A 56,963-nucleotide genomic window follows, 5' to 3' on the forward strand; every position below is an offset into this window, starting at 1 on the left:
TTCGGGAAAAAAGCAAAGAACTTAACCCTCGCTGAATCTGCCCTGCTTGCCGGTATCCCAAAGGGGCCTTCTCTCTATTCCCCTTATGTGAATGAGGAGAAAGCCAGCGCAAGAAAGAATATGATTCTGAGACAAATGCACGAGGATGGCATGATTACGAAAAAAGCAGCCGATAATGCTGCGAAAGAAAAACTGTCCTATCGCCCTTTGCAAGAGAAGCAGCTGCAAGCAAAGCAAGCCCCGTATTTTTATGACGATGTGATTCGAGAGTTGAAACAAAGTTTGGGGTTAACTGAGGAACAGATTGAAACCTATGGGCTTCATATCCAAACGACTCTCAATCCAGAATTACAGAAAATCGCAGAAAAGACACTAAAAAACGAGATGAATTCCAAATCAGAAATCCAAATCGGCTTTGCCGCCATCCATCCCCAAACAGGGCATGTACTTGCCCTCATAGGCGGGAGAGATTATGAGAAAAGTCCATTCAATCGGGTGACACAAGCAAAAAGGCAGCCCGGTTCAACCATGAAACCCCTTCTCTATTACATTGCCTTGCAAAACGGGTTTACACCCGCAACCGTCATGCGGAGTGAGGAAACGGTGTTTGAACTGGATGATCAAGGCAGCGATGCCGCTTATTCACCAAGCAATTATCACGGCTATTACGCCAATGACGGCATTACAATGCTTCAAGCTTTAGCGCTGTCTGATAATATTTACGCAGTAAAGACCCATCTATTTTTAGGAATGGAACAGCTTGTACGTGCTGGCAAGACATTTGGAATCAAGGAGAAACTAGATCAAGTACCCTCTCTTGCCCTGGGCACGTCTCCTGTGAAACCCATTGAAATGACCAATGCATACGCCATGCTGGTCAATGGCGGAAAACGCGTCAAACCAACCTTTATTACGAAAGTAACCGACGCAAAAGGCAATGTGCTTTTTGAAGAGAAACAAAAACGAGAACAAATCCTAGATGAAAAAGCAGCATTTGTCACCACCGACATGATGTCAGGCATGTTCAATGATCAATTAAACGGCTATACAAGTGTCACTGGCCGCACCATTATAAAGGACCTTACACGAACATACGGAGGAAAGTCTGGGACTACAGGCGCCGACAGCTGGATGATCGGCTTCTCTCCCCAGCTCGTCACAGGTGTATGGACAGGCTATGATAAAGGCCGCACCATTGACTCAGTCGAAGAAACGGCCTATGCGAAAAAAATATGGGCTTCCTTTATGGAATCAGCTCTCTCAAAGCAGCCAGCCTCCTCCTTCATGCCGCCTGACGGTGTCAAAGGGGTATATATCAATCCAAAAACCGGCGACCTCGCAGGTCCAGGATGTGAATCAAAGGTATTCACCTATTTTATAGAAGGTACGGAGCCGACAGGTGTCTGCTATGGTGCTGAGGACAAGGCCTCTGAGCATGAACCAGTTCAAGATCAAAAGCCAAAGAAATGGTGGGAAAAGTGGCTGAAACGTTAAAAAAGACATGAAAAACCCCGAGACCTTCATCTCGGGATTCTCCATGTCCTAGCTTTAACACCAGTTTACTCAAAAACCGGAGAGAATTGGTAGCCATCCGTCAATCTTCACAAAAATTTCACAATTATTCAGGGACAGCCAACCCTTCTTTTAATTCATCTGTTGATGCGTCCCATAGCGCTTGATTATGACCTTTTAAGAAATCAGCCAGCACCTTTTTGGATACGTCATCCATATGACTAACGACAATTTTTCGCTTCATCGATTTATCCATTAAATTCACATGCTCTGGAAGTGACTTATACCCGCGGCGGATCGAACGGTCAACGGTCATTTCACAAGCCGTCACACCTGCATAATAAGGCCCTTCTTCTCTGCGGTCAATCGTCACCCATACGAGCCAATACGGCTTTCCGTTCGGCACCTCTTCTTTTGTTTTCAAAAATTTAATTCCTTTTTCGACGGCACTTCTTGCATGCATGGCACCAATATCAATGACAGCTTCCTTTTCTTCTACATCAATGATGACTGGCGAGATATTATCAAGGCTGAGGGCGCCTGCCCCAAAGCCTCCATGTCCGTCGGTCGCATCTGTTTTTTTAATGATGTTAAAACCAATTGGTTTCTTCTTTTTACCTTCCATTCTTTAAACCTCCTAAAGCAGCGGCTTCAAAATAAGATTAAACCAGTATATGATTTGATCCCGCATTCCGATCAATGGACCAAACACAAACTGTCCCAGTGGTGTGATCACGAATATGAGAAAAATAATGATCCCATATTGTTCAAATTGCGTCATTTTCGCCCGAACCCTAGGGCTGACGACGTCCTCAATAATACGATACCCATCCAGCGGCGGAAGTGGTAATAAGTTAAATAGGAACAAGATGACGTTTAAGTTAATAAAGATCTGGAAGAAATAATCGACTCCCGGCTCAAAGCGCATGATCCATTCCCCGCCAAACTTCTGAAGAAGCACATACACAAAAAAGCCCAAAAACGCCAGCACCAAGTTACTTAATGGCCCAGCAATGGAGACACAAATCCCTGCTAAGCGCGGTTTTTTAAAATGGTAACGATTGACCGGTACAGGTCTCGCCCAGCCAAACCCGGCCACAAAGATCAAAATCGTCCCGAATACATCGAGATGCTTCAGGGGATTGAGCGTCAGTCTCCCTTGATTCTTAGCCGTCGGGTCTCCGAATCGGTACGCAACATATGCATGCGCCAGCTCGTGCATCGTAAATGCAACAACAAGCGTAATGGCAACATATGGAATAAGTTCTAATGGATAAACAAGAAATTGGTTCAAAGGCAAGAATCCCTCTTTCTTTCTATACAATGATTTACTTCATTCAGTATACTATAAGAAGTCCCTTAAACTAAAGGGAAGCGTAGCATTAAAGGAAAAAGGAGGTTTTCGCCATGCCGATTGTCACCGTTCAAATGCTTGAAGGAAGAACAGATGAGCAGAAAAGAGCTCTTGTGGAGAAAGTCACTGATGCCGTTGTTGAAACAACAGGCGCAGGGGCAGAAAAAGTCTCTGTTATTATTGAAGAAATGAAAAAGGAACACTATGCCGTAGCAGGAAAGCGAATGAGCGATCTGTAAGCATATAAAAAGGACAAACACTCAATGTGTCTGTCCTTTTGTCTGCATTCTTATCTGTACCACGCTTTATTACGGTTCACTTGATTTTTATGGGCCGCATCGAAGAAATCGACTGTGTAAGAATAATCATAGTTCATTAAGCAGACAATGCCGCTTCCTTGAGGGTCGTGCGGTAAGCCAAAGTTATGGCCGTATTCATGCGTAGCCGCTTTTGCAGTGTTCGCTGTTCCTTGATCAAGGTTAACGGCGAATGCACTTCCGCTTGGTGCACTATTGTAGACATAAGCAATTCCGCCAGCATCAAAGTTTGGATTTGCTGTAAATCCAGTGACAAAGTCATATCCTCTGCCATCAAAGCTTCGCGCAAGGTTAGACAGAATTTGCTCTGCATTTGATCCCGAAGACGTCCAAGATCCTACTGCTTGTACGACAAAGTCCACATCATGATCACGGTTAAACGTGACATCTGCTTGCTCGATGATGCTGACAATCCGTGTTTGCCAGTCACTATATTTCGCACGATACTGCGCATCAGCGACCGCATAGACAGTGACCTTCTGACTGCCTGTACTTGCTTTTGTTGAAATTGAATCTCCTGTATTGGCCTTAAAGGTTCTCGAGCCTACCTGCTTACCAGACTCATCTAATACCTTTGTTGTCACATCTCGTTCAATTGGAGGTGCTGTCTTCAAATCTTTAAAATCTTTTGCTTTTGGCAGCCCCTCACTAATATGGGTTTCGAACGGCGCATGACCATGATCATGCCCATGACCTGCACTCGCTACTGGTGCTGAAGCTGAACTTACCCCCGGTAACAAACTACCTACCAATAAAAATGACAAAAAGACTGAACGCTTTTTCATTCCTATCCCTCCTTTATTTTTCACAAGGTTATATATTCACTGAAAATTCACCATTTTCCTTCTATTCAGTCAAAAACAGGGAATTAGATGCACAGGAAAAAAGTCGAATTACGTCATTTTCACTAATTTTTCGGATATTTTGACACACATTTCATCGAAAAATAGCGCTTTTGGTCTGGGTCTTACCAAACAAAAAAAGCCCTAAAAGTCGGGCTTTTGTTCAACTAGTTCAATTCCTTCAACTGATCAATATAAGCAAGGGCCGCCTCAAATTCTTCGTCCGTATAGCGCTGCTTGCTTTTAATGGTAAAGACCTTTTCCTTTACCTCCTCTTCTGGCAGGTCATCAAAATATAAAATCGTTGAGACAAGCTCTAGGAAACGGGATGATTGCTCGTTCATCTGCTGCGTCAGCGCTTTGAGGTCAGGCATGTCCACTTCACACTGATCGAGAAACTCTTTCCCATTGTCCGTCAGCGAATAGCGATATTGATAGTATCCGCCCTTTTTTTCCTTCATTTCGTCCAAGAATCCAAGGTTGCACAGCTCTTCAATTCTGAGCGTCAACTCCTCTGAATAGGGGCCATAAAAATGAAAATCGTATTTCTCGTAAAAAGGCAAATCTAGCTTTTTTGCTATGTAAATCATCTTTTGCAGCTTCTTCCGTCCAACGATTTCCCCTGATTCAGAGAATACCTTCATCAACTTTGCATGCTCTTTCAACAAATTCCCGACATCTCCTTTTTCAGTACTTCCTTATCCCAAACCAAGCAGCTTCATGATCGCCTTCTTTTCTTCAGCTTTTTCCGACATATCTACAATTAAGTCCATTGGGAAATAAAGTTTATGATCGGTTCTTCGTTTACCGGAAATGGCGTCAACAATATCTGACTGTCTCGACAGTTCTTTAATATGACCGCTTTGCGTCAAAAGGTGGATTGGCAGCCTCTCTTCTTCCTCCCCTGGTCTGTAGAAGTCATAGGGCAAGTCAGAGGAAGAATCGACCACTAAATAATAGTCAGGATCAATTCCTGCCTCCTTGAACAAGGCAGTCAGCTTGAAATATTTCGTCATTTCTTCATTTGGATTAAACTCTGTATATTGGAACAATCGGCGGTTCATAAAACGGCGGCACAAATCAGCCAGCACGTGATCTTCTTCATCTTCCCACGCCTGAAAATAAAATAAGACAATGGATTCATCCAGCTTAATATAGTCCTCTGTGGTGACATTCCCCTCAAAGATTGAATAAAAGTGAACAGGGGCATGTGTAAAAATATAACCCGTTTCATGCAGCTCTTTTGCCCGATGAAGGATTTTCGTTAAAATGACTTCCGCACTGCGTGTCACTGGGTGGAAATAGACTTGCCAGTACATTTGATAGCGGCTCATAATATAATCTTCAACCGCATGCATCCCGCTCTGCTTCATCACAATCTGATCTTCTCTCGGGCGCATCACACGTAAAATACGTTCCATATCAAAGTGGCCGTAGCTGACGCCTGTATAGTAAGCATCACGCTGCAAATAGTCCATTCGGTCGGCATCAATTTGACTTGAGATCAAACTGACCACCTGTTTGTTTTGATACGTTTTGGCAATGACTTCAGCCACATGCTTCGGGAAATCATCACTCACCCGGCGGAGCACTTCATTGACTTCCGTCTGTCCTAAAATAATATCTCTTGTAAACGATTCATGGTCTAAGTGGAAGACCTTTTCAAAGGAATGAGAAAATGGACCATGTCCGAGGTCATGAAGCAAGGCAGCACTAAGTACAAGCTCGCGCTCTCCTTCATCCCATTCAGGCCGCCCTTTAAACACATCATCCACAATTCGTCTCACAATCTCGTATACACCGAGTGAATGATTGAATCGGCTGTGTTCTGCACCATGAAACGTCAAATAAGTAGTTCCTAGCTGTTTAATTCGTCTCAGGCGCTGAAACTCTCTTGTTCCTATTAAATCCCATATTAATGCATCCCTTACGTGAACATAACGGTGTACAGGATCTTTAAATACCTTTTCCTCAGATAATTTCCCTTTTGGATACGCCATCGTTTCGTCCCTCTTTTTTTAAGACGTGTTTCTATTATATCGGGTAACTTTTCCCGAAAACATCCTTGAATTTGCTGGTGAATGTGTTCTCAGAAGTTGCTTGGACGTAAAAAGCCCGACCTGACAGGGACGGACCTCTTTTTAGGTCGACTGAACACATTCAGTGACATTTATTTGACTTTTTTTTGAACCTTTTCAAGTAATTCATCTTCTGTTGGTGCGGATAATGGGCGATTGTTCACAAACGCAAAAGCCTTTTTTCGTCCTGGACCACAATAGGATTGACAGCCGATCTCAATTTTTGCATCAGGGTCAACCGATTTGAGTCGAGGCAATAACGTCTTTAGGTTCGTCGCATCACAATCGTCACATACGCGAAACTCATTAGCCATGGTCTTACGCTTCCTTTCAATGATGATACTTCATTCTATATGAAACAGTTGGACAGCCAATCGTGAATAATATACCACCCAACATTGTACATCGAAGCGGCTGGACTTGCAAGACGCTTTGCCGCCCCAATCCCGTGCTTACATAAAAGCTAGTATTTTCCACTATCCTTTTAGCAAACTTGTATAAACCTTCTTGAACTTGGCTAATCTAATACCATCAAATCATATGGGGGTTTAAACACATGTCAAAACAAAGACAAGATGCTTGGTCAGAGGAAAATGATCTCCTCCTGGCAGAAACCGTCTTACGTCACGTCAGAGAGGGCAGCACGCAGCTAAATGCGTTTGAAGAAGTTGGAGACAAGCTGAACCGCACCTCAGCGGCATGCGGATTTAGATGGAATGCTGTCGTCAGACATCAATATGAAAAAGCGCTGGCACTTGCCAAAAAACAGCGAAAACAACGGATGCGCGCACTTGGCAATGGCCAGCCAGCGAAAAAACGATTACTTTATCAGCCGCAAGTAGAAGAAACGGTTACTCAAGAGGAATTCTCACAGGAACTAGAGCCAGCAAAGGAAGAAACATTTGCACCAGCAGCTGAAACTGCTGAACAGCTTCAGTTTGTGGATCAAAGCTACAATGAAGAGTTAGCTAGTTTATCACATTTATTGTCACAGGCTTCTCCTGCCCCACATACCGCAGAGAAAAAACCGGAAGCAAATCCATTTAGGCAGCATCAAGAATTAACCATCGACGATATCATTGATTTCTTACGCCGTTATGAAGGCGATGGTCAGCAATCCACTGCCTTACGTATGGAAAACAGCCGCTTAAAACGAGAAAACAATGAGCTTTCTCATAAAGTTTCGCAGCTAGAAGCTGAAGTGAAAAAGATTGAAAAGGATCAGCTCACGATTCAAGAAGATTATGAAACACTCGTCAAAATCATGAACCGTGCAAGAAAACTAGTTTTGTTTGAAGAGGACGATAGTGCCGCACCAACCTTTAAAATGGACCGGAACGGCAACCTCGAAAAAATGGCAGAATAACAAAAAAGTGCTCCCCGCCTCGGGAAGCACTTTTTTAAATGCCCAAAAATAGCATCACACTAAAAAGGACATTGATCAAAAACACAAACATAAAAATATACCTGACCTGCCTTACCTGAAAATCACCAAACATAAAAATATAAAGACCTGCAATGCCAAGTGTCAGGACAGGCTGAAGAAATGGCACTAAAAGCGAAATGCCGTAGCCGGCTCCCATGATGACAGGAAGCCATAGTAAATAGAGGTAACCGCCGTTTTTGGATTTCAAGAAACCACTTCCTCTCTTTCTTCTATCTGCTTGATTTCAGGCTGAACAAACTTGAGCCCGGCCATTGTGCGGCCGCGTTTTTGTGATGTCCAGACTGCAATAGCCGGCTGATCTGTGAGAGATTCTGTGTCAATGGTGATCAGCACTTTCTCATGTAATTCAATTGAAGCTTCAGACTCGATTTTGCACCCAGATAAACTAATATCTTGTATGTTCACCGGCACCTTCTCTTCTAACCGGCACTCATAGGACAGCGTGCCTGCTACGCCTTGCAACGGTCTTCTCATCCATTTGCGCCGCAAGGCCCTTGGTACTTTTTCCGTTTCTCTTATAAAGCGGAGAAATGTCCGAACAGCATAGGATTTTTTCTCACGATCCGTTATCGATACATGCTCTCGTGTGAATAAGAAACGGATCAGTGACAGATACTCTGATTTTTCTGTATCAGTAAAAGCAACACCAACCATCAGCTTGTCTCCATCTGGATGGCTCCAAACCACATCACACGCCACACTTTGATCCTCTGAAAAGAACAATTGCATTTGTCCTTGATTTAAAGAAGAAGCTTGATCCAATGGAATGGATAGACGCGCACCTGAATCACTCATGTCTAGTAGAAAACAAGCAATCGACTCATCTTGATGATCAGAACAGATCTGCCCCTCTTTTTCTATGACAAACCGCTCTGATTTTCGATAACGCGGACGATCAAACGCCACAATCAGTGCCATGAGTAGACCTGCACCGTTATAAAGCACCCAAAAAATATTAATCAACGTGAGATCAGCATTCATCGTCCCATTTACCTTCATATCGTATCCTATTTTCACAAGGACAAGCAATGAGAGCAGCAAGAAGATCAAATGAGGAATCATCGTTTTCAAATGAAAATGTCTCTTGTCCGTTTGAATTCCCTTCGGCGTGACAAGGAATTCAACCCTCTTCTTCAAAAACAGCTCACTTAAAGCTACACCAGCCAAGTGGAATGCCATAGAGCTTTCGTAAATATGACTCCAAAACATACTTCTTTTTTGATTCGACACCAGTTTAAACGCTAAATACGAACTAAAGAACGCCGGCAGCCAAAACATGAAAATGGACTGGAAATCGGCCCAGAAACTTTGAATACCAAATAATAAAAACAATATTGGTGTAAGAATGTAAATCATTTTAAACAAACCGTTAAACCAATACACAATGCCATCTAAATAAAGAACTCGCTGCATAAGCGTTAAGCCGCGAACCTTCAATGGATTAAACTTACGGGCGCACTGAATGTTCCCTCTCGACCACCGGTCTCTCTGCTTTAACAAATCAAGCCAGCTTTCAGGTGCCAGACCGACGGCTAATACTTCTCCGACAGACACAGATTTGAACTTCCCTTGGAGAAGCATTCCGGTCGCCATGTCTTCTGTAATCACTCCAGTAGCAAATCCGCCAATTTCCTCTAAGGCCGTTCTTCTAAATACAGTATTACTCCCGACATACATCACCGCATTGAACCGATCCTTACCAGCTTGGAGGGTTTGCATGAAGAAGTCCTGTTCATTTGGAATTCGATCCTTCGAGAACATATTATATTGGAAAGGGTCTTCGTTATAAAACGCCTGTGGAACTTGAACAAACGCAGTCGCTCCATCATGAAAGTAAGGCACTGTCTTTTCTAAAAAGGCAGGAAGGGGGACCATATCAGCATCAAGTGTGAGAATCAGTTCCCCATTCGTTTGAGACATCGCATGGTTTAAATTACCCGCCTTAGCAAACTTGTTATCTGTTCTTGTCAGATAATGAACGCCAAACTCAGATGCAAGCTGCTCCACAGACTCCCTCTTGCCATCATCACATAAATAAATGTGGACGCTGCCTTTTGGATAAGACAGATTCAAACAGCCTGCAACCGTGCGTTTCAGCACTTCAATCGGTTCATTATATGTAGCTATGAAAATATCAACTGTTGGCAGCCTGTCCAAATCACTGATCATGACTTGTTTTCGATTTGAAGGCTTCCAAACAAGTGTATAAAACACAAGCAGCTGTAAAAATCCAATACATTCACAGGCTACAAGCAAGATGCCCATTATTATATTAAATGTACCTTCATGCGGCAGTGTAAAAAAGAGACGCCAGCAAATATAGGCAGCATTTGTTAACACACAGAGCACAATGATGATTTTTTTAACAGTAGAGGCAAGCGGCTGAATACGATACATCACATACAACACAGACAAAACACAAAGCATAAACAGCGGGTAATACGTGGTGAATATTGACAACAAATTTACCTTCTTTCTTACGCCATAAATGACTATCACATATAAAATTCCATAACAAAGGAGGGGATTTTTTCATCACATTGCCCCTCCAAATCTATTCAAGTAACCAAATCAATATATTATTTCCACAATGTATCTAACTGATTTGAATAAAAATCAATCACTTTTCGATAACTTAAAATAGCAGGATCTTTTGTCGTTTCAGTTAAACAGTTCAGTAATATTTCCATTGCTTTGCTATGTTCCTTTAAATTATACAAAGTATGGCATAGAACGTTTGAATGGCTTTGTTGTCCGGATAAGTTTCCATCCCTTTTAGGAATATCTGTTTTGACTTTTCATATTCTCCTAAAGTTCTGTATGTACTTCCTAACCCTAGTAAAGCGTCTTCTAGTTCTTCTGAAGACAATCCTAACTTAATGGCCCTTTCATAAAAAAAGACAGCCTGCCTTTCCTCTCCTAACAAGTCATAACTTCAGGCACATTGATAATGAATAGAGGCATCGTCTGGATACTCCTCTGCAAGATGAGACAGCATTTCATTTGATTCTTGAAGATGTCCACTTTTTCGAAGTTCAATGGCTTTCTCAAGCTTTGTTTCCATCACTTCACCTCTACTCTTTTCAAGATGAAAAGGCTGATGTTTACGAAAACACCTTTTCATTGCGCTCAATCATCCGCGTCATGTTTTTCTCAAATTCCAGCTGTTCTTCTGCGTTCAATCCTGACGCTGTCAGCTGATCACTGAGCTTTTGAAGCTCCTCTAGTAATAGGCGCATAAGAAGTGTACAATCGATAGGTTCACCGATTAATTCTGATAAAGATGCCATTGTATCCGGCTGTATATCAGGAAAGACTGCCTTTACTTCTTGCCGTTTATCCTTTAAGGCGGTGTCATAAAAACGGCGGATCAAGTCGGCACGTTCCCGTCCGCTTCCATCTGCACACAAATAAATTTGCACAGCGACCCCACCGCGTAATCTACGCTGAGAAATGCCTGCAAATTTCTTTCCATTGATACTTAAATCGTAGCTGCCTGGACAATAAGAGCCGACTATTTCATAGGCTTCAATGTCCACATCATACATCGACAGCATCCGGCGGATCAATTCCACCATCGCATCATACCCGCGGTCAATATCAATGCCCTTCTTTTGTTCCGCAAAAATTAAAGACACATTCAGTACACCTTCATCCAGCACCACAGCAAGACCGCCTGAGTTGCGCACAATCACACGATATCCCTCTTCCTCAAGCAGCTTTACGCCATCTTGGAGAAATGGAAGTCTTGTATCCTGAATCCCAAGCACAATCGTATTGTGATGCACCCAAGAACGGGCTGTCGCTGGTGAGAGGTCCTTCCCCACCGACGCGCAAAGCGTATCATCCATCGCAAAAGATTGCTTCGGGTCCACATAGAGACCAAGACTCGACTGATCGATGATCCGCCATTTTGGCTGTGTCAGTAACTCAATAGGTTCATTTTTCATCTCCTGCATATCCTCTCGTTCATAAACTGTGTTTATTATAACATGTGATGAATGGGGGGGAGAATGCAAAAAAGCTCCATAACATTTGGCGTCACAGAGCGTTTCAGTTGGATGATTTGGTTTTCGGTTACGCTTCTATGTTACAGCCCTCACTCACCCATTTCAGAAAGTTGTCGGTCAGGAGCTCTGCATGCTGAGGGTCCATTACACCAGCATCCACGACCCATACCTTTTTCTCCTCTTCAGCCAGCCGCATGAGAAATACTTGCCCGCCGCCATCGTCGCCAATTGCCACATAGCCGCTTGCATATTGTCGAGCCTCCCATGTTGCATTGCGTTCCGCAATGTCCTCCGTACCGTATAGAAGCACCTCACCGCCAACGGAACATCCATTTGTCTGTTTCAGCAGTTCCTTATAAACATGGGGCAGCAGCATGTTTAGCTGGCATTCTGCCTCTTTGATCTGTATGTCACTTGCTGGTTTGTTCACGTGCAGATGTGGGATTTCAGGTAAATTGATCATTTTTAAGAGCCTCCTCTATTTTAAGTTGCTGATTTTTTCATCACCCTTTTATACAAACGAAGGAGCATTTTTAAAAGAAAATAGAAAATGACCACATCGAGTATAAAACCCCACAATAGAAATTCAAAAGTATGATGTCCGTGCAGAACTAGCCAATCAATAGGGAAACCGCGATAATCAGCATCTGAGTAAGAAACTCCTCTCAGCAAAGCTGTTCCTATAACAATCAGAATACTGATACTTAATAGCCAGTTGGATGTTTTTTTGTTTTGTTTATGTTCCATAGGCATTCCTTTCTCTGTTTTGCTGCCCGATACAAGACTTGATTCCAGTAATACAGACAACCGTCCTATCTATGACAGCATTTCTTTAAGCAAACTCTCTGCTTTATGTAATTCATCTAGAAAGGGGTTTAGATAGTCATTATAACTATCCAAATAAGCTCTCACCCCGCCAATAATCAAAATCTTTTGGAGATCTTCATTGTTCTGAATGATCCTTTGTGCATTTTTATATCTTTTGTATATTAATTGGAGAACACCTTGATTGATTTCTTGTGGATATTCTTTTTCTAGGATGTTGATGACGGTTTGGATTTGTTTCGTTAGTTGTTGTTTTTTGTTCATTTAATGCTCCTTAAGACTTCAATCTCCTACTAATAAATATCTAATCGTTGACAATTAAAACTTATAAAATCGCCTTCATTTATATCTCCTGGTATATTGTAATCCAATTCTAATAAAAATCCGCCCACTCTCACTTTTTCATCACGCTTATCAATTAATTTTCCTAAGAAACTATAACTAAAATTATCATCTAATTTTTCAATTCTAAACTCTGACAACTCTGCCTTCACTAAGTCTGACACATCTAAACAAAAAATAGGTTCCAATAGTTCACTTTCTTCAAGGTAATTTAATGGTTGAGCAAAACACATTAATTCCAGTTCGCCATCTGTTACAATCACTTCAGCTTCTGAAGCTTCTTGTGAAATCCAGTTTATTTTTTTTATTTTCAATACGATCATCCTTTTTTTACTTCTCTGTCTTTACCCCTAAACTTGGTACTTTTCAGAAAGTTCTTCAGCACAGAGTAAGTTAAAATGCTTGTAGTAAGTCAAATAGTGATGATTGTCTGTGGGCCGGATTGATTAGCAAAGAGAAAAGTAAAACCAGATATAGCAATCAAACTTAGAATGACCTTCACAGAAACATTTCAAAAAAGCACAAGCTTACATTCAAAGATTATTTAACATTGCATCAAATAAAGTAGAAAAAGAAAGAATATCTTTTTTATTAACAATAATAAACATTTAAAAACCCTCAAAGAGACTCAAATTAATTCTCTTTGAGGGTTCATCTATTCTATTTCAACCCTATTTTTACTTCACCATCATGAAAAACTTCAATCGCATATCCAGAAGATGGTGAAAAAATCCACGTATCAAAACTGACAGCTGTAACATCATCTATAGCTTCAAATACTTTATCTAAAGTAGATTGAATAATTGGTAACGTCCCTTCATCCCAAATTACATAAACAATATCACTGTACTCATTCAGTTTTTGATTCAAAAAGGATCGTATTTCATCGAATGTATCCACTTGCTTATAAGAAGATATCTTCTTCCATTCAATTTGCCCCCAATCAGTAAATGGAAAAGAATTTTCAAAATCATTTAATATTTGCTCTCTATTATCTTCATATAAAATATGTACATCCTCACCTAGTGCCTCAATACACTCATCTAATAAACTCATCTAAAATCTCCTTATCTATTCAAATGTTTTAATAAAGATTTAAAAGTGCTTTCATTACCCTCAAATGGAATAGCAATCTTTCGAGCATTCGCCCCTTTACCATTACGAAAATCTTCAATATTTATATGTGGTCCCTTTTTAGGGTCATAATCTAATCTCCATCTTACTTTTCCGTCAGCGGACTGTCTACCAACGACTTTACCATATCCAGCACTCGACTTAAGCGTACCTGTATATGGTTGTGAATTGGGTCCTAGGTCTCCAACTATGTCTACTGTCTTATTTCTAGCTTGCTCATATGTTTTAACTTTATCTAATAATTGTTCTCCTCTTCCAATACCCTTTACTTTCTTCTCAACTTTCTTAGCTACTTTCTCCCCTTTAATAATCTTAAAAACATATTTCCCCACTTTAACAATGTTGGTGCTTGGAACCATGTACACCCCTGATACCAAACGATCCATATCCGCGACTTTATCACCTGTTATCGGATCTCTTCCTGTAATAACCCGAATCGCGTCGTTTATACCTGTAAATTCAACCGCTGTATTTAAGATATTTTGGGGTTGATCGCCTGTTTTTACATCAGACATCGGTTTAACGCTCTCAATCGTCACTTTGTTTTTTTCTGATATTCGTAACCGATACAGCATTCCGTCTCGCATGACGTCAACCGTTTTGGCATGTTCGAAGTTGATCTCTTTGTACTCATTTATGTTGTATACTTTACCATTTAAGGTCAAGGTGGTTTGATTGATTTTACTAGACGGCGTTTCCCGAACAACCGTCTCTACATTCGCGTGTTGTTTCTCTTTCAATTTCTTCAGCATGATCATCATTGGATTGTCTTTTGGGTTGTCTATTTTATCCTTCAATCCACTGATGGTGCTGCTTACTTTTTCTTCTTTTTCATCTTTGAAAATAGATCCCTTTTGATAGCTCGTGATGTCGATTTTTGGGCCGGTGAACATGGGACTTAAGGTATCGATGTATTGCTTCATTGTTTGAAGGGAGCTTTTGGTTTCATGTAAAGCACTTGTTTGCTCCCGGTCAAATGCATGAAGCAGACCAATGGTTCTTGAGGTCTCGAGCCATGCCTTTTGATAGTTTTGCTGAAAAGCTGATTCATCTACATTTGGTAAATGAACAATATGACCAACTCTGCCAATGGCGTGGTTTACCTCTGATACGATTTCAGAAATTGTTCGTTCAGCTTTTTTTAAGCCTTGATCAAGATCATGTTCGATAAATGCTTGTGAGATAAATCCGTGCTCATTTGATTCTAATGCGTGAAGAGCCTGCTTTGTGTTTTTTAATGCAGCGCTATATTCCTCAATGACGACCTGAAAGAATTGCAGGAAGGGAATATGGCATTCTGTATAAAAGGCGCGGATGGCTTGTCCCGCCTCTCCCTTTAGTGCGCCATCGAGTGAGATGATGTGATTGATTTGTTTTTCTAGGGAGCTGATTTGCTGCGACTGCTGCTTTAACGCATTCAGCGTTTGATCTATTCCGTTTATTTGCGCAAAGGCGTCAAGGGTTTTCATTGCGTTCTCCTTTATTTTCTTTTACTGCTGAAAGCAAGCGCCTTGTCCGTTTCAATCATGGTGTTCACCGCTTGTTCTGTTTGTACAAGCTGTTTCTGAAGAATGCCTATATAGGATGTACTTAATTCGTTCAGCTGCTGATTGATCTCTTCTATTGTGTCTGCCGTCAGGAGCTGATTTCTCCCTTTGATGGTTGTTGGAAGGGCTGTATTCATTTGAGAGCCTGATTGTTTTGCATGCTGTAATACTCGTTTGACCTGACTGGCATCTATTTTAATTTCTCTCGTCATTTGACTACCCTCTTTTTTCTTCCAGTTGTTTCTGCTTTTCTTTCTCTATTTTTCTTTCAACCGAATGAATTTCATGTTCTAACGAATGGATCTCCGATGTGAAATCATTGATTTTTTCATCGATTCGATTTAATAGATTGGTTAGCTGTACACCTTTTATTTCCTGACTGGCGGAAGCCATTTCATCTCGAATGTCATCAAACGTGTCTGCCAAATGGCCAAACCATGTATGTGATGTCAGATCTGGATGAGTGATTTTCTTGCTGGCATCTGACAGAGCCGATTTTGCCTCTTTGATTTCTTTGCGGCACATGTTGAGTTCGATGATTTGTTCTTTTTTGATAGATATATCTGCCTTTAATGAATACAAGGCTGCTTTATAACCGATGATTGCTCCAGATATGGTCAAACACCTCTATCCCTTAAATAGTCCTCCGTTATGTTACCATTTACTAGCACAAGAGGCATATGATTGAAAGTAAATTTACCAAAAAATGAATCGTACGTATTGGGTTTTAATACCTATTTCTCGCGCGCAAAAAAGCTGGATTCATTTACTGAATCCAGCTTCTTATTGCTTATTTGAGCGATTCACCTGCTGATGCAGATGGATGATCGCTAAATGAGGTGTCTTTCTTTTCAGGAATATAATGGAGAGAGAAACCAACAAGACTGAAAAAGGCACTTAACACCAATGTTGGGTTTTTGAATAGGTTCGTACTTGCAATGATCATGTCTCCCTTTTGCAAAAGAATCCCTAGTATTTGACCGAATACCAACAGGGCTCCTGACGTTAAGAACAGGACAAGCAGCACTTTAAATAAAAATTCCATCAATGCTCTCATGTGTTTCTCCTTTCTATACTGGAAGTATTCCCATTCCGATGAGCCAGCCAATTCCTACGATCGGCAGCATATAGTAGAGAATCAGCGGTATAAACGTTTTCTCCGGTCTGGCTCCTGCAAGACCAGAAGCAATGAAAATCGATCCTGATGCCGGCGGGGAAGCGCCTTCTGTTGATGAAAAAGCAAGAATGGCAACAACAGCCACAACTGGATCCACTCCGACTGAGACTAAAGCTGAAAATGAGACAAGTCCAACAGCTGTTAATGTGGCTGTAGAAGATAATGGCCCAGCCACTAGCGTGACAAGAATTCCCACAATGAGCACCATGAGCCATTTCGGAATGGTAAGTACTGATGTGATTTGCGTCAAATCTTCTGCCAATCCTAATTCAGCAAGCACCTGACTAGCAGCAACAGCAAACAGCATCAAGGCACCGATCGTTGTAAACTTAGGAATGGCCGACTTGAAAAACTGAGACCAATCTAGTGCAGACGCCTTTTTTCTTCCAATTGTTAAACTAATCAACATCATGAGAATCGGAATCCACGTAATTAAAGAAATTTGATCCATTGCCTCTGGTCCGATGTTTGGATTACTTTTTAAGTAGTTTGCCAGCGGACCAATTGTGATAATGATAGGAATCAAGGCACCGAAAAAAATAAAGATCGACTTCCACCCTTGTTTCACTGCTTCCCTAAAAGGAAGAATATCATCTGGCGGCATGGCCTGAATTTTATTCTTTTTCACCAGGATATACACCAAAATAAATCGGTATACGACTTGATACAGTCCTCCTATTAAAAGCGCAATATATAAATCCCCCTCAGATACAAGGGCTGCAATTGGTGCAAACCCCAGCATGATAAACATTGAAGAGTTCGGAGGCAGTGCCGCCCCAAGTCCGCCATTCCCTGCTAAAATGGTCGCTGTATGGGTTCGGCTCCAGCCTGATTTAATCATCCAAGAGGCTGTGATAGAGCCAGTGGCCGCTGTGTTTGCAGAATTTGAACCTGAAAGAGCACCTAAGACTGCTGAACCTAACGTACTCATATAAGCCGCTCCACCAGGAAGTTTCCCTACAACCGAATTTAAGATTCGCAAGAGTGCATGAATTAATTCCAGCTTTTCGATTAAATAGGCCATGAATACAAATGCAACAGCTGCATAGAGCACCTCATATGTGGATGCAAATTTTAATCCATCCCAGAAAAGTCTTAATGCATCCAATCCGCCAAATAATGTGGTTGCAATAAAGCCTAATAGCATGGCTTCCCCCATATTCCGCTTCACGACGACATTCCATATAATGATGACAGCTATGAATACAATCAACGCAATAAAACCCATATCGTTTTTTCGCCTCCCCTTCGTTCAATAAAACGCTTACAATTTATTTCCCCTGCTGCATCACGTCAATGACTTCTTCCCAGCTGGCCGGCTTTTTCCCATTAAACCGTTCAACGAATTGAAACTCTGCTAATCTCTCTAGCTTCTGTTGTGCTGCCCGTGACATACTGGCATCAACCTCTGCTTCATTCAGCATGTCAATAGAGCCAAGCAGCTCGATCGCTCGTCTTTTCGCATGAAGTGCACTCCCTGTCACAAGACGGTTCATGGTCTCTTCAAAACTTTTGCTATCCATTGTATCGCTTAGTGAAGAAATCACTTGATGTTCCACATTGTACTTTTTTGAAATTTCCAAAAATTCAACCATGAGACCAACGATCCCCTTCATATAAACGCTTCTGATCAGCTTCAAGGCCGAAGCATCTCCTGGCTGGTCACTGATTTTTTTAATATTCATGCCATAAGCATTCATTACTTTCATGAATTGGTCAGTTCCACTTCCGCTTGCCGTGATCGGAACCTTGTGTTTGTTGACTGGAAGAGGCCCTAGCATGGCAGCATCTACGAATAGAGCTTTTTGCTTTTCAATTTCGTTTGCCACTTGTTTTTTGATGTCTGGTGTTGATGCCGATACATCTACATATACTTGATTCTCTTTCAAACTTCCCGATACGGATTGGGCCACTTCTAAGGTTTTATTCGCTGGCACAGCAGCAATCACAATATCAGATTTCTCAACGACTTCGCTAATACTGCTGGTTAATTGAACTCCTGTCTGCGATGCTTTTTCTTTCAACGCACCAGACAATTTCTCATTTTCTAAAAGTACATCATACGCATAAAATTGATCTAATCCTTCTGTTTTCAATCCCGTTGACAACTCATATGCAGCTTCTCCATATCCAATAAAGCCTATCTTCATCACAGATTCCCCTATCCCTGATATTTTTTCATTCTGCCTTCCAGCCATGCCGGTGCTAAGAGACTGATGTCTTGCTTTCCTTCGTTCATATACTGTTGAATCGTTTGTAATCTATGATTTTCATACGCTTGTTTCTCTTCCGCTAGCGTCAGCAGGTGTTCCGCCTTTTCCTTTGGAACGATGACGACTCCATCATCGTCAGCAATGACTAAATCACCTGGTGCTACTTTGACACCGCCGCACGAGATGGTTTGATTCAATTCCCCAGGACCATCTTTAAAAGGTCCATTTGGCATAAACCCCTTACTGTAGATCGGAAAAGCCAGCTCCTCTAAAGCGAGTTTGTCGCGAACAAGCCCGTCAATCACGATTCCTTCTATTCCTACAGCCTTTGCTGCCCCTGCCATCAATTCCCCTAAATATGCATGGCCCTTATGGTCTTTTCCATCAACAATCAGTACATCTCCTTCTTTCGCAGAGTAGATCGCTTGATGAAGAAATAAATTATCCCCTGGCCGTAAGCTAACGGTAAAAGCTGTCCCTACTATATTCATGCCTCTTGCAACAGGTTTAATTTGTTGATCCATCGCGCCGGTGCATCCCATCACGTCTGACAGCAAGGTCGAGTTAAGCTTTCTTGCCCGATCTATTAGATCATTTGAAACGAATTGAACAGTACTCATAGTTTCCATCATCCCCTTTTAGTTATATTCATTACATTTAATATAGTTAAAGTAATATTTATTACTTTTGTGATACGATCATACCATCTCGATTTTATTTAGTAAAGCGCTTTCAAAAAAATCAAATTAAAAAAATGAGTCACCACACGACTAATGTGTTGTGTGATAACTCATTTTCGTTAACATATGATTGATTTGATCTAAACGTGGTTTTGTTCTTTCAGGATCATTAATGGCTAAGGCACTTAAAATATAATCTACGATAAAGATAGCAGATACGACAGAGTTATGAGAGCTCACACTTGCTGAGGAACATGGCAATACATATTGTGCATACTTTGTTAGTGGAGAGCTGTAGCTGTCTGTAATTAAAAGCACTTCCACCCCATATGACTTCGCTGCCTCCAGCAAATCCTTCATACGCTTTGCATAGCGGGGATAGCTGACCGCTATAATGAAATCATCAGATTGAAAATGAACGAGATCATCCACCCAGTCACTTTTGTCTGCATCAATATATTGACAATTCCCCAACAGCCGATTGATTCCGAGTGACAGATACTCGCCGACAGGTCTTCCGCTTCGAACACTTGTACACAGAACCTGGCGGGAGCTGGCTATTTTTTCAACAATATGCTGAAAGGTTTCTTCCGTGATATTGTCTAAAGCGTACTGGATATTTTGAAATTGCAGCTCAACATGATTATGCAGGAGCTTACTTTTATTTGAATGCTTGAGGTTCGCTTCAAGTCTCGTTTGAGGGGCAGCTTTATGCTTCATATTTGATTGAAGCTCTTTTTGAAGCTCGGAGAAACCGGAATACCCTACAGCAGCAGAGAATCTCATGATGGTCGCTGTACTCGTCCCTACTTTTGATGCCAATTTATCTACAGTTAAAAACGCAACCTCCATTGGATTGTGCACGATATAATCTGCAATTCTCCTTTGTGCCTCGGTTAATCCCGCGACCTTATGCTGAAGCTTATGTATTAAATCGTCCATTATAGCACCTGCCCATTCTATCGGCTTTATCTACGATCAAAATTTTTTCTTTTCCCCTATATTGTACACATTTGTCATCAAAAAAACAGCCAGCACGAATCTATCGTACTGGCTGCCTTTTTCGAGATCATTATAGTGCTTGAGCTGCTGTGATAAGCGCAAGGTTGTAAACGTCTTCGGCATTACAGCCTCTTGATAGATCGTTTACTGGCTGGTTTAAACCTTGAAGGATAGGACCTACAGCTTCAAAGTTACCTAAGCGCTGTGCAATTTTGTAGCCAATGTTTCCAGCTTCAAGGCTAGGGAAAACAAATACGCTGGCGTCGCCTTTGATGACGGAATCTGGCGCTTTTTTCGCTGCTACTGAAGGAACGAAAGCTGCATCGAATTGGAATTCTCCATCAAGTACAAGCTCAGGTGCCTTTTCTTTTGCAATGCGAACTGCTTCAGATACTTTTTCTGTTTCGTCTGATTTTGCTGAGCCTTTTGTAGAAAAGCTAAGCATTGCCACACGTGGCTCGATATCAAACATTTTTGCTGTGTTTGCACTTTCGATCGCAATTTCAGCTAGATCTTGGCTGTCTGGTGCAATGTTGATTGCGCAATCAGCAAACACGTACTGCTCTTCGCCGCGAGCCATGATGAAGACGCCAGATGTTTTCTTTACGCCTTCTTTTGTTTTAATGATTTGAAGTGCTGGACGTACTGTGTCAGCAGTTGAGTGTGCCGCACCGCTCACAAGTCCGTCTGCAAGACCTTTATACACAAGCATTGTACCGAAGTAGTTTTCATCTAGTAATGCTTTTCTGGCTTGCTCTTCTGTTGCTTTGCCTTTACGTCTTTCTACGAAAGCTTGTACAAGCTCTTCAAAACCTTCATATGTATGAGGATCATACACGTCAACACCATCAAGTGTAAGACCTAGTTCTTTTGCTTTTGCTTCAACTTCTTGTTTTTTTCCTACCACAATTGGCTGCAATACTTTGCCATCTGCTAGTTTTTGAACGGCTGTTAGAATGCGTTCGTCCATTCCCTCAGGAAAAACGATCTTAACTCCTTTACCTGCAACCTTTTCCTGAACTGTTGAAAAAATATCTGCCACTTCAATACCCTCCTTGATTTTACAAAAAAAGCGTTCTCTTTTAAGCATACTCTTCTTCTACCTAAATTCAAACTACCAACTTACATTATAGCGCTTACAAATTAAATTCTTATTTTTCAAACTAATTTAATCAATTTTGATAAAAGCTGTTTTCCTCGTTCAAGTTTTGATCACATCTCCATTTGGACAAACTATGTTATAGTTGGAACAGATGGAAAACTGTTAATAGGAGTGAAAGAAATGAGCGAACAACATACAACAAATGAAGCAGCTCAAACACTAGATGGCTGGTATGCACTGCATGATTTTAGAACAATCGACTGGACAGCTTGGAAGCTGCTGACAAGTGATGAGCGCCAAGCCATCATTCATGAATTCACAGGTCTATTGGAAAAATGGAAAACAGCTGAGCATGATAAGGCTGGGAGCCAAACAATCTATAGTATTGTCGGCCAAAAAGCAGATATTATGCTCATGATTTTACGTCCGACAATGGAAGAACTAGGTGAAATTGAACTCGAATTCAACAAGACACGACTAGCAGAGTTTACGATTCCAGCTTATTCTTATGTTTCAGTTGTTGAGCTCAGCAACTACTTAGCAGGAGGCGGCGATGGCGGAGATCCTTACGAGAACCCGCATGTACGTGCTCGCTTATATCCAGAGCTTCCTTCTTCTCAATACGTGTGCTTCTATCCAATGGATAAAAGACGTTCTGGCAATGACAACTGGTACATGCTTTCCATGGATGAGCGTAAATCTCTTATGAGAAGCCACGGCTTAATTGGCCGAAGCTATGCTGGGAAAGTAAAACAGATCATTACAGGTTCTGTTGGTTTTGATGATTATGAGTGGGGCGTTACCCTTTTCTCTGATGATGTGCTTCAATTTAAAAAATTGGTTTATGAAATGCGCTTTGATGAAGTCAGTGCACGCTACGGCGAATTTGGTTCCTTCTTTGTTGGAAACCGATTAGCAAACGAGCAGCTGGCGTCTTATTTCCATGTATGATAAACCCTTAAGGCTTCGGATCTCTCCGAAGCTTTTTTATGTATTTGTTTAGAAAGGTGATCACATCTTCATTTTCAGGATAAGTAAGAAACAAAACTAAACTCATGGCCCACAACAATGCAGTTAGGATGAACATCATTTTATTTCTTTAGCCTGCTTTCAATAAATTGAAGTGTGTCGGCTGCTATTCTATTTCTAGATAGTACAATTCCAGCATGCCCACAACTGTATACGTGCCTTTTAGGTTGATCCCAGCTATTCCACAGAGTATCAGCATCGTTTATGTCGATATACATGTCATATTTTCCTGATATTAAGAGTACATTTTCTTTTTCTACGAGAAGTTTTGCTTTACTAGGGTTCATAATATCCCAAGCTTTGTCGAGTTCTTCATACGTTGTCCCATGTTCCTCCAGATCTCTTCGTATATACTTCCCAGGAAGAGTGTTCCAGATGGAATGCGCAATATTGTTCGCATAAAAAACTGATACAATAATATTCACGTCTTTCTCGACTGTTGCTAATAAGTTTGTTAGCCACCCTCCTAAACTAATACCAACTACGATTATGTCCCCACCTTCATTTTCCTTGATCCATTTAATCAGCCCTCTAAGTTCAACAATAGCTTGCTGGGAGGATTGCACGGTTCGACTTATATTGGCGCTAATCATGTGTTCACCAGAATATGTTGAATTTTGTGGTTCCCTATCGAAATGATAAGGCAGCGTGTAGTAATACATATTCCAATCATAATGTTTAACGATCTTATCGTGATAAATCTTCTTGATTCTGTCGTATGAATCCATTCTCCATCCATGTACAAAGATTACATTAGGCTTGTGCTTTGACTCTTTTCGTAAAAACACTTCCCCAGAAACCTTGTCATTCTTATCTACACCAGATTTGATGCTTGAATGAAAAGAAAATATTCCACTTTTTAAGTTTGCTGTATGGTTATCGATGTGAAATTGTAAATCAATTGGATGAGCACTAAAAAAACGATCCCTGTTACCTACGTCAATAGGCAAATGATTATAGTGACTTTCTTTGCTTCTTGTTCTGTGCATATCCATTAATGCTGCGTAATCTATTACCTTTAAAAGCTTCAAAAGAATTAACTCCTTTAATCTCAAATTATTACTATACGAATATTTCAGCATAAAAAGCTGAAAAGAATACAAAGGGCTAAAATAAAAATCATTTTAGCCCTTTGTCAACAATCTGAAACTTTTTATTTCACCACTGTCATTTCTGGCTCTTCTATTTGTTTCAAGCGTTCCTGAATTGGATGGGAAAAAGAGTGCTCTGACAAGACAATATGGGAGACGGTTTTTGTAAATCCAGATACTTCTTGAATAAAGGCTTCAATTTCTTCAAGAGAAGAAACTGACAGCTTAATGAAAAAACAAGACTGACCTGCCACTCGATAAGCAAAAAAGGCGCGTGGATGCTCATTCATAAAAGCCACAAAACGCTGATACTCCCCATTTAACACCGTAACTTCCAGCAGGCAGTCAATCAGAAGCCCTAATTTTTTATAATTGACTTGAACAGAATACCCTTCGATAATCCCTGCATCCTCTAATTTACGCACTCTTTCTGCTACCGCAGGTGCTGATAAATTCACTCGTTTGGACAATTCCCTCATGGATAAGCGGGCATCTTCTCTCAATTCATTTAAAATATGCACATCTACATCGGTGATTTTCATTCGTACCTCTCCTATCCAAAAATCGTTCCATTTGAAAAGTATTTTATGATAATACTTATGATATGAAATGTAAAATAAAACTAAATAATGGTAGAATTTATTTTAACGGAATTGAATGAAAAAGCAAGTATGGAGGGATCACTTGATGAAAGAATCTTTAGACAGCCAGGCTTCTAAAACATTTCCCATCACACTTGCCATCGCACTCACACTTGGCGTTTTTGCTGCGGGATCGGAAGAGCTGGTAATTTCACCACTGCTGCCTGATTTATCAAACTCCTTTCAGCACTCTCTTGATATTCTCGCTCTTTCCATCAGCATTTATGGGTTAGCTGTGCTGGTTGGAGCTCCGCTGCTCGTTCCTTTAGGGGACCGGTATTCAAGAGAGCTGTGTTTGATTATTGGGCTGTCTTTCTTTTTGGTTGGCACAGTGATGTGTGCTGCTGCCCCAAATTTGGCCGTGTTTTTTGCAGGCCGTGCTATTTCTGGGCTGGCGACTGGTGTATTTGTGCCAACAGCCTATGCTCTTGTGGGCGACCGGGTTCCATACGAGTATCGCGGCAAAGTGATGGGGCTCATTGTATCGAGTTGGTCTCTTTCTCTTGTCCTAGGTGTGCCCATTGGCGCCTTTATCGGTCAAAGTTTGAACTGGCGCTGGACATTTTGGATTTTCGCCATGATGAGTCTCGTTGTCTTGCTGCTCGTCATCCTTGAATCTCGAAAACAAGTCACAACAGCTGCTCCAAAAGCACCTCAAACTAGGGAGAAATCAGGCTCTTTATGGGGGGCTTTGAAAATCGACCGAGTCCCTGCCTATTTGACCGTGACATTTTGTAACATGCTTGGATTTTATGGCATGTACTCATTTTTAGGGGCTTACCTGCAAAGTCTGTTTTCCGGGGGGCAATCAACAGCTGGACTTCTAATCATGGCTTATGGTGTTGGCTTTTCCATGAGTATGTTTACTGGGAAATTAGCAGATTGGTTTGGCAAAACACGTTCACTTTTCTTTGTGCTGGGCGGCATTACGCTTGTTCTTGCCTTACTTCCTTATGCACCGTTCTCATGGACATTGCTCATTTTTGCTTTATTTATTTGGGGTGCCATGCAAAGTTTATCTGTCACGCTTTTGAGCACCGTCCTGAGCGACTGCTCCCAGACCCACCGAGGCAAAGTGATGGCTTTTTACAGCCTTGCTTCCAATCTTGCCGTAATGCTTGGATCAGCTCTGATGGGACCTGTTTATGTCCATTTCGGCTATCATACAGTAGGGCTTGTATGTGCACTCATTACGCTTGTTGGTTTTCTCATCAGCTTCGTCAGCTATAAACGTGAAAAAACCTTACAGCAGAAACATAAAAACACATTTGAAACGTGAGCTCATTTCACTGCACATCTCGATATGTGCAGTTTTTTAGATCAATTTTTAATATCATCATAAAATACATTTTTTATAAATTTTGTTGACAATTACCAATTTTATTTTTTATAATCTAGTAAAAATTTGAAAAAGATTGGATGGTAAGGTAAACATGATCTTAAAGAATGATGTTTTTCATTTCAAAGAAGAGCCCATCGTTTCACCTAAGATGTTTACAGTCAATACATTAGGCCCTAAGGGGACAAGCAGTGAATATGCAGCAAAACATTTCATCTCTCATTCCACCACTACACTCGGCACTCATACGAAACTATCCCTTTACGACACATTCGAAACTTGCATTGAACATACTCTCTCTAACGCACTCCAATACACTCTCGTTCCACACGCATACGAAGGAATTAAACACTTCTACATGAGACCTGACCTTCAGCTTTTACAAATATTCAGATGTGACACGCCCATGTATGGTTTGGCTGTCAGACCAGATTTCCCCTTTCAAGAACAAATGCTTCACCACTTAAAAATTGTTTCTCATCCTGCACCTGTGAATTTGATTCAATATTTTATTCATCAAAATGCTGAATTTGAGCTTGTCAATTCTACAAGTACAGCCGCACAAAAAGTAAGAGACGGCGAATTTGATTTCGCTTTAACCAATGAGGTGGCTAGAGCTACATACGGCCTCACCTTCATTCGAACATTTAAAAGCATTCCTATGAGCTGGTCTATATTCGGAAAAGGAGAGATGTAACATGACAACTGAACGAAAGGTGCAAGAATTATATTTTCCTCAAGCGAAAAAACGAGAATGGGATAATGGTGTCATCCAATATTCTACTGTCAGAGGCGATACGGAAGTGTTAATTTCATACGTCCCTCCTCACACGATCATCGAACCTCATGAGCATCCAGAAGCACAAATCGGCATCGTATTAAAAGGCGAGCTTCAAATGACGGTCGGCCAATCGACCCAATTGCTCACCCCATTAGAATCAGCCTATATTGCACCACCATTCGTTCCTCACGGCGCATCGAATCTGACAGATGAAGAAGTGATCGCCATTGATATTAAGAGATTGAAAGATGGCGAGGAATATACGGCTCCTCCTACTTATTTCTTAGACATTTTCAAAACGCGTGATTTACTTCCTGGCATGGAAGTGACTTTTTTTGTGGAGGACTGGATGGAGCTTATGATTGCCAACATTCCGGGAAATGGCGGGGAAATGCCTTTTCATAAGCACCGTAATGAACAAATCGGGATTTGCATTAGCGGTGGGTACGATATGACGATTGAAGGCTTTACAGAAAAGATGGAATTTGGCACGACCTACTTCTGTGATTCAAAAGAAGATCACGGCGCCATTAATCCAAAGCGAGAAGCATCAAAGTCTATTAATCTCTTCTTCCCTCCACGCTATAACCGCTTAAAGCCAAAAGCGTCTAAGGTGAAGAAATGAACATTGCCGGAAAAGTCGTCCTGATTACAGGAGGTGCGTCTGGGATTGGGCTTGCCGCCGTCAAGCTTTTCCTTGAGCACGGAGCAAAAGTAGCAGTGGCTGATATCAATGAAGATAGCGGTAAACAACTCATTGAATCATTGCCTCATGAACATGCTGCGTTTTTCAAAACAGATATTACGAATGAGTCTGACTGTCAAAAAACCGTTCAATCCGTGCTGAGCCAATTCGGGACAATTGATGTTTTGATTAACAATGCAGGCATCGAAATTGTCTCACCTATTCACGAGATGACACTGGAGGATTGGAACCACATTCTACAGGTCAACCTGACTGGTGTATTTCTTATGAGTAAGCATACATTGCCGCATATGCTTGAAAAGAAAAGCGGAAGTATTATTAATACTGGATCTGTCGGTGGTCTCGTTGGCTGGCCTGACATTCCTGCATACAACGCAACAAAGGGCGGTGTCATCCAGCTCACCAAATCGATGGCGATCGACTATGCCGCTCATCAAATCAGGGTGAATTGTATCGCCCCAGGGATCATTGATACGCCATTAAATGAAAAATCCTTTTTAGACAATCATTCAGAAAGTCTTGAGGTTGTTAAAAAGGAAAAAGCAAAGGTGAATCCCTTGCTTCGTCTCGGAAAACCCGAAGAAATTGCGGGCGTGATGCTGTTTCTCGCCTCTGATCTATCCAGCTATATGACTGGAAGTGTTGTCACAGCAGATGGCGGATACACCGCTAGATAAAAAGGAGTGCTTTCATTGAGTAAAAAAACCGTACTTGTCATTGCTGACTTAGGAGGATGCCCGCCCCATATGTTTTATGAAAGCGTGGCGGCATCTTATCATATCGTTTCCTATATCCCTAGACCCTTTGCCATTACAAAGGGTCACGCTGAACTAATCGAAAAATACTCCATTGCCGTCATCAAAGATCGTGATTATTTTGAGACACACCCTTCTTTTGAACACCCTGATTCTATTTACTGGGCACATGATGATTATCTGAAGTCAGAGGAAGAGGTGGTGGATGACCTAGTCCGTGTGGCTTCCTTTTTCAAAGCTGATGCCATCACCACCAATAATGAATTATTCATTGCACCAATGGCAAAAGCCGCTGAGCGGCTGGGGCTGCGCGGCGCTGGGGTAAAAGCAGCTGAAATGGCACGTGATAAAAGCCAAATGAGAGCTGCATTCAACGCTGCTGGTGTCAAAGCGGTGAAAACTCAGCCTGTCACGACTTTAGCTGATTTCCAGCAAGCTATTGAACAGATCGGGACACCGCTTATTTTAAAGCCTACATATTTAGCAAGCTCCATTGGCGTGACCCTTTTTCACGACAGAGCCGGCAGTGATGATCTCTTTTTAAACGTACAATCCTACTTGCAAACGATTCCCGTCCCAAACGCTGTGACATATGAAGCACCATTTGTCGCTGAAACGTATTTAGAGGGTGCTTACGAGGATTGGTATCAGGAGGGTGGCTATTCTGATTATGTCAGTGTAGAAGGGTTAGTCGTGGAGGGAAAATATATCCCTTTTGTCATACATGACAAGACCCCTCAAATCGGTTTTACAGAAACGGCTCATATTACTCCCTCGATCCTAGACAATGAAGCCCAGCAAATCATTATTGAGGCAGCTAAGAAGGCAAATGAAGGGCTGGGCCTTGAAAACTGTGCGACCCATACAGAGATCAAGCTCATGAAAAATCGAGAAGCAGGACTGATCGAATCCGCAGCTAGATTTGCTGGCTGGAATATGATTCCGAATATCAAAAAAGTGTTTGGGGTGGATATGGCCAAGCTGCTGATCGATGTATTAGTCGATGGAAAAAAAGCGGAGCTGCCAAAAGAGCTGCTTTCTGGACATACGCATTATATAGCAGACTGCCATTTATACCCTCAGCATTTCAAAGAAAGCGGACACATACCGGCAGAGGCCACACACATCACCATTGATCATATCCATATTCCGCAGGATGCTTTAGTTGGAGATACTGTGATCGTCAGTGAATCTGTCCCGTCCAAAGGCACCTTTGTCGATCTATCTTTATTTGAAGCCTTTAATGGCATCGTGTCGCTTGAGTTAAAAGGGTCATCCTCACAGGATGTTGCCGCATCCATCCGCAACTTACAGAAACAAGCTGCCCTTCATTTAATGGATGAATTAGTCAAGGGATAGAAAGAGAGGGTAACGTGGTGGAGATCTTACCATCTAACATGATTAAACGGCTGCCAGAACAGAAATTTGGAACCGTATTTGAGAAAATTGCGCAAAAAGCACAAAACGGAGCGAACATCATAAACCTTGGTCAGGGAAATCCCGATCTTCCTACTCCTGCACATATCGTAAGCGCCCTTCAAGAGGCGGCAGGCACTTTGCAGTTTCAGCAATATGCACCTTTCAGAGGCTTCGACTTTTTCAAGCAAGCCATTGCAGATTTCTACAAAAAGGAGTTCGGCCCTGAGATAGACCCACAGAAAGAGGTTGCTCTTTTCAATGGAGGGAAAACAGGCCTTTATGTCATGAGTCAGTGTCTTCTTGACCCTGGGGACGTTGCCCTCGTCCCCGATCCAGGCTACCCAGAATATCATTCTGGGATCTTGATGGCAGACGCAAAGCCCTACTGCATCAAACTTGAATCGAAAAATGGCTATTTACCGAATCTCTCTTCAATTGATCCGGAGGTACTCAAAAAGGCAAAGGTTCTTTTCTTAAATTATCCGAATAACCCAACAGGTGCTGTGGCAAATGATGCATTTTTTGAAGAGACTGCTGATTTTGCATCAGCTCACGGACTGCATGTCATTCATGATTTTGCCTATGGTTCATTTCATTATGAACAAAAACCCGTAAGCTTTCTAAACGCTCCTCTTGGGAAAAGCGTAGGAGTGGAATTATATTCTCTATCCAAAACATTTAATATGGCAGGATGGAGAGTCGCTTTTGCTGTAGGTAATGAGGACATCATCCAAGCCATTAACGCCTTCCAAGATCATGTGTTTGTCAGTATGTATGGCGGATTTCAACAAGCTGCAACTGTCGCCTTGCAAAGTGATGACCGTCACATACAATCATTAAAAGAGGTCTACCTTGAACGAATTCACTTTTTCATCCGTCAGGCAGAAAAGCAGCTAGGATGGTCCATCGAACGTCCAGCTGGCGCCTTTTATTTATGGGCTCCAATCCCTGATGATTTTGAACATTCTCATGCATTTGCTGACTATTTACTCGAACATACTGATGTCGTTGTCACGCCGGGGGGTGTGTTTGGAGCACATGGTAGGCGTCATGTCCGCATCTCAATGGTTGCTCCAATTGAACAGCTTGCCCTGTTTATCGACCGGCTTCGCATCCTTCCAATTCGCTTTAATCAAAAAACCCGCATATAGCGGGCTTTTGATGTCATATACTTTTCATCGAACCACCATCGACGGATATTTGTTGTCCTGTAAGATAGGAGGCTTCCTCTGATGCGATAAAAGCGGCCAATGAAGCCATTTCACTCGCTGACCCCACTCTTTTCATTGGAATTCCTGACGCTACAGCCTGTACAGCTTCTTCCCGCGATAATGCCTGTTTACGCATCATGTTTCCGATAAATTGTTCATACCGATCTGTAGCTATAAATCCCGGGTTTAAACAATTCACTGTGATCCCTGAAGGTGCAAGCTGTGTGGCAGCATTTTTACTAGCATTGATAATCGCTGCATTCATCATACTGTTCGTAAACATTTGGTCGCCAGGTTCCTTCCATAGGTTCCCGACAATTTGAATGATCCGGCCATACTCATGTCGTTTCATCATCGCTGCCGCACGCTTCATCGTATCAATGTACGCAAGGGCTTTTTGAGAAAATACTGCCATCATCTGCTCGCTGTCACACGAATCAAAGGTATCCGGCTTCCCCCCTGGAATGTTATTAATCAACACATCCAGTCTGCCAAACTCTTTTTCTATTTTCGTAAAAGCCTCAGCCCTCACTCCTTCATCTGACATGTCCCCACAGAAAAGAGCCACCGGCTCCTTTGTTTCTGCCATACGCCCAATGTGCTGCTGCGCTTCTTCTAGTGAGGATTGATTTCTAGAATTGATGATGATCTTTACATTGTCTTGAGCGGCAAGCTTTACGGCGATGGCCTTTCCAATCCCTGTACTTGCTCCTGTTACAAACGCAATTCTTTTAGACAAACTCATCCACATCCCTTTTCTTATCAGCTTAGTACATATACATAAAATGACACATATAGAATGTATTTCAACAAAAAAAGACCTTTCTCCTGCGAAAGGCCCCCCGTTCTCTATTTAAATGTCGTTTCCCAATTAAACCCGATCGTTTCGTCATTCCAGGCGATTCGCTTTTCATCTGGGTTATTCGGGTCATACGATTCTGTTGTGAAATACACAATTTGCAGCGGCGTCTCACCTAGTACACGATAGCCATGCGCGACACCCTTTGGGATAAGAAGCAGCATCGGATTGTCTTCCCCCATATAATACACATCGGTTTGCCCCTTTGTGGAAGAGTCGTCACGCAAATCATATAACACGACCTGCGCATGACCTGCAGGGAAGAACCAAACGTCGTCTTGTTTTTCATGATAATGAAAGGCTTTGATCACGCCTGGAAAGCTTTTCGACCATGACGCCTGCCCAAAGCGTTTCAGCATCGGTTCATCATCTCGAATGAGCTCTGCAAAAAAGCCGCGGTCATCACAATGTTTCATAAGTTTTTTCGTTTGAACACCATCAATCATGCTGTTGCCATCTCCCTTCTTTCTGCAAATATTCGTAAAGTGCATCCTTCCAATGCCTCGGCTGCCAGCCTGTGGCTTCAATCGCTTGAAGATCTAAGACAGAATAGGCTGGGCGAGGCGTTTGGAAGCCGTACTCTTCCGTGGAAATCGGCTCAATTGTGGCGGACAGGCCGCTTTTCATCACAATTTCTGACGCAAAATCAAACCAGGAACAGCTTTCTCGATTACTGACATGATACACGCCTGCCTTCTGATCAAACAAATGAATCAAGGCCTCAGCTGCATCCTTTGTATAAGTAGGAGACCCTATTTGATCGTTCACAATGCGCAAATGATCCTTCGTTTCAGCGAGCCGAAGAATGGTATTCACAAAGTTATGCCCCTCATGTCCATAAAGCCACGAGGTACGAATGATTTTCACTTCATCTGACACAAGCTGAATCAATTCCTCACCAAGCTTTTTACTCTTTCCATAAATGGTTTGAGGATCTGCCTGTGCATCGATTTGGTAAGGGGTGTCCGCCTGCCCGTCAAACACATAATCTGTACTGACATGTAACACATCAGCGCCTGCGCGCTTTGCTTCCAGGGCTGTATAGTAGGCGCCAATGCCATTCACAAGATACGCCTTTTCGGTTTCTGTTTCACATTGATCAACAGATGTATAGGCTGCTGCACTGACAACAATATCAGGCTGATAGTGTCTCATCGCATGTCTAACTGCCTGCTGGTCTGTGATATTGAGCATGTTCCTCGTTAAGGCAATGACGGTCATGTCTTTTTCTTTGAGCTGTCTGCTCAATTCTTTCCCTAATTGGCCGCCTGCACCGGTGATTAAAACTTTCATCCGTCACCCTTCTTCGCTCTGATCGTATTTGGTTCGATACCAATTGATCGTTTTTTCGATACCTTCTTCAAATGACGTCTCCTGCGTCCAGCCGAGCTCGCCTTTTAGCTTACTTGCATCAATGGCATACCGTCTGTCATGTCCTTTTCGGTCTTGAATAAACGCAATTTGATCATGACTGATTCCAAGCTGCGATAGAATCGTTTTGGTTAAATCAAGATTTGTTTTCTCATTGCCGCCGCCAATATTGTATACCTGCCCGGCTGTGCCGTTTTCGAGCACCTTCTTCACAGCTCTCGCATGGTCTTCTACATACAGCCAATCGCGAATTTGCTGGCCGTCTCCATAAATCGGGATTTTCTCTCCATTGACTGCTTTTCTAATAATGGTCGGTATTAATTTTTCCTCATGCTGATACGGTCCGTAATTGTTGCTGCATCGTGTAATCATCGCGGGTAATTGGTAAGTGTGGATAAAGGATTTTACAAGCAGGTCTGAACTCGCCTTGCTTGCTGAATAAGGATTGTTCGGTGAGAGTGGTGTTTGTTCTGTGAAAGCAGGATCATCTGGCTCCAAATCTCCATATACTTCATCTGTTGAAATATGAATGAGCTTTTTCGCCTTTCCTTTTAAAACAGTTTCAAGCATACGATACGTTCCAAGGACATTTGTTTGAATAAAAGGCTCTGCCGATTCAATGCTGCGATCAACATGCGATTCTGCCGCAAAATGAATGATCGCATCATAGACTTCGTCAAATGCTTGATCCAGCTCATGCTGAAGGGTAATATCCCCTTGAATAAACCGAAAATGTGACAACTTTAATAATTCATCCATCTCGTCTGGATGACTGGCATATGTTAATTTATCAAAAACGGTGAGCCTGACATTTGTATCCTGAAGCAGCAGCTTCACAAAATTCAGTCCGATAAAACCCGCTCCGCCTGTAATTAAATAAGACTTCGTCATTCGGATCCCTCTTTTTTCTTCATCGTTTCAAACATTTTCGCAGATGCTTCGTGGAGAGATTCATGCGTTCCTGCATCAATCCACCACCCTTTTAACATATCATAGGTCAGCTGGCTATTTGAGATATAGAGATTGTTCACGTCTGTAATCTCTAATTCGCCTCGATCTGACGGCGAGATTCTCTCAATATATTGAAAGACTTCTTGATCATAAAAATAGATGCCCGTGACGCAGTAGGATGAGCGCGGATGCTCCGGCTTTTCCTCTATTGATAAAATCTGTTGACGGGCGGCATCAATTTCTGCAATGCCAAATCGCTTTGGATCTGCCACTTCTTTCAACAGAACCTTGGCTCCTCTATCTTGCTGCTGAAAAGCTTCAACAAAAGGGTTTAGCGAATCCTCAAATACATTATCACCAAGCATCAGCACAAACTTCTCCCCTTTGACAAAGGGCTTTGCATAGGATAAACCGTCTGATATCCCAGACGCTTCAGGCTGTACCTGATATACGATGTTCATCCCCAATTCCTGATCGCTTTCAAGCAGCTTTTGAAACAACGGGATTTGTTCTTCTTGTGATATGACCATCACATCTAAAATCCCTGCTTCCTTCAATTTGAACAATGACCAATAAATCATTGGATATGGACCAACCGGCAATAAATGTTTATTGAAAATCTTCGTTAAAGGCGCCAGTCGTGATCCCTTTCCTCCTGCTAAAATAACTCCCTTCACATCTACACATCCTTATAGTCTTTTTGGTGATGATTCATGAGGTGTATAAGAATGTTTTTCACTCGTTCAATTCCTTTTCCATCAATGAGTGTCCGTCCATTAAGATGGATGCTCCTGCGGAGAAAGTAGCTGCTGGACAGTCTTTCCACAGCACACCATATATCTTTTTCATCCACAAGTTCACCTAAGCCAAGATGGTGGCACGCTCCCTTTTGTGCAAAACGAGCGGCTGTCACTGCTTGATGGTCGACTTGTGAAAGGACAATACTGGGCACTCCGATACAAACTGCCTCGTATAATGTCATCCCGCCAGCAACTATTGCCAGATCAGCTTCCGAAAGGCGTGCAGGTAATTGATCTGTATGACGAATGAATTGAATATGCTCAGCCTCTATTTGTTCTTCAATGCGGGAGGCTTTTCCTGTAACCGCTAAAATGTGTAAGTGGTCCGCTTCGAGGATTGCTGATACAGTCTTTAATAACAATCCACGCGGGTCACTGCCCCCAAGGCTGATGACCACCTTTTTGCATTCTTTTCGAACCTCATATGTGTCTTTTAATCGGCTTATCTCTTGATCTAACAATAAATAAGGTGTTCCATAAAAATATTCTGTCCCATCTACTTGCATGTACTTTTCGTCCAGACCGCCATAAATGCCGTTCACGACAGCATCAGCAAGCTGACAAGCTTCTGCTCTTTTTTCTTCGAATAAGACCAGCCTGGCAGAGCTGGAGGATGCTTTGACTAATTGAAGAAATTGGAGGTCACAATCAAGTACATCAATCAGCAGAAGATCTGGATTCAGCTCTTTTATGTCCTGCTCCATCTGAAGGAATGCCTTCGACTCCTGCACCAAATGAACGTGCCAATCTGGACCTGAGAGCATTTCTACACAGATCTGTTCATTTGTATAGAAAGATATGTCGTTTCCTTCTTGAAACAGTTGATTTGCCAGCCGTTTCATTCTGACGACATGACCCATCCCTCTTAAAAACCCACCATACACAACAATCATGATTTTCTTGTTCATTCAGCATCCTTCTGTTTCACAAATTGATTCAACCGAACAATATCAGGGTCTTGTTCGCAAATGGTGATGAGTTCAGCCGTAGGCACAGCAATGGAGCCGCCAGCTTTCTCTAGTAAACGGGTCGCAAACACATAATCTTCTTCTGTATCAATCGTGAATCGATAAGCAGGATATGCAAGTTCTTTGGGCGGTGTGAATAATTGCAGGTGAAATTGCTCAGGATGCTTTCTGATATAGAGCGTGACATGCTCACGCTCTGGCTGCGTAAGGGGAAAATTGTCGATTTCACTTAAAATCTGTGCGTCGATCATTTCCCCGGAAATACCGAGTGGCGTTCCAGCCGTATACGTGTAATCAGCCTTCTCTTGTCTATGTTTTTCAAGCATTTTCGACAAAAGGACTGGATCTATGAATGGGTTATCTCCTGTTAAACGCACAATGGTTTGCGGTTCAAAATGACGGACAATCTGCGCAAATCGCTGCAGTACATCCGCCTCACTGCCACGAAATACTTTATAGCCCTTTGATAAACAATAATGAGCCAGCAGATCATCTTCTGCCTCAACTGTTGTGGCGATCATGAGGTTCTGCGTTTTGTGATTGTAATGATCTGATTGCTTTACTCGTTCAACAATCAGGTCGATCAGCGCCATACCGCCGATCGGTTTCATTACCTTTTTTGGCAGCCTTGTTGAGCCCATTCTCGCCTGTATGACAAAAAGGACATCATTGATCATTTGGCGTCTCCTGCATGAGTACATCTTTCCACGAAACCCCTGTATGGGCTGGGATATCTCTGACAGCCTTTGTGCCAAGTAAAACCGCCATATACCTTGGATGCAGACCTTGGCTTTTTTGTCCTGGACGTAACACGGCTAGATTTTCTGCGGTCAATGTCTCGCCTTTCGCAATGCCTTTTGTCGTAAAAATGCCTCGATACGCAAATTCACGAATCTTGCCTTCAATAGCTGTTGTCGTTTTATAAGAACTGCCAAGGAGCTCCTCTGGCACTGAATGAGTGTCAGCTTCTGTTAGATTCCGCTGCTTTTCTGCCGCTCGAATATGCTGAACCATTTCCTTCAATTCTTCAGGATCAAGAGCAAAGGAATGATCAGCCCCAGGTAACGTTTTATCGACTGTAAAGTGCTTTTCAATGATTGCTGCCCCAAGCTTCACAGCGGCCACAGGCGCTTCAGTTGGATGCTCACTATGATCAGAAAAGCCAATGACTGCCTCGGGAAATGCCGCAGCTAAGGTTTGAAGCACGCGGAGATTCGTGTAAGCTCTAGGTGCTGGATACTTTGCTACGCAATGCATGATAGCGACCTGCTGATTATGCTCGCTTGTAATCGCCTCATATGCTTCATGGACATCCGAAATGGTTGCCCCGGCTGTTGAGAATATGATGGGCTTTTGAAAAGATGCCGTGTGACGCATAAGAGGCAAATGATTGATTTCATAGGATGCCAGCTTGAAAGCCGGCGGATCGGTTTGATTCAATAGATCCGCAGATTCTTCGTCACACACTGTGCTTAAAAATATCAGCCCTTTTTCCGCGCAACGTGACAATAACACCGGGAGCCATTCTGGCGGTAGCTCCATTTGTTCCACTAAAGAAAAAATAGACACCTCTTCCCCTTTGGCTGTTTCGTACAAACCCGGTTCCTTTTGATACATCCGATCAGCTTGAAACATTTGAAACTTCACCGCATCGGCACCTGCTTCCTTTGCCACATCAATTAAAGCAAGCGCCTGATCCAGCTTTCCATCATGGTTAATGCCTGCCTCTGCAATGATAAAGACAGGCGCGCCATCCCCTACTTTGCGATCTCCGATATAGAAATGCGCCATCTTACCTCTCTCCTTTTTTCGGCCACACATGGTAATACAAGAAGGCATTTTTTGTTCTAAAGCCCAGCTTTTCGTACAGCTGAATCGCGGTTGTGTTATGCATCTGAGTTCCGGCAGACATAAACCGATGCCCTCTCTCATGAGAGGCGTTAATCATCGCCATCACGAGCTTTTTTCCGATCCCTTTTCCTTGTGCATCCGCTCTAATGGACAATAAATCAAGTACCAGTTCATCGCCCTTTGTCACCCCTTGAATCAAACCAATGACTTCATCGTTCACCTTTGCTGCGAGATTGATATCTGCACGTCCGAGTAAATTGTTTCTCATCCATTCCTGAAAAAAATGCTGGACGGCATTCTGATCTAAAAAAGGATCAAGTGCATACCGGCTTTTCACAAAAGCCTGATGAGCAAGTGACACCGCCTCATCGTAATCCTTTTCATCCGGCAGACTGATGACCACATCTTCACCTGTAGATGGCATCTCCATTTGAACAGGCGGCGCCTCAAGACGAGTGAGACCGCCCACATAGTACACATGTGACAGCCTTTGGACGATGCGGTTTTTTTCAAGATCAGACGCTTCAAGACGTAAAAAGAAAAAATCGCATTTTTCTGTTCTCATCCAATTGATGAAACGCTCCATCAATTCTTGAAAAGCAGACGCTGTCTCCGCTTCGACAAACTTCACATGAAAAATATGCTGATGAAAAATGCCGCTTTCCCATTTTGACCATTCATATAACAGGACTGCCTTTAGCTGTGCGCCATTAACAAGAGCAAACTGCTTGAAGCCGTTCATTTGTTCCGCTTGTTGACCGTATTTCTCCAGCCAAGCAGCCAGCACCTGATCATCTACATCATGAACGACCTTCATGATAATGCCTTCTGTTCTTTTAAAATAGACAACACCGCTGTGATAACATCCTGCACATCTTCATCTGTCATACTTGGATAGAGCGGCAGTGAGAGCGTCTGCTTGTAGTATGCAAGTGACTCAGGAAAATCCTCCGGTGAATAGTGATATGTTTCTTGATAGTATGGATGCAAGTGAACAGGGATAAAGTGAACACTCGTGCCGATTTTATATTCCTTTTGCAGCTGATCAATCAGTTCATCACGCGTGATAAATGCTTCTTTTGGATTCACTTGCAGTACATACAAATGCCATGCATGTCTTCCTTCTTGATGCACAGGCGGCAGGATCAGACCCGCTTCTTTTTGAAAAGCCTGATTGTATGCTTTTGCAATCTGTTCTCTCCGCGCCTGCATGTCATCTAGTCGGCTTAGTTGAACAAGCCCTATCGATGCCTGCACGTCAAACATGTTCATTTTATAGCCTGGTTCCTCGACCTCGTAATACCACGTTCCTTTTTCTCCATAACGATTCCACGCTCCCTTGCTCATCCCATGGAGCGCTAGTCTTCTAATCCGAGCCGCAAGCGAATCATCATTTGTTGTCAGCATGCCGCCTTCACCAGTCGCTAGGTTTTTCGTTGCATAAAAGCTAAAAGCGGTCGCATCACCAATGGATCCAACGGGCTGACCGTGATACGTTGTGTAAAGAGCGTGGGCAGCATCTTCAAGTACAAATAGATCATACTTTTTGGCAATGGCTAAAATCCGGTCCATATCGCACGATTGACCGGCAAAGTGAACAGGAACAATTGCTTTTGTGTGTGGTGTAATCGCCGCTTCTAGTTTCTCTGCATCAAGGTTGAGTGTCGCTGGATCAATATCGACAAATACAGGCGCTGCTCCCGTATGGATAATCGTATTGGCTGTTGCGCAGAATGTCAGAGGGGTTGTAATCACCTCATCCCCAGCCCTAATCCCTCTTGCCTTTAACGCTAAAAATAAAGCAGCCGTACATGAATTGACAGCGATCGCATGTTTTGCACCTGTCAGCTGCTGAAATTCTTCTTCAAACTGTCTTACTTTTGGTCCAGTTGACAGCCAGCCGGACTTTAATGTTCCAATGACTTCATCAATTTCTTCCTGCTGAATGAAAGGCAGAGCATAAGGAAGAAATTGTGCTCTCTTTTTTCCCATATCGCTTGCACACCCCTATCTTCATCTCTGAAAATCCACACCAGTTTTTGTTTTAAGCAGAGAAAGCAGAACATCGATAGATCGCGCATGCGGATAATGTTGTTTAATGAACTGAGCTCCTTGCTGCTTTGCCAGTTTCATCTCTTGTTCATCCGACAAAATACGAATGGCTTTCTCAGCTAGTTCAACAGGGTTTTCCATATGATAGCTGCCAAGCGACTCGTAATATGGGTATCTTCTGCCTTCTGTCGTTTTCCCGATCAGCACACTCTTTTCAAAAAGCATCGCTTCAAGACCAACTGTAGATGTGAGCGTAATCACGATATCCACATATGGCAGCAAGTCATACAGATCAATTTCTTTTTTAATCAATTTCACATGATTTCCCGCTCGTTCAATAGTCACATAGTCATTTAATCGATTTCGAGCAATTTCCCAAGGATGCGGCTTCATGATCAGCTGAATGTCTTTCCGTTTGGCGATCGTTTTAAGAACATCGCCATAAAAGGCTTCAGAAAACGGCTGCGTTGCCACAAGCACGGTCTTTTTAGCCGGACTGAAGTTCAATTTACGAAAAATGAGATCCTGTTGAAGCGGCGTTCGCTCCTTCACCAAATCAAACCTCGGATGACCTGTGATTTCCACCTGTTCCGGCTGACAGCCTTTATCTACATACCAGTCCTTTTCATATTTTCCAAATACCCCATGGCAAGTCGTGAAAATTGGTAAAAAGGCTTCGTCTCCCATAAGCGCACCGTGCTGAAGACAGATACTCGTAAGCTGGCGTTTCACTGTTTGCAAAGCGAGTACGCGGCTGTAAGCATCCTCCGTCGTTCCAACAATGACAGCTGCAATCGGCTGCATTTGAAATAGCATTTCTATTTGGTTAATGACATCAATAAATTGCACAATGTCCTTCCGCAGTTTTTCTCTAAAAAAGACATTGCCAAAGACAGGGTGGTGAGCGTAAGGTTTAAGGAGAGCATTTGCTTTTTCAATATATTCAGCGTGGGCTTCTTTATTAACCTCTCCGGCTAATTCCGGCTTACTGATCACGGGTAATCCGTAATAATCCGCCTTCTTCCAGCGAGCGAGCACCACCGTTTTGTTTGGATGGAACCGCGTGTAATTTTGTTCCGTAAAACGCAGGTGTTCAAAGTGAAGCAATACCTTTCCATTCGCCGGACGATAAGCGATACGCTTGATCTGCTGTTTATGCTGATCAAAAAATGGCTGAATCTCTTCCGGTAATGGACAAGCGGTTGTCAGTTCTTGACCGAATGCTTCATCTTCCATGCGTTCCCTCACTTCAGGACTGATATATTGATAAAAATTACTGATCAACCCAAGAGGAATTTGCTTGTAGGACAAATCCTTCATCAGATTCACATACTCAAAGTACACCTGCCAATAATGATGAATATAGTGCGACACTTCAGGTCACCTCCCATGTTTTTGTTTTAATATACTGCGAAGCTCCCAGCAGGTAGACTGCTCGGGAAGTGCTTGAATAAAGGCACTTTTCTCTTCTTCTGCCAGCTGATAATGAATGGACTGTTCTGTGATGTAATTTGTATCTAATATTTCATCAAAGGGATAGAACGGATAAAAATGATTTAACCGAAAAAAGAAACGGGCATCCCCTATCCGATAAAAATGCGGACTCTCGTCCCAGTAAGACCCAAATTCAGCATGAATTTTTGATAAAATGGATGCGCGATGTACGACCGAGCAATGATCTATGGCACAGGGGGCATTCCATTGCACTGTTTGCGCCGGCCGAATCGTTTCTTTCACTGGCTCTTTTTTGCTATTTAAATAGATCACTTTAGAACTAGAATAGACAATCTCTTTACCTGGATGGGCATCTAGATAATGAGTGAGCTTCTCTAAACGGTCCGGGGCGTAGACATTGTCATCTGTTGCATAGGAAATATACTCGCCCTTTGCCAGTTCTAATGCTTGATTAATCAGCACGGCGTAGCGAGTTTTCGCTGTTCTCTCTTCCAGCGTTTTGACACCGCTTTGGATAAAATGAATGCGGGGATCTTTGCGAAACGGTTCAATCGCAGCAAGGGTTTTTTCGTTTGATCCATCATCCATGATAAAAAGTTCAAAGTCTGACAGCGTCTGCTGCAGGACCGCTTCAATCGATCTGCCGACGTAAGCCGCCTTGTTGTAGCTCGTCATAATGACAGTTACTTTTGTCAAAGTTTTCACCTCGGTCTCTTTCAAACTATGTTTATCATATGTGTCTCCTCTTAAAGAGACTGTAGAGTGACCTATTTTTTATAAAATTGTATTTTTTTATTGATCTATCTTTGAAAAATGCGAATTTTTTGGTAATATAAGTAATCATTTGTGTGTATTAAAGGAGTAAAGAACATTGGAAGCTATGAAGAATGATCACTCCCAAGAAGAGGAAGTAAAAGGATTTTTTCGATTTTTTAAAATTTTCGTCGCGACAAAAACGATTATTCGCTCATATCAACATTCCAATATTCCCATTTGGCTGATGATGCTCCTTGCAAGTATCGCCGGTACGGGCTGGATCTACGAAGGGTATTTTAGCGAGTATATGGGCAATCATATTCCATTCCCTTTTATTCTGTTACAAGGAGCGGGATATGGTATTTTGGCAGGCAATATGATTCTATTTTTCGGTGTCCTCCTGATTAAATGGTTAGGCCGTCTCTTTTTCGACTGTCAAACGGCATATCGAGATATACTCAAAGCCTGCACACTGACGGTCTTTTTCCCTTCTGCTTTATTTTCACTTACTTGGATTTTCACTGTTGGGATGCTTGGTCCGTATACGTTTGTTAAAATCTCACCATATTTAGATCAGCATTATGAAGTATGGTATTATCTCGATCTTTTACCTCTTACGGAAGCATATGCAAAGACGTGGATATTGGGAATGGCTGTTTTAGGCATTGTCGCTGTGATGAAGCTCAGATTATGGCAAGCCTTCATCATTGTGATTACACCGCTCGCCGCGTTTTTTCTCATCATGACACTTTTATTTGATATTCAGCACGCTATAAACTGGATCATGTAAAAAAGACGAGTACCGATAGAATACGAGGGATTGTTTTCACGCTGAGGAATTGCATAGCAGTTCCTTTTTTTCGTTCAATGTACATATTCTCCCCTCCTGTCTCATAGTGTGAAAGAGAGAAAGAATGCTATGGAAACAACAGGTGCTTTAGCGCCTTCTGTTTAGAACACCATGAGGAAAGAGGAGGAACGTTATGAAATTGAAAAATCAATTTGGGCAAGGTTCGGGTTTCGAAGGTCAAGATTTTCGCCAGCAACAATATGGAGCAAATCCGTATCCTGCGCAGCAGATGGGTTATTCAGTCCCTCCCCAAACGCAGGGTCAAATGCAGCAGGGGTTTTCGCCAATGCCGTCTACCGGCACTTCACAAGGAGGCCAAGGAACGCAGGGCGGCGGTCAGCCATATCAAATTCCTTCTGGACCGGTTTATCAGCAGAATGTCACCGGGCAGCTGCCTATTGAGCAGTCCTATATTGAAAATATTTTACGATTGAACCGCGGCAAGGTAGCCACGATTTATATGACATTTGAGGCGAGCAAGGAATGGAATTCGAAGATTTTTAGAGGCGTCATTGAAGCTGCAGGACGTGACCACATTATCATTAGTGATAATAAGACAGGAACACGATACTTACTATTAACGATCTATCTTGATTACATTACGTTTGATGGGGAAATTCAATACGACTATCCATACTCCATGTCTACGTATTCTCCGAGATAACGTCAAGCATGGCAAAAGCAAGGCTCAGGTGCCCTTGCTTTTTTCTTTTGTCTAGGTTTTTGTCACACCTCTAGGGCGCTGTTCATAAGATGCCTAGTAGTTTTTATCAAAAGCCTAGAGGTGACATCAATGACTGTTGAGCTGGATTATACATCACCAAATGTCAAATTTTCATACGATCTGAATCAAAGCCCCCTTGTGAAATTCGATCAGCATAACCTGATTAATGTGTTAGGAAAAAAACAATTAAACTCGTTGGATCAAGTGTCCCTGCTGGATATATATTTGAGTAAAAGCAAAGTCGTAGAGCCTCATTATCATCAAAATGCCGCAGAGCTTGTTTATTGTATAGCCGGTTCTGCTGCCGTATCGATGCTGAATCCATTTACAAAAAAACTGCACACCTACACCATCACACCTGGACAGGTGGCAAACGTGCCTCAAGGCTGGTGGCACTATGAAGTCGCTCTCCAAGACAGAACTCATTTGTTAGCCATTTTTAACGCATCTACACCTGAAGTGATCCTAGGCTCAGACCTTCTCACCCTCACCCCTTCTCACATCATGGCCCATACTTATTGCATGAACGAAACACAGTGGAAGCAGGCGATAAAGCCTGTGAAACCAAGTGTGTTTATCGGACCATTTTGCCACCGGGAGGATGAGTCTCAAACGCATCCTGTCCCTCCATCTCACTACGTCCCATATTATCAAGCACCGCCCAACTATACCCCTTACTGGAGTTAAGAAAAAAACCGATGCCCATATGAGAGCATCGGTTTATTGGCTTATAAATTTTTTGCTGCTGCAATGACAAGCATGATCCAAGAGGCGATAAATGCTACTCCGCCAATAGGAGTAATGGCTCCTAAAATCTTCACCTGCGTCAATGCCAGCACATAAAGGCTTCCTGAGAAGAAAAGGATGCCTGCAAGCATCACCCAGCCAGCGGCAGGAACCAAGGAGACACCTGACAGCTTATCTGCAAGAAAAGCGACAACAAATAAGCCAATGGCATGGAACATTTGATATTGAACACCTTTATTCCATATTTCTATATATTTTTCAGGGATTTTCCCTTCTAGACCGTGCGCACCGAAGGCTCCAAGTCCAACAGCAAGCATGGCGTTAATAGCACCTAAAATGAAAAATAGTTTCATTCGTCATTCTCCTTATCTCGTCAATTATATTTATCATAGCGCGGGTGAAGGGCGACATTCAACTTTCCCTTTACGTTGACACGAGATTGTCGGATTTCTTTTTCTTTCGTAACAAGACTTGGTCGACCACGATCGCAATGAGTGTGCCTAGAACAAGACCGTTGCTTAATAATGAAATGAGCACAGGATGCATCCCTTTCAAGGCCCCCTGAGGCACAAACATCGCCCCTACGCCTGCTAAAACAGCAATCCCAAGAACAAAGCGAATCCGCGGGACTTCTTCTTTCTCATACTGATCAAACTCCGACATCGCAATCCCAATCATAGAAGAGAAGACCACAAAGTTTACAGCAAGCCCCACAGGTGATGGCAATGCAGAGAAAAAGCTCATGAGCAGCGGGAATAAACTAATGAGTACAATGAGCAGACTTCCTATGAAAAATGGCTTTCTCGATGGAATTTTCGTTGTCTGGATAAATCCTGCTGCCCCCGAAATAGGTACAGGCGCAATCGCCCCGATCAGCCCGCTTAATAAATGACCAAATGCTGCGACAAAACCAGCAGGACGTGCTCTTTTCCGCTCACGCAGTTCACCAAATGCCTTCACTGAGCTTTCCACAATTCGAATACTTGCCAGCATGTTCACAATGAGTAAAATCGTTATAAAAAAGGACGTGACAAGCAATCCGCTGTCAAAGACCGGCATACCGAATGGAAACAGCTTCGGAAACTCGATGATTTGTTCTGGAATTCGAACCGGCTTCGCCAATCCGAGTAGAGCGAATAACAGCCATCCGCCTGCAAGGGCGAATAACACAGAAAACTGCCTCAAGTAATGCCATTTTGAGCGGCTGATCATGAAGGTGAGGATAATAATCAAGATCGATAAGCAAAAGACAAGCCCGTCCACCTGATTTCCCCGATAGCCGATGCCCATCAGCCCTTTCATGATTGGCTGACTTAGCTGCACAACAAGCAGCAGCAGGTAAATGCCTGTGACGACTGGCGTAAATAAAGACGCGAGCCAATTGATGATTTTAAATAAACTAAAAATAAAAAAGAAAACAGCACTAAAAATTAAAGCCCCTTGTAATGCTTGCAGGGTTTCAGGATACGTCGCAAAGATTGTACCTGTCATGCCGGCATAAAGGGTATACACACCCCACCAAAGCCCTGCTGGACTTTCATTGATCGGCAGCATATGGCCGCATAAACACTGCACCATTGCCACAAGACCAAGTGAAAAGAAAGTACTTTGAATCAGCTCCGCCGATTGCACTTGGTTCAATTCAAATGCTTGTGCAATCGCAATTGGTACGGCAATAGAAGCTGCGATAAAAAATGCCATCCACTGAATGGCGCCCAAAAATAGTTTCAAACCGATCACCTTCCCTTTGTCGTGACAAGACCATTAAAAATCAAAAATAGAGTCGCCGTTCCCGTCCTTCTCTTTTTGACCCTCATCATTTTGCTGAAATTTCTTCGCACCACTTGTGCCCATGAGTTTCTCAAGCATGGCTTGATCTGTAGTCACAGATGGCGCTGATGGTGTATGTATCGATGGAGGTGGTGAGATGGCCGGCGACTGCGGCATTTGCACCGTTGATGGTGCGTCGAGAATGACATCACATAGTGAAGAAATGGCCGCTACTTGACGTTTCACCTCTTCATCATTTCCACTTTGTTTTGCTTTTTGAACCGCTTCCTCCATTTTTTGAAGCAGGCTTGATATATGAATATTCAAGGGTAGACCCTCCAATCTAAAAAAATCTCTTTTCAACATTATTTTACCAAATGAACAAACCAAATGGGTTCATTTTTTCAAAGCAGTGCGCTCATGACTCTCTTATTTGACCCGTCATCTTCATTCACACATAATAAAAGAAACAAAATCGTCTATGAAGGGATTGAATAATGGACAAGCTTACTGCTCTATTTCAGAAACAAAAAGTCTTTCAGAAGCCGGCGGTTCAAGAACGCATCCGCATTCTTCAAGATTTAAAAGCAGCAATCAAACAGCATGAAAAGGATATATTACAGGCCTTAGCCCATGATTTACATAAATCCGAACAGGAAGCCTATACAACAGAGATTGGGATGGTGTATGAAGAAATCAATCATACCATCAAACACCTTCACAAATGGGCGAAGCCAACTCGCGTGAAAACACCGCTGACTCATATCGGATCAAAAAGCATGATTATCAAGGAACCTTATGGAACTGTGCTCATCATTGCTCCTTGGAACTATCCTTTCCAATTGGCCCTTTCTCCATTAGTCGGTGCGATTTCTGCGGGAAATGCCGTGATTTTAAAGCCGTCTGAGCTGACGCCGGCAGTCTCACAAGTGATCAGCACTATCATCAAACGTGTATTTCAAGAAGACCATGCGGCTGTCGTAGAGGGCGGTGTTGAAGTCAGTACAGAACTGCTGAAACTGCCCTTTGATTATATCTTCTTTACTGGAAGTGTGGCAGTTGGCAAAGTCGTCATGGAAGCCGCCGCAAAGCATTTGACCCCTGTCACACTTGAGCTTGGCGGAAAAAGTCCCAGCATCGTCATGCCTGATGCCGACATCAAGCTAGCAGCGAAGCGGATCACCTTTGGAAAGTTCACCAATGCAGGGCAAACCTGCATTGCACCAGACTATTTGCTCGTTCATGAATCCATCAAAGAGGAACTTTTGCGAGAAATGACAGCCTGTATCCGTGACTTTTATGGTGAACATCCCGAAACGCATCCGCACTTTGGAAAAAATGTCAGCCAGCGTCACTTTGACAGGCTTACACAATTTCTCTCAAATGGATCGATCGTCACAGGTGGACAGTGCAATGAACAGGAGCTCAAAATCGCTCCGACCATTTTAGACCACATTACATGGGAAGATCCTGTCATGCAGGAGGAAATTTTCGGACCGATTCTGCCTGTCATGACCTTTGATTCTCTGCATGAGGCAGTTCATATGATCAAAGCAAGACCGAAGCCGCTTGCGCTTTACTTATTTACAACAAATAAAGAAACAGAATCCTATATTCTAAACAACCTCTCATTTGGCGGAGGATGTATCAATGACACGCTTATGCATGTCGCTACCCCTTACCTGCCATTCGGAGGCGTCGGCGAAAGCGGCATGGGGCGATATCACGGGAAGGAAAGCTTCTTTACTTTTACGCATGAAAAAAGCGTCCTGCGCCAAACCAATCGCTTCGATTTTTCCTTCCGTTATCCAAATGCGAAAAATGGACTCGACTTGGTCCGCAAATTTTTAAAATAAACAGGACGAAGGGGCTCTCCCCTCGTCCTATTTTCATTCAATATCCTTGATACACCAATTGATTTCTTCAATCCCCATTTGCTTTAAATACGCGTTTACCTTTGAAAACGGCCGGCTGCCAAAAAAGCCGTTTCTTGCAGAAAAAGGACTTGGATGAGGTGACTCAATGATGAAATGCTTGTTTTGATCAATGCGTTCTTTCTTGTTTTGAGCATGTCTTCCCCATAACACAAAAACGACGGGCTGCTCACGCTGATTCAGCACATCAATCACGCGGTCTGTCACACGTTCCCAGCCCTTGCCTTTATGAGAATTCGCCTCGCCCCTTCTCACAGTCAGCACAGTGTTTAAGAGCAGCACACCCTGCTCTGCCCAGCTGACAAGTGAACCGTGGTTTGGAACAGGACAGCCAAGATCATCCTTTAGCTCCTGAAAAATATTTCTTAAAGATGGCGGGTGTTTGACGCCCGGCTGAACAGAAAAGCTTAATCCATGTGCCTGCCCTGGGCCATGATAAGGGTCTTGTCCTAAAATCACCACTTTGACCTTTTCATATGACGTCAAATGAAGAGCACGATACACGTCATCTGGTTTTGGAAAAACGGTCTGCGTGCGATATTCTTCCTTCATCCATTCACGTAATTCCTGATAATACGGCTGTTCAAATTCACTTTTCATCACAGCCCACCAGCTATCATTTAAAAATGGCTTCATTGTGGTTTTCCTCCTTCTACTTGCTGCGCTAGTCTGGAGATCATCGGTTTTCCATCCCACACAATCTCACTCTCTGATTCTCTTTTTTTCATCGCTGGTTCTTCTAATAATATCGCAAAGTTCGCTGTCGGCAGATCGCCCAGTTCATGCTTTTCACTTAAATCATCTAAGTAGTTTTTCCTTGTTTCACCCAGATCACTAGACTGATTTCCACCGCCGTCAAAAAACGCATAGATCACGCTCGCCGCTGGCACTCGTTTGACTCGGGCATGCTGTGATACACGCAAAAAGAAGTCCCAGTCCCAATAATGATGCATCGCTGGATCAAAATAGCCAATCTCATCGTGTATACAGCGTTTGTACATACTGCCCGAAGGAACATATGTAGAAAAGACACGCATATCCTCAATATCCGCTGTATAAGCAAACAAACGTCTCGACAGCGGGAAACGGGTCGCGCCTTTTTCTTCAAATGATACAATTTCTGCATCAGAAAAGACAAAATCGGCATCTTCCAGCGCCTTGCTCATGCGTTCGATATGACAAGGTGTGAAGTAATCATCGTCGTCACTCAGCATGATGACGTCTCCTGTCAGCTCCCGCACCCCCACATTTCTGGCATTTACATGCTGGACATTCTCATCTAAATGAATCAAGCGGATCGGAAGCTCAGGGTAAAGTTCCTGAATGATGTCGACTCGCTCTCCTGCATCATTGACGACGACAATTTCAAAAGGCTGTACGGTTTGTCTTGTAATGGATTCAAGCAGCTCACACAGTGCGCTGAGCCGGTTATGTGTCACAATTAATAAGGAAATCTTCATATGCAGCTTACTCCTTTAATAGATTCGTCTTTTTCCATTAAAACATAAATTGACTATCTTCTCATGATATAAAAGGCGGTTTGATTTGAGGGGAAAATGGGAATTTTTGATGAAAAGGAGTGATCATGATGGAATATATCACGGTGGAAAATAGTAAAGAAGCAAAACAGACCATTGACCACATTCATTCATCGGGTTCATCAAAAGACGCTGTTTTTGTTTTTGCGTACGACCCAGAACGCTCTGATACCGTAACGGAGTATACAGATGCCAAAAGCATGACTGCGGTCGATCAAGGGATTTTGGATCAAGTCGCCAATGTCATTCGCACCCGGGATGATGAACTGATGGCCAAAATGATGTCAACTGGGGCCGATCAAGAGTTAGCCTTAACCCTTTTAGATGAACTGAAAAAAGGGAAATTGGTGATTTGTAAAAGGTAAGAAAGAGAGGCGTTCCGATGAGAGGAACGCTTTTTTATGCCGTTTCATTGTGATAAATGGAAAAGCTGATTATAATAAGGGATAGAACAGTAACTGTTACACATCACATTGGAGGTTCAGCAACTATGTCTATGAATAAAGCACTCACCATCGCAGGTTCGGATTCAAGCGGCGGTGCAGGTATCCAAGCAGATTTAAAAACGTTTCAAGAAAAAAACGTCTACGGGATGACAGCTTTAACCGTTGTCGTTGCAATGGACCCTCATAATCATTGGGATCATCAGGTGTTTCCAATTGATACGGCGACAATTCGCGCGCAGCTCTCTACCATTGTAGAAGGTATTGGTGTAGATGCGCTGAAAACGGGTATGCTTCCAACCGTCGACGTGATTGAGCTTGCAGCTGACACCATCAAAACATATGACCTAAAAAATGTCGTCATTGATCCTGTCATGGTTTGTAAGGGTGCGAACGAAGTCCTTTACCCAGAGCACGCGGAAGCATTGCGTGAAAAGCTCACGCCACTGGCAACCGTTATCACACCTAATCTTTTCGAAGCAGGTCAATTAAGCGGAATCGGCGAGATCAAAACGATCGAACAAATGGAAGAAGCAGCAAAACGCATTCACGAACTTGGTGCAAAGTATGTGGTTATCACTGGAGGCGGTAAGCTCAGCGAAGACAAAGCCATCGATTTGCTTTATGATGGACAAACCTTCGAACGCCTTGAAACAGATAAAATCGACACAGAATACACACACGGCGCAGGCTGCACATTCTCAGCAGCAGTCACAGCTGAACTAGCGAATGGATCAGACGTGAAAGAAGCCATTTATGCAGCAAAAGAATTCATCACGGCTGCCATTAAAGGCTCTTTCCAGCTAAACGAATACATCGGACCAACAAAGCATTCTGCTCATCGTTTTGACAAATAAAACAGAAAAAACCGATTCGCCTTGTTAGGAGGTGAATCGGTTTTTGTTTATCGAAAGCTTCGTCTCTGTGCAAACAGCCAATCTGTTAAGCCTGGCGTCTCATAAGCAGGCGTCCATGATGCATGGTCATATCCATACTTGCTTGCATACTCCGTATAAAGCGGCTGGCCGCCAGCTTTTTGAATAGCTTGAATTGTATTTCTCGCATAGCTGATAGGGATAATGGAATCATCCTCTGCATGAAATGCCCATATTGGCTTGCTCGCTAAAATTCCCGCCTTGCTCGGATCTGCACCCCCAGCAATAGGAATCATCGCTGCAAACAAACGAGGATATGTGATGTTCAACTGGTACGTGCCAAATCCACCTTGTGATAAACCCGTCGCATAAATTCTTTTCTGGTCAATCTGATAAGAAGTTAACACATGCTGAAGGACATCATAAGCTTTGTGTAAATCTGGTGAAAATTGAAACACATTCGTCAGATCAATTTCATTTTGCACATTTCTTGTTAATGCAAAGCCTCCATCGACAGCATTTCGCGCCTGAGGTGCAAGTACATACGAAGGATGTTTCTTTTGAACTTCAGGAGAAGCCCATAAAACTGCACCATCATTCGCAAGTAACTGCTTTTGATTGTCTGTTCCCCTCTCCCCGCCTCCATGTAAGAAGAGGACTAAAGGATAGGCTTTACCCCTCTTATGATTTTTCGGAATGTACAACCGATAAGGCATTCCTTGATATTCAAAAGATAAAAAAGATGATGCGATATCCTCTCGTGTGACAAAACGATAATTGTACGTAGACGTAGCAAGTCGATGCCTATTTTTGTAAGCGCTTACTTTTAAAGTCGTATCAGTTTCGATATGAATGGGCTTTTTGTATAACTGACTTTGAGTTGTCGGCTGGCTGCCATCTGTTGTGTAATAAAGAGAAGCTTTTTGAACGTGAGAATGCAGAGCTACCTCTTGTGAACGATAATATTGACCAGACGGGACTGAAGCAGTTGACGCAGCAGATGACGTATGATTTCGGGCAGAAGAAACGGAAGGAAAAAGAAAACTCATAGAAAACAGGACAATAATAAAGGTGATCAGGCATTTCTTGGTTGTATAGTTCATATCGTTCCTCCTGTACATGCTCAGATGAAATTTTTATTTATTATTGATCATGACAACACAAATGTCAACGCTTTCATTTAAATTTCTGAATCATCTTATTGAATAAAAAAAGCGTACCCGCTTCCGAGTACACTCTTTTATCCATACATGAACGCCTATTTTTGCTGATCGGACTCTTTCGCCATTTTTCGAATAAAGGCTTCAATGGATTCAACAAATAAAGCATATTCTTTCATTTGTTTATACGTATCTGACAGCTTCTCTTTCACTTCTTCCTGCTCTAAAGAAGGTTCACCGAGAATAGATTGAACTTGAATGAGCAATTCTTTATATTCTTCACGTTTATCTTCAACATGATCTGCCATTGTCTCCAAGCGTTTTCTAGTCGTCGGCTGCTGTTTTGAATTCAAGTAAACAACCCCTTTTTTTGTCCTACCGCATTTGGATAAACGTCAGCCTCAGCTGTATATATTTTAAAATGATACCATAATTCCACCTGTTATCATATATGTAAAACGTCATCAAACCGCTTTAGGCCAACCTTGTATATACACGCTATAGGCTTTAAGTTACAGGCTGATCTCACTAGAAAAAAGCAGATCATTGATCTGCTTCTCTTTGTAAATGCCATGTCTTCAGTTTCAGCTTTGTTTCATTTCTGCCACTGATGGAGATCGATTTATTTCCCGGGGAAGGAAAGTAACGTGCAGTAAAAACTTCTCGGCCTCCGTTTACAAAAATCTCAATTGACGATGAGTCGATAAAGATATGAAGGTCGTGTAATTCCTCTATGACTACTTCACGAACTTCCTTTGATCGATCTTCAAATCGATCCCGCTCTAATGTCAGCTTCCCTTCCTCTTTATCATAGATGATGCGTGCTGCTGCACGGATACAGCATTCAAACCCTTTTTGTGTCTCAATTTGATCAATGAATACCTCTGCGCTCGTAATATCCTCTACAGGGATGGAATGAACAGAACGTTTAATATGAAAAACATGCTCTTGTTCATTGGTCCGCATGGATTGAAGTTCACTTACTGGTTTTTGAATCAGATGTCCGTCCTCATCTAAACGGAGCTCTCTCGGGATCGTGAGGCAGTGTATCCATTGATAAGAAATGGTCGGATGATGTTCTTCTCCTTGATCAGGCACCCCCATCCACCCGATTAAAAGTCGTCTGCCTGATTCGTCTAGAAAGGTTTGCTGCGCATAGAAGTCAAAGCCGCGGTCCAGCTCCTCAAACGCTCCGTGTGTATATTGATAGGAATGATCATCCAATGTGCCAACAAAATAGCCTGATTGATGTGTGTTGTGATATTTTAAGCCATCCGGCTCTAGCCCTTGCGGTGACACAATCAATACATCCCGGCCGTCTAATTCAAACAGGTCTGGACATTCCCACATATAGCCGAAATTGTCTAAACCATTCTTTCCGCTGCCTGCAATCGTGCCTTGAAACGTCCAATTATCCAACGTATCAGAGGTAAATAAGACAAGGTGTCCCTTCAGGTCTAAGCTTTGTGCACCAAGGACCATGTACCACTGGCCATTTCGCTTCCATACCTTTGGATCTCGAAAATGAGCAGTGAACCCTTCCGGCAGTGTTGCCACGACACCTTTTTTCTGAAAGTGAATACCATCTTCCGAAACAGCTAAACATTGATACGTCTCACGGTTCCCTTGTTCATCCCGAACGTTTCCAGTGTACATCACATGCATCTGACCATCGTCTATAAATGCACTGCCAGAATAACAGCCGTTTTGATCAAACCAATCACTTGGGGCAAGAGCGGCTTCTTCGTGCTGCCAATTGACTAGATCTGTCGATGTGTAATGCCCCCAGAATTTTGCACCATGCCCCGTTTTGAATGGCTGCCACTGATAAAAGACGTGGTAAATTCCTTTCCACTGAATCAGCCCATTCGGATCATTTAAAAGACCGACTGGCGGCATCAAATGAAAATGCTGCCGGTACACATCCTTTTTGACCAAATGCTCATAGTTTCGAATACGGTCTGCTATCTTTTGACGAAGTGCTGCGTCAGTAGTTGTCATGACTGTGACCACTCCTTGATTATTTTTCGACTTCTTTTATTTTAAAAATGATAGTGAGAATAAATGAAACAGCAACAGCGATTAACATACCAATCACATAATTGACCACATTCTGAACACCGAATGGTGCTGCAATCGCAATCATCGGAATGCCTGTTAAACCATAAGCATTGGCTGCTACCTTCGTGAAAACTACAAATGCCCCGCCCAATGCTCCTCCAATCATCGCCGCAATAAATGGTTGACGATAGCGGAGGTTTACACCGAATATAACAGGCTCAGTAATTCCTAAAAAAGCAGAGAAGGCAGCAGGAAGGGCAATTTCTTTTGTTTTTGCACGCTTGGCTAAGAAAAAAACAGCCAATCCTGCCCCGCCTTGCGCGACATTGGACATTGCCCAGATTGGCAGCAAATAGTTACGCCCAATATCATTCAGCAATCCTGCCTCAATCGCATGGAAGCTATGGTGAACCCCTGTGAGCACAATCAAAGAGTAAGCACCGCCGAAAATGAGTCCTGCTAAGAACCCTGCATGGTCATAAATAAATGTCAGTGCATTCGAAATGCCTGTACCAAGCATTCTTCCAAGCGGTCCAACTGCAATAAATGTCACAAATCCAGTGACAATCACCGTCACAAATGGGGTCACAAGTAAATCAATACTGTTCGGAACGACTTTTCTTAAATTCTTCTCAACAAGGCACATGATATATACGGTCAATAACACTGGAATAACCGTCCCTTGGTAACCAAGAAGAGCAATATCAATATTGAATAAATGCATATATTCAGGTTTTGCTTCCGTCAATCCCCACGGATTAAGCAGATTCGGGTGAATCATTATTCCCCCAATGACAGCCCCTAAATACGGATTTCCGCCAAACTCTTTCGCTGCACTGACCCCAATTAAAATCGGCAAAATGATAAAGGCTGCACTTGAGAACATATCAAGCATTTGGAAGATCGCAGAGCTTGGATCAGCCCATTTGAAGGCTTTCATCATACCTAAGAGACCCATTAACAAACCGCTTGCCACAATTGCTGGAATGATTGGTACAAAAATATTCGATAACGTCTTTGCAAAACGCGCAAGTGGATTCATTTTTTGTTTCACTGCTTCATCATGGCTGACAGGCTTTTGTTTCTCGTCGCCAGTCTCAAGACCAGTCTCACGAGCAAATGGTTCATATACTTTGTTGACAGATCCCGTTCCAAAAATGACTTGAAATTGTCCTGAACTTGAGAAAGCCCCTTTTACACCTTCAAGTTCTTCAATGGCCTCTTTGTCAATCAAATCCTCATTTTTCACCACCAATCTGAGTCTTGTTGCACAATGAGTAGCACTGATGACATTTTCTTTGCCGCCTAACAGTTTTGTTAATTCTTTGGCTGTTTTTTGATAATCCATGAAGTTTCCTCCTTTTTTAAAGCAAAAAAGACCTAAAATTCACCAACGAGTAAAGGACATACACGTCCCCTCGTTACGCAAATTTTAGGTCTTGCCTGCCTGACAGTCACAATCCCGCGGTATCAAATTTTGATTACGCTTTCATCATAGTATAAGACTGTGACATGCGTCAACCTCTTTTTTCAAATCCAATGACCCATGTACACTAATAAGAGTAGTGTGCATAAAAAAAAGCCTGCATGCAGGCACATCATTTTAAACCAATTCGGCTTCCTGCAGACGCTGGACATGCAGCGTGATGTAGCCGATCTCCGATTCAGGGAGATGAAGTCCATATTCATCTTTTAACAAATCAGCAAGTCCAAGTGCACACCGGTACGCCGTATCATACTTTGTTTGGATAAAAATCAGCATGTCTTCGTCCATGATTTGAAATGCCTCATTTGATTCCAACCTGCCTAATGCATACCTCAAATGTGTCACAAGCCGCTGATAGGAAATACTATCCTCATCAATTGAATGCTGAAAATATCTTTCAATATGCTCGATCATTTCTTTGATCATCGTTGTATATTTCACGGTCTTTTTCATGGACTCCGTATTCATTTTGGCCGTATGAATATGAAGTGCCACATATCCTGCCTCATCGTCCGGCAGTTCAACCCCAAGCCGCTCCTTTACATAACGAATGGCATACTTTCCAATCTCATATTCCTGCTTATATAAGACTTTGATCTCACCAAGCAATTTATTATATAACACAATGCCTTTTTGAAGGCGTTCAATGGCGAAGGACAAATGATCAGTCAGTGATATGTGAATGTGATCACTGAGCGGCATCATGAGTTTACCCTCTGCATAACTGATGATATGCTCTGCCACCTCAATATGCGCTTCTGGCAATGTGGCAAGAATTTGTTTGAATTTCTCATTTTCTTCACGCACAACAAAGATTTTCTCTATTTTTTGAAGAGGAACGACGTCATTTTTCCCCTTCTGAAAAGCAATTCCGGGTCCCATCACAATTTTCTCCTGATCGCCCTCCTTCACAATCACTGCGTTGTTATTCAATATTTTATATATCTTCAAGGGGTATCCTCTCCCAGCAGATAACATTTCTTATGTGGGATTTTACCCTGTTTCACTTTTTCTGTAAAGGTAAGAGCGGACCAGCACGCGCCTCTCGCATCGTCTTCTCTTCAAGCATCATCAGACTTTGAGTAAACCGCTTCTCTATCCTGCGTTTCTTCTTATGTTCTTCTGCCAGTTTCTCCAGCTCTCTCTCTTTCACTACTTCAAAGAATCCAGCATCCGCCGCGGCCGCCTGAAACCCTTGCTGTTTCATCATCACACCAGGGTTCACAAGCACATTCATCATGAAACCAAACCATACGCTCAACCAGCTTTTTAATTTCTTCACTGAACATCCCTCCGCTTTTCTTAGAATCTAGCAACTCTAGCAAAACAACTGCTCCTATCATATCCCGAGAAAAAAGAGAGGTTTGTCACAATCTGGGTGAAAAAACCAACTAGTTTTCAGAAGTTTTGTTGAAAAGTGCAGAAGATCATCATGTGCCTGGATGTTTCAATGAAAATTTTATGCACACGCTATCCCAAAGATAAGCACACCTTATCAACAGGGTTTATCCACATATCAACACCCTCTTACTAGATTTTGTGTATGTAAATTTTTTATTTTCCATATATGTATCTGAATAATTGAGTTATCAACAGACATTTGTGAATAAGTGCGACTTTATAAACAAAATAGTTCTTTATAACTATGTAAAATAAGACCATTTTAGTAAAGGAATTGTTTTCAACGTATTGAATACTTAATAACGGGCAGTGAATCTTTCCTATTTATCCACAAAAAGAAAGGCTATCTCCCTAAAA

64 protein-coding genes and 1 pseudogene (1 of these 65 running past the window's edge) are annotated in these 56,963 nt (G+C 42.5%); 16 read left to right on the forward strand and 49 right to left on the reverse strand.

Features of this window, described 5'->3' with window-relative positions:
- On the forward strand, nt 1-1,494 hold the 3' portion of the coding sequence (locus MHB69_RS17680; RefSeq protein WP_061110204.1) for a transglycosylase domain-containing protein. Its footprint begins 576 nt before the window's first position; the window shows 1,494 of its 2,070 coding nt (coding positions 577-2,070); the start codon falls outside the window, past its left edge; it ends in the stop codon at nt 1,492-1,494.
- A gap of 124 nt (nt 1,495-1,618) precedes the next feature.
- Here MHB69_RS17680 and MHB69_RS17685 read toward each other — a convergent pair whose 3' ends face one another.
- Nucleotides 1,619-2,137, reverse strand: a complete 519-nt coding sequence (locus MHB69_RS17685; protein ID WP_024423769.1) for a YwhD family protein — start codon at nt 2,135-2,137, stop codon at nt 1,619-1,621.
- Nucleotides 2,138-2,149: 12 nt separating this feature from the next.
- Nucleotides 2,150-2,806, reverse strand: a complete 657-nt coding sequence (locus MHB69_RS17690; RefSeq protein WP_061110367.1) for a site-2 protease family protein — start codon at nt 2,804-2,806, stop codon at nt 2,150-2,152.
- A 113-nt stretch (nt 2,807-2,919) separates the two neighbouring features.
- Between MHB69_RS17690 and MHB69_RS17695 the strand changes: the two genes are divergently transcribed.
- Entirely contained in the window at nt 2,920-3,105 is a 186-nt protein-coding gene (locus MHB69_RS17695) for a 2-hydroxymuconate tautomerase (protein WP_003214939.1), read from the forward strand.
- A gap of 50 nt (nt 3,106-3,155) precedes the next feature.
- Here the strand turns inward: MHB69_RS17695 and MHB69_RS17700 are convergent, their stop codons facing one another.
- From MHB69_RS17700 to MHB69_RS17715, 4 genes are all read right to left on the reverse strand, one after another.
- Entirely contained in the window at nt 3,156-3,968 is an 813-nt protein-coding gene (locus MHB69_RS17700; RefSeq protein ID WP_025093861.1) for a zinc-dependent metalloprotease, read from the reverse strand.
- Nucleotides 3,969-4,192: 224 nt separating this feature from the next.
- A complete protein-coding gene (locus MHB69_RS17705; RefSeq protein ID WP_144496430.1) occupies nt 4,193-4,693 on the reverse strand; it encodes a YwgA family protein in 501 nt (166 codons plus the stop codon).
- Between the two features lie 30 nt (nt 4,694-4,723).
- Nucleotides 4,724-6,025, reverse strand: coding sequence for an HD domain-containing protein (locus tag MHB69_RS17710; RefSeq protein ID WP_007497716.1), 1,302 nt, complete (start codon nt 6,023-6,025; stop codon nt 4,724-4,726).
- Nucleotides 6,026-6,195: 170 nt separating this feature from the next.
- Entirely contained in the window at nt 6,196-6,417 is a 222-nt protein-coding gene (locus MHB69_RS17715) for a DUF1450 domain-containing protein (protein WP_003215259.1), read from the reverse strand.
- A 242-nt stretch (nt 6,418-6,659) separates the two neighbouring features.
- Between MHB69_RS17715 and MHB69_RS17720 the strand changes: the two genes are divergently transcribed.
- On the forward strand, nt 6,660-7,469 hold the full coding sequence (locus MHB69_RS17720; RefSeq protein WP_144496431.1) for an RsfA family transcriptional regulator: 810 nt from the start codon (nt 6,660-6,662) through the stop codon (nt 7,467-7,469).
- 34 nt (nt 7,470-7,503) lie between these two features.
- On the opposite strand, the gene MHB69_RS17725 is transcribed toward MHB69_RS17720, so the two are convergent.
- The 18 genes and pseudogenes from MHB69_RS17725 to pta form a co-directional block, all read right to left on the reverse strand.
- A complete protein-coding gene (locus MHB69_RS17725) occupies nt 7,504-7,737 on the reverse strand; it encodes a DUF5970 family protein (protein WP_024426379.1) in 234 nt (77 codons plus the stop codon).
- Nucleotides 7,734-10,010, reverse strand: coding sequence for a glycosyltransferase (locus MHB69_RS17730; RefSeq protein WP_144496432.1), 2,277 nt, complete (start codon nt 10,008-10,010; stop codon nt 7,734-7,736). The genes MHB69_RS17725 and MHB69_RS17730 overlap by 4 nt, the downstream gene beginning before the upstream one ends.
- A gap of 119 nt (nt 10,011-10,129) precedes the next feature.
- Nucleotides 10,130-10,614: pseudogene (locus MHB69_RS17735) on the reverse strand (tetratricopeptide repeat protein).
- Between the two features lie 40 nt (nt 10,615-10,654).
- On the reverse strand, nt 10,655-11,500 hold the full coding sequence (locus MHB69_RS17740) for a lipoate--protein ligase family protein (protein ID WP_327828271.1): 846 nt from the start codon (nt 11,498-11,500) through the stop codon (nt 10,655-10,657).
- 127 nt (nt 11,501-11,627) lie between these two features.
- Nucleotides 11,628-12,023 (reverse strand): SMI1/KNR4 family protein, encoded by a 396-nt coding sequence (locus MHB69_RS17745; RefSeq protein WP_327828272.1) that lies wholly within the window; start codon nt 12,021-12,023, stop codon nt 11,628-11,630.
- 20 nt (nt 12,024-12,043) lie between these two features.
- Nucleotides 12,044-12,307, reverse strand: coding sequence for a hypothetical protein (locus tag MHB69_RS17750; protein WP_139142191.1), 264 nt, complete (start codon nt 12,305-12,307; stop codon nt 12,044-12,046).
- Nucleotides 12,308-12,376: 69 nt separating this feature from the next.
- Nucleotides 12,377-12,649 (reverse strand): hypothetical protein, encoded by a 273-nt coding sequence (locus tag MHB69_RS17755; protein WP_024426384.1) that lies wholly within the window; start codon nt 12,647-12,649, stop codon nt 12,377-12,379.
- A 29-nt stretch (nt 12,650-12,678) separates the two neighbouring features.
- A complete protein-coding gene (locus MHB69_RS17760) occupies nt 12,679-13,041 on the reverse strand; it encodes a hypothetical protein (protein WP_046313469.1) in 363 nt (120 codons plus the stop codon).
- Nucleotides 13,042-13,387: 346 nt separating this feature from the next.
- Nucleotides 13,388-13,783, reverse strand: a complete 396-nt coding sequence (locus tag MHB69_RS17765) for a hypothetical protein (protein ID WP_046312890.1) — start codon at nt 13,781-13,783, stop codon at nt 13,388-13,390.
- 11 nt (nt 13,784-13,794) lie between these two features.
- Nucleotides 13,795-15,330: a T7SS effector LXG polymorphic toxin gene (locus tag MHB69_RS17770; protein ID WP_327828274.1), complete on the reverse strand. Its 1,536-nt coding sequence runs from the start codon at nt 15,328-15,330 to the stop codon at nt 13,795-13,797.
- A gap of 11 nt (nt 15,331-15,341) precedes the next feature.
- Entirely contained in the window at nt 15,342-15,620 is a 279-nt protein-coding gene (locus MHB69_RS17775) for a YwqI/YxiC family protein (protein ID WP_120207895.1), read from the reverse strand.
- 4 nt (nt 15,621-15,624) lie between these two features.
- Entirely contained in the window at nt 15,625-16,023 is a 399-nt protein-coding gene (locus MHB69_RS17780; protein ID WP_120208044.1) for a DUF5082 family protein, read from the reverse strand.
- Nucleotides 16,024-16,198: 175 nt separating this feature from the next.
- A complete protein-coding gene (locus tag MHB69_RS17785; protein ID WP_041115477.1) occupies nt 16,199-16,465 on the reverse strand; it encodes a hypothetical protein in 267 nt (88 codons plus the stop codon).
- Between the two features lie 13 nt (nt 16,466-16,478).
- Complete coding sequence (locus tag MHB69_RS17790) at nt 16,479-17,813, reverse strand: TRAP transporter large permease subunit (RefSeq protein ID WP_048237701.1); 1,335 nt, start codon at nt 17,811-17,813, stop codon at nt 16,479-16,481.
- Nucleotides 17,814-17,856: 43 nt separating this feature from the next.
- Nucleotides 17,857-18,735 carry a prephenate dehydrogenase/arogenate dehydrogenase family protein gene (locus tag MHB69_RS17795; protein WP_061110212.1) on the reverse strand — a complete coding sequence of 293 codons (879 nt, stop codon included), beginning with the start codon at nt 18,733-18,735 and terminating at the stop codon, nt 17,857-17,859.
- An 11-nt stretch (nt 18,736-18,746) separates the two neighbouring features.
- On the reverse strand, nt 18,747-19,418 hold the full coding sequence (locus tag MHB69_RS17800; RefSeq protein WP_080701171.1) for an RraA family protein: 672 nt from the start codon (nt 19,416-19,418) through the stop codon (nt 18,747-18,749).
- A gap of 150 nt (nt 19,419-19,568) precedes the next feature.
- On the reverse strand, nt 19,569-20,420 hold the full coding sequence (locus MHB69_RS17805; protein WP_034281266.1) for a MurR/RpiR family transcriptional regulator: 852 nt from the start codon (nt 20,418-20,420) through the stop codon (nt 19,569-19,571).
- A 130-nt stretch (nt 20,421-20,550) separates the two neighbouring features.
- Complete coding sequence (gene pta / locus MHB69_RS17810) at nt 20,551-21,522, reverse strand: phosphate acetyltransferase (RefSeq protein WP_024423792.1); 972 nt, start codon at nt 21,520-21,522, stop codon at nt 20,551-20,553.
- A gap of 240 nt (nt 21,523-21,762) precedes the next feature.
- Here pta and hemQ point away from each other — a divergent pair, with 240 nt between their 5' ends.
- Entirely contained in the window at nt 21,763-22,533 is a 771-nt protein-coding gene (gene hemQ / locus MHB69_RS17815) for a hydrogen peroxide-dependent heme synthase (protein WP_034281267.1), read from the forward strand.
- A 140-nt stretch (nt 22,534-22,673) separates the two neighbouring features.
- Here the strand turns inward: hemQ and MHB69_RS17820 are convergent, their stop codons facing one another.
- Together MHB69_RS17820 and MHB69_RS17825 are read right to left on the reverse strand one after the other, a co-directional pair.
- On the reverse strand, nt 22,674-23,642 hold the full coding sequence (locus tag MHB69_RS17820) for an alpha/beta hydrolase family protein (RefSeq protein ID WP_144496434.1): 969 nt from the start codon (nt 23,640-23,642) through the stop codon (nt 22,674-22,676).
- A gap of 122 nt (nt 23,643-23,764) precedes the next feature.
- The gene (locus MHB69_RS17825; protein WP_041087746.1) at nt 23,765-24,244 is read right to left on the reverse strand and encodes an Lrp/AsnC family transcriptional regulator; all 480 of its coding nucleotides are present in this window, start codon (nt 24,242-24,244) and stop codon (nt 23,765-23,767) included.
- 145 nt (nt 24,245-24,389) lie between these two features.
- On the opposite strand from MHB69_RS17825, the gene MHB69_RS17830 reads away from it, so the two are divergent.
- The 6 genes from MHB69_RS17830 to MHB69_RS17855 all read left to right on the forward strand — a co-directional run bounded on the left by MHB69_RS17830 (nt 24,390) and on the right by MHB69_RS17855 (nt 30,494).
- Nucleotides 24,390-25,622, forward strand: a complete 1,233-nt coding sequence (locus MHB69_RS17830) for an MFS transporter (RefSeq protein WP_041115461.1) — start codon at nt 24,390-24,392, stop codon at nt 25,620-25,622.
- Between the two features lie 154 nt (nt 25,623-25,776).
- The gene (locus MHB69_RS17835) at nt 25,777-26,379 is read left to right on the forward strand and encodes a bacilysin biosynthesis protein BacA (RefSeq protein ID WP_024423797.1); all 603 of its coding nucleotides are present in this window, start codon (nt 25,777-25,779) and stop codon (nt 26,377-26,379) included.
- 1 nt (nt 26,380) lies between these two features.
- Nucleotides 26,381-27,088 (forward strand): cupin domain-containing protein, encoded by a 708-nt coding sequence (locus MHB69_RS17840; protein WP_342495819.1) that lies wholly within the window; start codon nt 26,381-26,383, stop codon nt 27,086-27,088.
- Nucleotides 27,085-27,846 carry a glucose 1-dehydrogenase gene (locus MHB69_RS17845; protein ID WP_034281272.1) on the forward strand — a complete coding sequence of 254 codons (762 nt, stop codon included), beginning with the start codon at nt 27,085-27,087 and terminating at the stop codon, nt 27,844-27,846. The genes MHB69_RS17840 and MHB69_RS17845 overlap by 4 nt, the downstream gene beginning before the upstream one ends.
- Nucleotides 27,847-27,861: 15 nt before the next feature.
- A complete protein-coding gene (locus MHB69_RS17850; RefSeq protein WP_342495820.1) occupies nt 27,862-29,283 on the forward strand; it encodes an ATP-grasp domain-containing protein in 1,422 nt (473 codons plus the stop codon).
- 17 nt (nt 29,284-29,300) lie between these two features.
- Nucleotides 29,301-30,494, forward strand: coding sequence for a pyridoxal phosphate-dependent aminotransferase (locus MHB69_RS17855; RefSeq protein WP_342495821.1), 1,194 nt, complete (start codon nt 29,301-29,303; stop codon nt 30,492-30,494).
- Between the two features lie 13 nt (nt 30,495-30,507).
- Here the strand turns inward: MHB69_RS17855 and MHB69_RS17860 are convergent, their stop codons facing one another.
- From MHB69_RS17860 to MHB69_RS17915, 12 genes are all read right to left on the reverse strand, one after another.
- Nucleotides 30,508-31,299, reverse strand: a complete 792-nt coding sequence (locus MHB69_RS17860) for an SDR family oxidoreductase (RefSeq protein ID WP_269199619.1) — start codon at nt 31,297-31,299, stop codon at nt 30,508-30,510.
- A 104-nt stretch (nt 31,300-31,403) separates the two neighbouring features.
- The gene (locus tag MHB69_RS17865; protein WP_342495822.1) at nt 31,404-31,859 is read right to left on the reverse strand and encodes a dTDP-4-dehydrorhamnose 3,5-epimerase family protein; all 456 of its coding nucleotides are present in this window, start codon (nt 31,857-31,859) and stop codon (nt 31,404-31,406) included.
- Nucleotides 31,852-32,706, reverse strand: coding sequence for a dTDP-4-dehydrorhamnose reductase (rfbD, locus tag MHB69_RS17870; protein ID WP_034281275.1), 855 nt, complete (start codon nt 32,704-32,706; stop codon nt 31,852-31,854). The genes MHB69_RS17865 and rfbD overlap by 8 nt, the downstream gene beginning before the upstream one ends.
- Nucleotides 32,707-32,709: 3 nt before the next feature.
- Entirely contained in the window at nt 32,710-33,675 is a 966-nt protein-coding gene (rfbB, locus tag MHB69_RS17875; protein ID WP_317221767.1) for a dTDP-glucose 4,6-dehydratase, read from the reverse strand.
- On the reverse strand, nt 33,672-34,412 hold the full coding sequence (locus tag MHB69_RS17880; RefSeq protein WP_041115453.1) for a sugar phosphate nucleotidyltransferase: 741 nt from the start codon (nt 34,410-34,412) through the stop codon (nt 33,672-33,674). Before MHB69_RS17880 ends, rfbB begins: the two co-directional genes overlap by 4 nt.
- A gap of 2 nt (nt 34,413-34,414) precedes the next feature.
- Nucleotides 34,415-35,443: a glycosyltransferase gene (locus tag MHB69_RS17885; protein ID WP_081125014.1), complete on the reverse strand. Its 1,029-nt coding sequence runs from the start codon at nt 35,441-35,443 to the stop codon at nt 34,415-34,417.
- Nucleotides 35,440-36,180, reverse strand: coding sequence for a glycosyltransferase family protein (locus tag MHB69_RS17890; protein ID WP_061110221.1), 741 nt, complete (start codon nt 36,178-36,180; stop codon nt 35,440-35,442). The genes MHB69_RS17885 and MHB69_RS17890 overlap by 4 nt, the downstream gene beginning before the upstream one ends.
- Nucleotides 36,170-37,294 (reverse strand): N-acetylneuraminate synthase family protein, encoded by a 1,125-nt coding sequence (locus MHB69_RS17895; protein WP_070326146.1) that lies wholly within the window; start codon nt 37,292-37,294, stop codon nt 36,170-36,172. Before MHB69_RS17895 ends, MHB69_RS17890 begins: the two co-directional genes overlap by 11 nt.
- Before the next feature lies 1 nt (nt 37,295).
- A complete protein-coding gene (locus tag MHB69_RS17900; protein WP_326483498.1) occupies nt 37,296-38,171 on the reverse strand; it encodes a GNAT family N-acetyltransferase in 876 nt (291 codons plus the stop codon).
- Nucleotides 38,168-39,346, reverse strand: coding sequence for a DegT/DnrJ/EryC1/StrS family aminotransferase (locus MHB69_RS17905; protein ID WP_342495823.1), 1,179 nt, complete (start codon nt 39,344-39,346; stop codon nt 38,168-38,170). Before MHB69_RS17905 ends, MHB69_RS17900 begins: the two co-directional genes overlap by 4 nt.
- 21 nt (nt 39,347-39,367) lie before the next feature.
- Nucleotides 39,368-40,780, reverse strand: a complete 1,413-nt coding sequence (locus MHB69_RS17910) for a CDP-glycerol glycerophosphotransferase family protein (RefSeq protein ID WP_061110225.1) — start codon at nt 40,778-40,780, stop codon at nt 39,368-39,370.
- Between the two features lie 6 nt (nt 40,781-40,786).
- Entirely contained in the window at nt 40,787-41,557 is a 771-nt protein-coding gene (locus tag MHB69_RS17915) for a glycosyltransferase family 2 protein (protein WP_176967128.1), read from the reverse strand.
- A gap of 184 nt (nt 41,558-41,741) precedes the next feature.
- Between MHB69_RS17915 and MHB69_RS17920 the strand changes: the two genes are divergently transcribed.
- From MHB69_RS17920 to MHB69_RS17930, 3 genes are all read left to right on the forward strand, one after another.
- Nucleotides 41,742-42,407 (forward strand): YIP1 family protein, encoded by a 666-nt coding sequence (locus MHB69_RS17920; RefSeq protein WP_242026008.1) that lies wholly within the window; start codon nt 41,742-41,744, stop codon nt 42,405-42,407.
- A gap of 193 nt (nt 42,408-42,600) precedes the next feature.
- A complete protein-coding gene (gene gerQ / locus MHB69_RS17925) occupies nt 42,601-43,131 on the forward strand; it encodes a spore coat protein GerQ (protein ID WP_024426405.1) in 531 nt (176 codons plus the stop codon).
- 129 nt (nt 43,132-43,260) lie between these two features.
- Entirely contained in the window at nt 43,261-43,878 is a 618-nt protein-coding gene (locus MHB69_RS17930; RefSeq protein ID WP_034281285.1) for a cupin domain-containing protein, read from the forward strand.
- A 41-nt stretch (nt 43,879-43,919) separates the two neighbouring features.
- On the opposite strand, the gene MHB69_RS17935 is transcribed toward MHB69_RS17930, so the two are convergent.
- The 3 genes from MHB69_RS17935 to MHB69_RS17945 all read right to left on the reverse strand — a co-directional run bounded on the left by MHB69_RS17935 (nt 43,920) and on the right by MHB69_RS17945 (nt 46,035).
- Nucleotides 43,920-44,291 carry a DUF423 domain-containing protein gene (locus MHB69_RS17935; protein ID WP_025093833.1) on the reverse strand — a complete coding sequence of 124 codons (372 nt, stop codon included), beginning with the start codon at nt 44,289-44,291 and terminating at the stop codon, nt 43,920-43,922.
- Between the two features lie 70 nt (nt 44,292-44,361).
- Nucleotides 44,362-45,669, reverse strand: coding sequence for a purine/pyrimidine permease (locus MHB69_RS17940; RefSeq protein WP_041115438.1), 1,308 nt, complete (start codon nt 45,667-45,669; stop codon nt 44,362-44,364).
- Nucleotides 45,670-45,702: 33 nt separating this feature from the next.
- Complete coding sequence (locus MHB69_RS17945; protein ID WP_342495824.1) at nt 45,703-46,035, reverse strand: YwdI family protein; 333 nt, start codon at nt 46,033-46,035, stop codon at nt 45,703-45,705.
- A gap of 170 nt (nt 46,036-46,205) precedes the next feature.
- Between MHB69_RS17945 and MHB69_RS17950 the strand changes: the two genes are divergently transcribed.
- Nucleotides 46,206-47,564 (forward strand): aldehyde dehydrogenase, encoded by a 1,359-nt coding sequence (locus MHB69_RS17950; protein ID WP_342495825.1) that lies wholly within the window; start codon nt 46,206-46,208, stop codon nt 47,562-47,564.
- A gap of 33 nt (nt 47,565-47,597) precedes the next feature.
- Here MHB69_RS17950 and MHB69_RS17955 read toward each other — a convergent pair whose 3' ends face one another.
- Together MHB69_RS17955 and MHB69_RS17960 are read right to left on the reverse strand one after the other, a co-directional pair.
- Nucleotides 47,598-48,278 carry a uracil-DNA glycosylase gene (locus MHB69_RS17955; protein ID WP_046312854.1) on the reverse strand — a complete coding sequence of 227 codons (681 nt, stop codon included), beginning with the start codon at nt 48,276-48,278 and terminating at the stop codon, nt 47,598-47,600.
- A complete protein-coding gene (locus MHB69_RS17960) occupies nt 48,275-49,102 on the reverse strand; it encodes a glycosyltransferase family 2 protein (RefSeq protein WP_024423819.1) in 828 nt (275 codons plus the stop codon). Before MHB69_RS17960 ends, MHB69_RS17955 begins: the two co-directional genes overlap by 4 nt.
- A 128-nt stretch (nt 49,103-49,230) precedes the next feature.
- On the opposite strand from MHB69_RS17960, the gene MHB69_RS17965 reads away from it, so the two are divergent.
- Together MHB69_RS17965 and MHB69_RS17970 are read left to right on the forward strand one after the other, a co-directional pair.
- Nucleotides 49,231-49,545, forward strand: a complete 315-nt coding sequence (locus MHB69_RS17965; protein WP_024426410.1) for a general stress protein — start codon at nt 49,231-49,233, stop codon at nt 49,543-49,545.
- Between the two features lie 125 nt (nt 49,546-49,670).
- Entirely contained in the window at nt 49,671-50,480 is an 810-nt protein-coding gene (locus tag MHB69_RS17970) for a bifunctional hydroxymethylpyrimidine kinase/phosphomethylpyrimidine kinase (protein ID WP_024426411.1), read from the forward strand.
- Nucleotides 50,481-50,527: 47 nt separating this feature from the next.
- Here MHB69_RS17970 and MHB69_RS17975 read toward each other — a convergent pair whose 3' ends face one another.
- From MHB69_RS17975 to MHB69_RS18000, 6 genes are all read right to left on the reverse strand, one after another.
- On the reverse strand, nt 50,528-51,601 hold the full coding sequence (locus tag MHB69_RS17975; protein WP_065214915.1) for a chitobiase/beta-hexosaminidase C-terminal domain-containing protein: 1,074 nt from the start codon (nt 51,599-51,601) through the stop codon (nt 50,528-50,530).
- Nucleotides 51,602-51,756: 155 nt separating this feature from the next.
- Nucleotides 51,757-52,011, reverse strand: coding sequence for a hypothetical protein (locus MHB69_RS17980; protein WP_024423823.1), 255 nt, complete (start codon nt 52,009-52,011; stop codon nt 51,757-51,759).
- A 190-nt stretch (nt 52,012-52,201) separates the two neighbouring features.
- Complete coding sequence (locus MHB69_RS17985) at nt 52,202-53,659, reverse strand: sucrose-6-phosphate hydrolase (protein ID WP_342495826.1); 1,458 nt, start codon at nt 53,657-53,659, stop codon at nt 52,202-52,204.
- A 19-nt stretch (nt 53,660-53,678) separates the two neighbouring features.
- Nucleotides 53,679-55,067: a sucrose-specific PTS transporter subunit IIBC gene (locus tag MHB69_RS17990; RefSeq protein WP_034281296.1), complete on the reverse strand. Its 1,389-nt coding sequence runs from the start codon at nt 55,065-55,067 to the stop codon at nt 53,679-53,681.
- Nucleotides 55,068-55,322: 255 nt separating this feature from the next.
- Nucleotides 55,323-56,156 carry a PRD domain-containing protein gene (locus MHB69_RS17995; RefSeq protein ID WP_034281297.1) on the reverse strand — a complete coding sequence of 278 codons (834 nt, stop codon included), beginning with the start codon at nt 56,154-56,156 and terminating at the stop codon, nt 55,323-55,325.
- A 52-nt stretch (nt 56,157-56,208) separates the two neighbouring features.
- Nucleotides 56,209-56,487 (reverse strand): hypothetical protein, encoded by a 279-nt coding sequence (locus MHB69_RS18000; protein ID WP_034281298.1) that lies wholly within the window; start codon nt 56,485-56,487, stop codon nt 56,209-56,211.
- Between the last annotated feature and the right edge of the window lie 476 nt (nt 56,488-56,963).

The sequence above is a fragment of the Bacillus sp. FSL K6-0994 genome (assembly GCF_038630815.1).
Taxonomy (GTDB): Bacteria; Bacillota; Bacilli; order Bacillales; family Bacillaceae; genus Bacillus; species Bacillus safensis.

What these genes read in the sequence shown, in the direction of transcription:
- MHB69_RS17865 (WP_342495822.1), bottom strand. Translation starts at nt 31,859, where the DNA reads ATGATTGATGGTGTTCAAACGAAAAAACTTATGAAACATTGTGATGAC.
- MHB69_RS17905 (WP_342495823.1), bottom strand. Translation starts at nt 39,346, where the DNA reads ATGGGAAAAAAGAGAGCACAATTTCTTCCTTATGCTCTGCCTTTCATT.
- MHB69_RS17835 (WP_024423797.1), top strand. Translation starts at nt 25,777, where the DNA reads ATGATCTTAAAGAATGATGTTTTTCATTTCAAAGAAGAGCCCATCGTT.
- gerQ (WP_024426405.1), top strand. Translation starts at nt 42,601, where the DNA reads ATGAAATTGAAAAATCAATTTGGGCAAGGTTCGGGTTTCGAAGGTCAA.
- MHB69_RS17900 (WP_326483498.1), bottom strand. Translation starts at nt 38,171, where the DNA reads ATGAAGGTCGTTCATGATGTAGATGATCAGGTGCTGGCTGCTTGGCTG.
- MHB69_RS17800 (WP_080701171.1), bottom strand. Translation starts at nt 19,418, where the DNA reads ATGAGTACTGTTCAATTCGTTTCAAATGATCTAATAGATCGGGCAAGA.
- MHB69_RS17745 (WP_327828272.1), bottom strand. Translation starts at nt 12,023, where the DNA reads ATGATCAATTTACCTGAAATCCCACATCTGCACGTGAACAAACCAGCA.
- MHB69_RS17720 (WP_144496431.1), top strand. Translation starts at nt 6,660, where the DNA reads ATGTCAAAACAAAGACAAGATGCTTGGTCAGAGGAAAATGATCTCCTC.
- MHB69_RS17740 (WP_327828271.1), bottom strand. Translation starts at nt 11,500, where the DNA reads ATGAAAAATGAACCTATTGAGTTACTGACACAGCCAAAATGGCGGATC.
- MHB69_RS17830 (WP_041115461.1), top strand. Translation starts at nt 24,390, where the DNA reads ATGAAAGAATCTTTAGACAGCCAGGCTTCTAAAACATTTCCCATCACA.
- MHB69_RS17795 (WP_061110212.1), bottom strand. Translation starts at nt 18,735, where the DNA reads ATGAAGATAGGCTTTATTGGATATGGAGAAGCTGCATATGAGTTGTCA.
- rfbD (WP_034281275.1), bottom strand. Translation starts at nt 32,706, where the DNA reads ATGAAAGTTTTAATCACCGGTGCAGGCGGCCAATTAGGGAAAGAATTG.
- MHB69_RS17775 (WP_120207895.1), bottom strand. Translation starts at nt 15,620, where the DNA reads ATGACGAGAGAAATTAAAATAGATGCCAGTCAGGTCAAACGAGTATTA.
- MHB69_RS17685 (WP_024423769.1), bottom strand. Translation starts at nt 2,137, where the DNA reads ATGGAAGGTAAAAAGAAGAAACCAATTGGTTTTAACATCATTAAAAAA.
- MHB69_RS17770 (WP_327828274.1), bottom strand. Translation starts at nt 15,330, where the DNA reads ATGAAAACCCTTGACGCCTTTGCGCAAATAAACGGAATAGATCAAACG.
- MHB69_RS17965 (WP_024426410.1), top strand. Translation starts at nt 49,231, where the DNA reads ATGGAATATATCACGGTGGAAAATAGTAAAGAAGCAAAACAGACCATT.
- MHB69_RS17985 (WP_342495826.1), bottom strand. Translation starts at nt 53,659, where the DNA reads ATGACAACTACTGACGCAGCACTTCGTCAAAAGATAGCAGACCGTATT.
- MHB69_RS17885 (WP_081125014.1), bottom strand. Translation starts at nt 35,443, where the DNA reads ATGAACAAGAAAATCATGATTGTTGTGTATGGTGGGTTTTTAAGAGGG.
- MHB69_RS17960 (WP_024423819.1), bottom strand. Translation starts at nt 49,102, where the DNA reads ATGAAGATTTCCTTATTAATTGTGACACATAACCGGCTCAGCGCACTG.
- MHB69_RS17975 (WP_065214915.1), bottom strand. Translation starts at nt 51,601, where the DNA reads ATGAACTATACAACCAAGAAATGCCTGATCACCTTTATTATTGTCCTG.
- MHB69_RS17890 (WP_061110221.1), bottom strand. Translation starts at nt 36,180, where the DNA reads ATGATCAATGATGTCCTTTTTGTCATACAGGCGAGAATGGGCTCAACA.
- MHB69_RS17700 (WP_025093861.1), bottom strand. Translation starts at nt 3,968, where the DNA reads ATGAAAAAGCGTTCAGTCTTTTTGTCATTTTTATTGGTAGGTAGTTTG.
- MHB69_RS17710 (WP_007497716.1), bottom strand. Translation starts at nt 6,025, where the DNA reads ATGGCGTATCCAAAAGGGAAATTATCTGAGGAAAAGGTATTTAAAGAT.
- MHB69_RS17935 (WP_025093833.1), bottom strand. Translation starts at nt 44,291, where the DNA reads ATGAAACTATTTTTCATTTTAGGTGCTATTAACGCCATGCTTGCTGTT.
- MHB69_RS17920 (WP_242026008.1), top strand. Translation starts at nt 41,742, where the DNA reads ATGAAGAATGATCACTCCCAAGAAGAGGAAGTAAAAGGATTTTTTCGA.
- MHB69_RS17715 (WP_003215259.1), bottom strand. Translation starts at nt 6,417, where the DNA reads ATGGCTAATGAGTTTCGCGTATGTGACGATTGTGATGCGACGAACCTA.
- MHB69_RS17860 (WP_269199619.1), bottom strand. Translation starts at nt 31,299, where the DNA reads ATGAGTTTGTCTAAAAGAATTGCGTTTGTAACAGGAGCAAGTACAGGG.
- MHB69_RS17805 (WP_034281266.1), bottom strand. Translation starts at nt 20,420, where the DNA reads ATGGACGATTTAATACATAAGCTTCAGCATAAGGTCGCGGGATTAACC.
- MHB69_RS17840 (WP_342495819.1), top strand. Translation starts at nt 26,381, where the DNA reads ATGACAACTGAACGAAAGGTGCAAGAATTATATTTTCCTCAAGCGAAA.
- MHB69_RS17930 (WP_034281285.1), top strand. Translation starts at nt 43,261, where the DNA reads ATGACTGTTGAGCTGGATTATACATCACCAAATGTCAAATTTTCATAC.
- MHB69_RS17765 (WP_046312890.1), bottom strand. Translation starts at nt 13,783, where the DNA reads ATGAGTTTATTAGATGAGTGTATTGAGGCACTAGGTGAGGATGTACAT.
- MHB69_RS17845 (WP_034281272.1), top strand. Translation starts at nt 27,085, where the DNA reads ATGAACATTGCCGGAAAAGTCGTCCTGATTACAGGAGGTGCGTCTGGG.
- MHB69_RS17695 (WP_003214939.1), top strand. Translation starts at nt 2,920, where the DNA reads ATGCCGATTGTCACCGTTCAAATGCTTGAAGGAAGAACAGATGAGCAG.
- MHB69_RS17750 (WP_139142191.1), bottom strand. Translation starts at nt 12,307, where the DNA reads ATGGAACATAAACAAAACAAAAAAACATCCAACTGGCTATTAAGTATC.
- MHB69_RS17825 (WP_041087746.1), bottom strand. Translation starts at nt 24,244, where the DNA reads ATGAAAATCACCGATGTAGATGTGCATATTTTAAATGAATTGAGAGAA.
- MHB69_RS17755 (WP_024426384.1), bottom strand. Translation starts at nt 12,649, where the DNA reads ATGAACAAAAAACAACAACTAACGAAACAAATCCAAACCGTCATCAAC.
- MHB69_RS17970 (WP_024426411.1), top strand. Translation starts at nt 49,671, where the DNA reads ATGTCTATGAATAAAGCACTCACCATCGCAGGTTCGGATTCAAGCGGC.
- MHB69_RS17955 (WP_046312854.1), bottom strand. Translation starts at nt 48,278, where the DNA reads ATGAAGCCATTTTTAAATGATAGCTGGTGGGCTGTGATGAAAAGTGAA.
- MHB69_RS17950 (WP_342495825.1), top strand. Translation starts at nt 46,206, where the DNA reads ATGGACAAGCTTACTGCTCTATTTCAGAAACAAAAAGTCTTTCAGAAG.
- hemQ (WP_034281267.1), top strand. Translation starts at nt 21,763, where the DNA reads ATGAGCGAACAACATACAACAAATGAAGCAGCTCAAACACTAGATGGC.
- MHB69_RS17895 (WP_070326146.1), bottom strand. Translation starts at nt 37,294, where the DNA reads ATGGCGCATTTCTATATCGGAGATCGCAAAGTAGGGGATGGCGCGCCT.
- MHB69_RS17785 (WP_041115477.1), bottom strand. Translation starts at nt 16,465, where the DNA reads ATGAGAGCATTGATGGAATTTTTATTTAAAGTGCTGCTTGTCCTGTTC.
- MHB69_RS17990 (WP_034281296.1), bottom strand. Translation starts at nt 55,067, where the DNA reads ATGGATTATCAAAAAACAGCCAAAGAATTAACAAAACTGTTAGGCGGC.
- rfbB (WP_317221767.1), bottom strand. Translation starts at nt 33,675, where the DNA reads ATGACGAAGTCTTATTTAATTACAGGCGGAGCGGGTTTTATCGGACTG.
- MHB69_RS17790 (WP_048237701.1), bottom strand. Translation starts at nt 17,813, where the DNA reads ATGGGTTTTATTGCGTTGATTGTATTCATAGCTGTCATCATTATATGG.